Raw genomic sequence first — 57,408 nt, forward strand, 5'->3', positions numbered from 1 at the left:
CCCTCGCTCACCCTGGCCCCTGAACAGGAACGCGAGGCGCTCGACGCCCTCAAGCGCTTTCTGGAAGAGCGTTTCGAGTTGCAGCTGGGCTCGTTCGAGGTGGCCGAGGTGCTTGAAGTGATCGCCAAGGACATTGCACCGCATTACTACAACCGGGCCATTGCCGACGTCCAGCTGCACCTCAGCGAACGCTTCGAGAGCATCGAAAGCGACCTGTGGGCATTGGAGAAGAGCTGAGCCTGTTACGCCAGGTTCCGGGTAAAACCTTGAGACGGGGGTTGAGGCGGCGTTCAACGCAGCCGTGAGCGCCTCGCCTGACCTTCGTCTCAAGGCGTTTTGCCCAGCACCTGGAACGGATCGCCGATCTGACATCTGACGCGCACTGCTTGCAGCCTGTCGCCTGCAGCGTGCCGCTTTAAAGGAAAGAGCATGCTGATTATCCCCGCTATCGATCTGAAAGACGGTGCCTGCGTACGCCTGCGCCAGGGCCGTATGGAAGATTCCACGGTGTTTTCCGATGACCCGGTGAGCATGGCCGCCAAATGGGTCGACGGTGGTTGCCGTCGCCTGCACCTGGTCGACCTCAACGGTGCATTCGAAGGCCAGCCGGTCAACGGTGAGGTGGTCACCGCCATTGCCAAGCGCTACCCGAACCTGCCGATCCAGATCGGCGGCGGTATTCGCTCGTTGGAAACCATCGAGCATTACGTCAAAGCGGGCGTGAGCTACGTGATCATCGGTACCAAGGCCGTCAAGCAGCCCGAGTTCGTGGCCGAGGCGTGCAAGGCGTTTCCAGGCAAGGTCATCGTCGGCCTGGACGCCAAGGACGGGTTTGTGGCCACCGACGGCTGGGCTGAAGTCAGCAGCGTACAGGTGATCGATCTGGCCAAGCGTTTCGAGGCCGATGGCGTTTCGGCCATCGTCTACACCGACATCGCCAAGGACGGCATGATGCAGGGCTGCAACGTGCCCTTCACCAAAGCCCTGGCCGAAGCCACGCGCATTCCGGTGATCGCCTCGGGCGGCATCCACAACCTGGGTGACATCAAGGCCCTGCTCGATGCCAAGGCGCCCGGCATCATCGGCGCCATCACCGGCCGGGCCATCTACGAAGGCACCCTGGACGTGGCAGAGGCCCAGGCTTTCTGCGACGCCTACAACGGCTGAGGAGCGACTCATGGCGTTAGCCAAACGCATCATCCCTTGCCTGGACGTGGACAACGGCCGGGTGGTCAAGGGCGTCAAGTTCGAGAACATCCGCGATGCCGGTGACCCGGTGGAAATCGCCCGCCGCTACAACGAGCAGGGCGCTGACGAGATCACCTTTCTCGACATCACCGCCAGCGTCGATGGCCGTGACACCACCCTGCACACGGTCGAGCGCATGGCCAGCCAGGTGTTCATCCCGCTGACCGTGGGCGGTGGCGTGCGCAGCGTGCAGGACATCCGTAACCTGCTCAATGCCGGTGCCGACAAGGTCTCGATCAACACTGCCGCCGTGTTCAACCCCAAGTTCGTCGGTGAAGCGGCCCAGCGTTTCGGTTCGCAGTGCATCGTGGTGGCCATCGATGCGAAGAAGGTGTCCGCTGTCGGCGAGACGCCGCGCTGGGAAATCTTCACCCACGGCGGGCGCAAACCGACCGGGCTGGATGCGGTGGAGTGGGCGAAGAAGATGGAAGCGCTGGGCGCCGGGGAAATTCTCCTGACCAGCATGGACCAGGACGGCATGAAGAGCGGTTTCGACCTGGGTGTCACTCGTGCGATCAGTGATGCGCTGGGGATTCCGGTGATTGCGTCGGGGGGTGTGGGGAATCTGGACCACCTGGCCGACGGCATCATCGAAGGGCATGCGAGCGCGGTGCTGGCGGCGAGTATTTTTCACTTCGGGGAATACACGGTGCCTGAAGCCAAGGCTTATATGGCCTCGCGTGGGATCGTCGTTCGCTGAACGCGTGTTTTTGCAGAATGAGCGCAGACAAGAGACCCCGCCCACCGCAGGCCTTGTAGGCGCGAGCTCGCTCGCGATGGGCGGCGCAGCCGCCCCAAGGCTGCCCCTCCATTCCCCGGTCAGAGCGCGGTGGCCGAATCAGGCCGGCTGCGCCGGCCATCGCGGCAGTAGCCGCTCCAGGGATCGTATCTTTTTCGCAGGACGCGAGTGTGCACCAGAGGTCATCAAAGCCGGATCGGTCGTTCCAGGCCCCTGAGGCAGCCAGTGGGGCCGCGAAGCGGCCCTGAACCTTACCCGTGGTTCTTGCCCAGCAGCGCGTGGTACAGCTCGGTATCCCCGAGAATCCCCACCACCTGGTTATTGTCCTGCAGCACCAGCTTGTTACCGGTGTGGTAACGGATCTGCAGGGCTTCGCGCATGCCGATGTCGGCGTGCACCACGGTGGGTTTGCGACCCAGCGATTCGACCGCCTGCCCTGGCGCCCAGTGCTGCATGTCCAGGCCATTCTGCCCCTGGCGCGCGCGTTGCAGCGAGCCGCCTTCGCCCAGATCAAGCCACGCGTCGTCGCCAGGGTCCAGGCACACCGAACCATTGATACGTTTGCACTGATCCAGCGTGCGCATCAGGCTGCGGCCGCACAGCACGTTGAGCGGGTTGGTGTGGGCGACGAAGGTGCGCACATAGTCATCGGCCGGATTGAGCACAATTTCTTCCGGCTTGCTGTACTGGATGATCCGCCCGTCTTTCATGATAGCGATGCGCGTGCCCAGCTTCAGGGCCTCGTCCAGGTCGTGGCTGACGAACACGATGGTCTTGTTCAGCTTGCGCTGCAGCTCCAGCAGCTCATCTTGCAGGCCCTGGCGGATCAGTGGGTCGAGGGCCGAGAACGGTTCGTCCATCAGCAGGATGTCGGCGTCCATCGCCAGCGCACGGGCCAGGCCCACACGCTGCTGCATACCACCGGAAAGCTCATCGGGGCGTTTGTTGCGCCATTGGGTCAGGCCCACCAGCTCAAGCTTTTCATCCACCAGCTTGCGCCGGTCCTTTTCAGGGCGACCCTGCATTTCCAGGCCGAAGCTGATGTTCTCGCGCACCGTCAGCCAGGGCATCAAGGCGAATTTCTGGAACACCATGGCAATGCGCTTGGTGCGCATCATCTTCAGCTCGGCGGCCGAGCAGTGGGCGATGTCGATGTGGTTGCCTTCGTGCTCGACGAACAGCTTGCCGCGGCTCACGGTGTTGAGGCCGTTGATGCAGCGCAGCAGGCTCGACTTGCCCGAACCGGACAGGCCCATCAATACACAGATTTCACCCTTGTTGATGTCCAGGTTGGCCTTCTCGACCCCCACCACCAGACCGGTCTGCTTGAGGATCTGCTCGCGGGTCTTGCCCTCGTCGAGCAGGCTGAGGGCTTCACGCGGCTTGTTGGTGAAGATGACGTCGACATCTTCGAATCGGATGATGCTCATGCTTCACTCCTTGCCGGCGCTTCAGGTTGCTTGCAGATACGGTCGAGCATGATCGCCAGCAAGACGATCGCCAGGCCTGCTTCGAAGCCCAGGGAAATATCAGCCGTGTTCAGTGCGTTGACCACCGGCTTGCCCAGACCATCGGCGCCCACCAGCGCCGCGATCACCACCATCGACAGCGACAGCATGATGCACTGGGTGACACCGGCCGCAATGCTCGGCATGGCGTGGGGCAGTTCGATCCGGGTCAGCAGTTGGCGGCGCGAGCAGCCGAACGCCTTGCCGGCGTCCATCAGTTCCTGCGGCACGTCGCAGATACCCAGGTAAGTCAGGCGGATCGGCGCGGCGATGGCGAACACCACCGTCGAGATCAGGCCCGGTACCACGCCCAGACCGAACAGGGTCAGGGTCGGGATCAGGTAGACGAACGTAGGCACGGTCTGCATCAGGTCGAGGACCGGGCGCAGGCCGGTGTAGAACATCGGTTTGTGCGCGGCGACGATGCCCAGCGGTACGCCGATGGCCACGCAGACGATGGTGGCGAAGCTGACCTGGGCCAGGGTTTCCATGGTTTCCTGCCAGTACCCCAGGTTGAGGATCAGCAGCAGTGACAAGGCAACGAAGACGGTGAGGGCGATCTTGCGCTGAATCAGGTGCGCAAGCGCAGCGAAGATGGCGATGAGAACAAACGGGTTGAACCAGGTCAGGCCACTGGTGACCCCGTAAATCATGAACTCCAGGCCTTTGGCGATGGCATCGAAGTAGTTGGCGCCGATTTGCGTCAGCCACTCCACGAAGGTTGCCATGTACTGGCCTAGCGGTATTTTCTGATTGATGAGCATGATAGCGAGCTTCCACCTGCAAAGATTGAAATCAGTCCGGGGCGGGCACGGTCCCACCCCGCGGTAGTGCCTGGCAGCCGCTGCGACTGCCTGCTATTGCGTAAATCGTTATTGCGTCAGCTTGGCCTTGGCCGCCTCCAGCCCCGGTTTGCCGTCTACGGTGGTCACGCCTGCCAGCCAGGTGTCGAGCACCTGCGGGTTGTTTTTCAACCAGGCCTTGGCGGCCACGTCGGCTTTGGTCTTGTCGTCCAGCACCTTGCCCATCAGGGTGCTTTCCATGTCGAGGGTGAACGACAGGTTCTTCAGCAGCTGGCCAACGTTGCTGCACGCTTGGGTGTAGCCCTTGCGGACGTTGGTGTAGACGGTGGCCTTGCCGAAATCGGGACCGAAGAAATCGTCGCCGCCGGTGAGGTACTGCATGTGGAAGCGTTTGTTCATCGGGTGCGGTTCCCAGCCGAGGAAGACGATGTCCTCACCGCGTTTGCCGGCGCGATCGACCGCCGCCAGCATGGCCGCTTCACTCGACTGCACGATCTTGAAACCTGCATCTTTCAAGCCGAAGGCGTTCTTGTCGATCATGCTCTGGATGGTGCGGTTGCCGTCGTTGCCCGGCTCGATCCCGTAGATCTTGCCGTCGAGTTCCTTCTTGAATTTGGGGATATCGGCAAAGTCCTTCAGGCCCTTGTCGTACAGGGACTGCGGCACGGCGAGGGTGTACTTGGCGTTTTCCAGGTTGGCGCGAACGGTTTCGACGGTGCCGGCGTCGCGGTAGGCCTTGATGTCGTTTTCCATGGTCGGCATCCAGTTGCCGAGGAAGACGTCGATCTTCTTGCCTTCTGCCAGTGACTTGTAGGTGATGGGAACCGAGATCATGGTGGTCTTGGTCTTGTAGCCAAGCGCTTCGAGCACGGCACTGGTGACCGCGGTGGTCACGGTGATATCCGTCCAGCCAACGTCCGAGAATTGTACCGTTTGGCACTGCTCGGGCTCGGCGGCCTGGGCCAGCAGCGGTGCGGTTAACACAGCGGCCAGCAACAACGAGGGTGAGGCTTTCATGGGGTGGACTCCTTTAATTTTGTCTTCGGGTCGCTGAGGTTGCCGTGCCTTCTGTGGGCGTCGGTCAGCCAGGCCTGCGAGGCGCAGGTTGCGGGGCCGTGTAATACGAGTCGGATTCGATAATCCCCCAGCGCTGGGCATTCGCCTACTGCCAGGGTCGCATCCAGTGCAGGATAGGTCGTATCCAGTACGGGCGGTGTCGCTTAGAGATTGTTCCACCCCGGCAAGCGATCTTTTGCGTCCTGCGACGCTTCGAAACCGGCTATTGCAAGCGTGCTCAGCCGCCAGGAGGGCGGGGCGCTGACGGACAAAAGTACGTCCGTTGCAGACGGCGAGGTCGCCGGTAAAAGCCTGATGATGCGTGCCTTCACAGTGGCCGCCTGCCGAGCCTGACAGGCCAGCCATGCTGCGCACGACGTGCACAGACAAGCCCATCAAGAGGTGATTCGACAATGGCCATCAGCGTGTTCGACCTGTTCAAGATCGGTGTCGGGCCCTCCAGCTCCCACACCGTCGGCCCCATGCGTGCCGGCGCCCTGTTCGTGCAAGGGCTGCGCGAGCGCCACGCGCTGGAACAGGTGCGCCGCATCGAAGTGCGCCTGTACGGCTCGCTCTCGGCCACCGGTGTCGGGCACGGCACCGACAACGCCACGGTCATGGGCCTGATGGGCGAATGGCCCGACCAGATCGACCCTTCCCAGATCGGCCCACGCATCGCCGCGCTGCGCGAAACCGACACCTTGCAGCTCGATGGCCGTCTGCCGGTACCGTTCGTCTGGGCGCGCGACATGCTGCTGATCGACGAGAACCTGCCGTACCACCCCAACGCCATGACCCTGGTCGCCTTTGATGAACAGGGCGAGCTGCATCAGGACACCTACTACTCGGTCGGCGGCGGCTTCGTGGTCGACGCCGCCCAGGCCGCCAGCGGTGTGCTGGACGCTGACGAAACGGTGCTGCCATACGATTTCAACAGCGCGGACGAACTGCTGGTCCTGTGCAAGCAAAACGACATGCGCGTGTCGCAATTGATGATGGCCAACGAACTGACCTGGCGCAGCGAAGCAGAGATTCGCGCCGGCCTGCTCAAGCTCTGGCACGCCATGCAGGAATGCGTGAGCAATGGTCTCAAGCACGAAGGCACGTTGCCCGGTGGGCTCAATGTGCGGCGCCGCGCCGCCAAGCTGCACCGCAACTTGCAGGAAGTCGGCAAGCCCAACGTGATCGGCTCGACCTTGAGCGCCATGGAATGGGTGAACCTGTTCGCTCTGGCCGTCAACGAAGAGAACGCCGCCGGTGGGCGGATGGTCACCGCGCCCACCAATGGCGCGGCAGGCATCATTCCGGCGGTGCTGCACTACTACATGCGCTTCTCCGACGTGGTCGATGAAAGCAACGTGGTCGACTACCTGCTGGCCGCCGCTGCGGTCGGCATCCTGTGCAAGAAGAACGCCTCGATCTCCGGCGCCGAAGTGGGTTGCCAAGGGGAGGTGGGCTCAGCGTGCGCCATGGCCGCTGCAGGGCTTGCCGACATTCTCGGCGGCACCCCGGCGCAGGTGGAGAACGCTGCCGAAATCGCCCTCGAACACAACCTCGGCCTGACCTGCGACCCCGTCGGCGGCCTGGTTCAGGTGCCGTGTATCGAGCGCAACGCCATTGCCTCGGTGAAGGCGATCAACGCGGTGCAGATGGCCCTGCGTGGGGACGGCGAACATTTCATCTCGCTCGACCAGGTCATCCGCACCATGCGCGATACCGGCGCCGACATGCACGACAAGTACAAAGAGACGTCTCGCGGCGGCCTGGCCGTCAGCGCCATCGAGTGCTGATGCCCGCAATCGGGTCTGCCCGCCCATAAATGCCCTTTTTTGGAACACATCCGTAACGCGCCGGCCGGTACCTGTTACCGCTGCCGGTGTCAGTGCCGGTGACAGGGGAGCATGTCGTTTCTGGACATGTTTCCTACGAGTGATACCGAAATGCTCAGTGCATAGAAGCAAACGCGCTACTTCGGTATTTTCCGTTTTCCTACAGCCTTATCAGAAAGCTCCTAATTGACTGACCTTCAGGTCGTTTTTTGACTTTATTGAACGCTCGACCCATTCAGGCATGCCAATTGCGTTGTAATTGGCAAAAGCTCCGCACACGAACCGGGGCCATTACAAGAAACAGTGCTCGCCTGAAGCACACCCTGTATTTGTGTGAGGAGAAATCACGATGACGTCGTCCACCTCCGGGACCCAGTCCCAGAACCGCACAACCCCTCAATCCATCGGGTTTCTCCTGCTGGACAATTTCACTCTGATTTCCCTGGCCTCGGCGGTCGAACCGCTGCGCATGGCCAACCAGCTGTCGGGCCGCGAGCTCTACCGTTGGCACACACTGACCCTCGATGGGGGTCAGGTCTGGGCCAGCGATGGCCTGCAGATCACCCCAGACGCCGCCATGCACGCGGCGCCTGCCATCGATACCGTGATCGTCTGTGGCGGGGTGGGCATTCAGCGCACCGTGACACGTGAGCACGTCACCTGGCTGCAGGCTCAGGCCCGTCAGTCGCGCCGCCTGGGTGCGGTGTGCACCGGCAGTTGGGCGCTGGCCTGCGCCGGCTTGCTCGACGGCTTCGACTGCAGCGTGCACTGGGAATGTCTGGCCTCGATGCAGGAGGCCTTCCCGCGGGTCAACATGAGCACCCGCCTGTTCACCCTCGACCGCAACCGCTTCACCAGTTCCGGTGGCACTGCGCCGCTGGACATGATGCTGCACCTGATCAGCCGCGATCACGGCCGTGAGCTGTCGGCAGCGATCTCGGAAATGTTCGTCTACGAACGTATCCGTAACGAGCAGGACCACCAACGCGTGCCGCTCAAGCACATGCTCGGCACCAATCAGCCGAAGCTGCAGGAAATCGTTGCGCTGATGGAGGCCAACCTCGAAGAGCCGATCGATCTCGACGAGTTGGCGGTGTATGTGGCGGTCTCGCGGCGCCAGCTGGAGCGCCTGTTCCAGAAGTACCTGCACTGCTCGCCGTCGCGCTACTACCTCAAGCTGCGCCTGATTCGGGCGCGGCAGTTGCTCAAGCAAACGCCGATGTCGATCATCGAAGTGGCCTCGGTGTGCGGCTTCGTCTCCACCCCGCACTTCTCCAAGTGCTACCGCGAGTACTTCGGCATTCCGCCACGTGACGAACGCGTCGGTTCGAACACCACCCAGCAGGTGGCGATGATGCCGATCCCGCAAGCGATGGTGCTGTCGCCGCACAGCGGCCCGATGGCCGCCTTGAGTCAGGCGCGCAACGAGTCCACCTTCGCCAGCGTACGCTTGTAATCGCTGCTGCATGGGCCGGCCCGGCATCTGCCTGGGCCGGCCCTGTTGCGTTCAGCCCTGACGGTGCTTGAATTGCGCCAATGCCGGCAGCAGCTGCGTGTCGATCGCCTGGCGCACCGCCGGCAGGATGGTCGCACTGCCGGTGTACATCTGCTCGACCATTCCCCGCAGCGCGCGGGCATTGGGCTCGGTCAGCCCGCGTACGGCGGCGGTGCAGGCATCGTGTGCGCTGGCCTCTGCCGGCATGCAGAAGCCCAGCGCGCTGAGGTGGCCACGCAGGTCGTGCTCATCGATCAAATCGGCATGCATCATGGTGAGTGTCCTTTGGCTGCGATCATCGGTGGACCGATTCTGTGACCTGCCCACACGCTCGGCAAGGGCAGAGTGATGGCGTGGCAGCTTTGGCTAAGAACAGGTCGTTTCCGGCTAAATCAAGTGCGTCGCAAGTCAGCACACTGGACCCATTCACGGTTCCCGGCGGGTTTGGTCACCCTCCAGCATGCACAGTGGATGCTCGCGCTTGGCCCCGGATGCTCACGGCTTTCCGGGGCTGTTTTTTTGCTCTGTGAGTACCCGGGTAGGGCGTAGCGCATGCGCAATGAGCGCCTTGGCCGTTACCGCGCCACCCCTGGTGCCAGCCCCCCGCGACCAGCGCCCGACCGAGCTGAACGCGTGCGCCAAGGCCGCCACCCGCAGCGAACCACCCGCACAACGCGCTGCGCCGTTTTTGGTTTGCGCGGCCAGGCGCAGCTGCTCACGTGCCCTCGATTACGCCAGGCTGAGCGGGCGTGACCGCCACTCGACTGCGCTCCGCTCGTCCTGGGCGTCTACCAGCGCTTCCAACGCCTGGGCGCTGCATGCGCTGAAAGGCGCAGACTTCGGCCCCGCCAGATCCACATGCAGCAGCATCTGCTCGCTCGCCGCCAGGGCCTGATCCGTGCCCTCGCGGTGCAGCGTGTGATAGACCAGCAGGCGTTTTTTGTCGAAGCCGACGATCTGCGTCTGCACCCACACCTCGCGCCCCAGCTTTACCTCGTGCAGATAGTGGATATGCGCCTCCAGGGTGAACAGCGAATGGCCGCTCTGGCCCCGGCTGTCGGCATCCAGGCCGATGCGCGCCATCAGCGCGTCGGTGGCGTAGCTGAAGATCAGCAGGTAGTAGGCGTCGCGCAGGTGGCCGTTGTAGTCGACCCAGTCCTTCAGGACCTGGGTGCGGTAGGTGGTCAGTGCAGGCATCGAAACCTCCTCAATCGGCAAAGGCCATGCCGTGTCGGGCCTTGCTGGCCTGGACCGCGTCCAGCACGGCCAGCAGGGTGTCGTCGCGGTAGCGCTCCAGGGCCGCAATGCTTCGTTCACCCAGTTGCTGTGCAGTGCCGTCGACCACGTCATCGATCAGCTGGTCGGTGAGCTCCGGTGCGGGCAGGTAGGTCCAGGGCAGCTTCAGCGCCGGGCCGAACTGCTGCATGAAGTGGCGCATGCCGGCATCGCCGCCGGCCAGGGTGTAGGTCAGGAAGGTGCCCATGAACGACCAGCGCAGGCCGGCGCCGAAGCGGATCGCGTCATCGATTTCGCCGGTGGTCGCCACGCCGTCATTGACCAGGTGCAAGGCCTCGCGCCAGAGCGCTTCGAGCAGACGGTCGGCAATGAAGCCTGGCACCTCTTTACGCACGTGCAAGGGGCGCATGCCCAGTGCCGTATAGATAGCCTTCGCTGCTTCGATTGCCTCAGGCGCGGTGCGCGCGCCGCCTACCACTTCCACGAGCGGCAGCAGGTACACCGGGTTGAACGGGTGGCCGACCACGCAGCGCTCCGGGTGCGTTGAAGATTCGTAGAATTCGCTGGGCAGCAGGCCTGAGGTACTGGAGCCGATGACCGCGTCGGGCTTGGCGGCAGCGCTGATCCTGGCGTGCAGGTCGAGCTTCAGGTCCAGGCGTTCGGGGGCGCTTTCCTGAATGAAGTCGGCGTCGCGCACGCAGGCTTCGAGGGTGTCGACGAAGGTCAGCCGGCATTGCGAGGCGCCTGCGGCCAAGCCTTGTTTTTCCAGCGCCGGCCAGGCGTTGGCGACACGCTTGCGCAGCGCTTGCTCGGCGCCAGGGGCCGGGTCCCAGGCCACGACGTCCAGGCCGTGGGCCAGGGCGCGCGCCACCCAGCCACTGCCGATGACGCCGCTACCCAGTGCAGCGAATGTGTTGATGGTGGTGATGAACGGCATGTCGAATCCTCGCTGATGAATGGCATCGGTGATCGCGTAAAGTCAGCTGAGCGCGCTCTGGGTGTGGAGGCACAAGGAGTGCGCTGTGACGTTGAGATGAACGGGTATCGATCGCGGTGTGCTGCCCGCTGCCAGACAAGGTCGTCCCCCCCCTTGAGGACGCCGTCGGCGGTGGGGCTGCTGCGATGCAGTGTCAGCTGGCTGCGCTGACGTTCTGGTGTGGGTTCGCTCTACGTGCAGGTCGGGCGCTTCCCGGGCGAGCGGGTGGCGCTTGACGCGGCTGAGTCAGGCGCCATGGGCCGCGACCCGGTTCGAGGTGCAGCGCCCTTGGCTGCCTCAACGCTGCTGGAGCTTCATCTTTTTCCGCCCCTCGGCGGGCGTCAGCACTCGGGCGCCGAGGCGCGACAGAATCTCCACCGCGCGCTCGACCAACTGGCCGTTGCTCGCCAGCACGCCACGGTCCAGGTAGAGGTTGTCTTCCAGCCCGACCCGTACGTTGCCGCCGAGCAGTACGGCCTGGGCGGCCATCGGCATCTGCATGCGGCCAATGCCGAAGCCCGCCCAGGTGGCGCCGACCGGCAGGTTGTCGACCATCGCTTTCATGGTGGCGGTGTCTGCCGGCGCGCCCCACGGGATGCCCAGGCAGAGCTGGAACAGGGGGTCGTGGAGCAGGCCTTCCTTGATCATCTGCTTGGCGAACCACAGGTGGCCGGTGTCGAAGATTTCCAGCTCGGCTTTCACGCCCAGCTCGGTAATGCGTTTGGCGCCGGCGCGCAGTTGCGCCGGGGTGGAGACGTAGATCGAGTTGCCGTCGCCAAAATTGAGCGTGCCGCAGTCCAGGGTGCAGATGTCCGGTAGCAGTGCTTCGATGTGGGCCAGGCGCTCCAGTGGGCCGATCAGATCAGTGCCGCTGCCAAAATCCATGGGCGATTCGCCCGGGCCGATTTCCAGATCGCCGCCCATGCCGGCGGTAAGGTTGACGATGATGTCCACGTCGGCTTCGCGGATGCGCTCCATCACCTCGCGGTACAACGCAACATCACGGCTGAAACGACCGGTGTGCGGGTCGCGAACGTGGCAGTGCACGACCGTGGCGCCGGCGTTGGCAGCGTCCACGGCGGCGGCGGCGATCTGTTTGGGGGTGACCGGCACCAGATGGCTTTTACTGGCGGTGTCGCCAGCGCCGGTGAGGGCGCAGGTGATGATGATGTCGTGGTTCATGGGTGGATCCTTGCGGTTGTAGGGGGCGCGGCTTGGCGGTTGGGGCGGTCTGCGGTGGTGCTTTAGCCACTCCTACAGCGGGGTGTGACTGTCGCGATGGGCGGCGTGTGGTTACTTCAACGCGAGGTTGTCGGCGGCGGGTCTACCGTCGAAGGTGGTCACGCCTTCGAGCCAGCGGGCTTTGTCTTGCGGATGGTCTTGGAGCCATTGGCGTGCGGATTCCAGCGGATCCTTGCGGTCGAGCAGCGGCTGCATCATGCGGCTCTCGTCCTCGGCGCTGAAGGTCAGGTTGCTCAGCAGGCGATAGGCGTTCGGGCAGCGCTCGGCGTAGTCCGGTGCGGTCACCGTCCACACGGTGGCGCGGCCTTCGTCCGGGCCCAGCGCGTCTTCACTGTTGGCGAGGTATTGCATGCCGCCCTTGACGTTGACGTTCATCGGGTGCGGCTTCCAGCCGAAGAAGACCACCGGCTCCTTGCGCTGCACGGCGCGGGAAACCGCCGCCAGCATCGCCGCCTCGCTGGACTCGACCAACTGGAACTTGCCCAGGCCGAACTGATCTTTCTCGATCATCGCCTTGATCTGCGTATTGGCCCCCGAGCCTGGCTCGATGCCGTAGATCTTGTAACCCAGCGCCTTGCCGAACTTCTGGATGTCGGCAAAGCTGTTCAAGCCTTGCTCGGCCAGGTATTGCGGGACTGCCAGCGTGGCGCGGGCATCGTCCAGGCTCGGTTTGTCGAGTACCTTGACCTGCCCGGCGTTGATGAACGGGGTGATGGTCTGGGTCATGATCGGGTTCCAGTAGCCCAGGAACATGTCCAGGCGTTTGTCCCGGATGCCGCCGAAGATGATCTGCTGCGAACCGCTGGTCTGCTTGGTCTGGTAACCCAGACCGTCAAGCAGTACCTGAGCCATGGCACTGGTGGCCATGACATCGGTCCAGTTCACCACGCCCAGGCGCACGTCCTTGCAGACGGCGGGCTCGGCGGCATACAGCGGGGTAGCGAGAAGGCTGCTCAACGCAAGGGGTAACAGGCTGCGGCGGATCAAGCGGGGCATGGTGGCTCTCCATCGGCAGGGGGCTTTTTGTTCACGTGTCTCTGCGGACCGTGGATACACGCTACGCTGGCCACTGGCCCGCAACGCGCACGCTGGCGACCAGGATTTGCACTGTGGCGACCCCATCACTCAGAGGCCGAGATGCCCGACACCATCGATCTATTGCTGTTGCCCGGTTTCTCGGCCATGGGATTCATCAGCGCCATCGAGCCGCTGCGGGTGGCCAATCGCTTTCGCGGTGCGCTGTACCGCTGGCGGGTACTTAGCCTGGATGGCGGCGCCATTGCGGCGAGCAATGGCATGTCGGTGAATGCCGATCAGGCACTGGAAGAGGGCGAGCCGGGGCGGCTGTTGCTAGTGGTCGCGGGTTTCGAGCCGCTGCGCCATTTCGGCCCGGCGCTGCAACAGGCGTTGCGCAAGCGCGAGCATGCCGGCGTGGTGCTCGGCGGTATCGACACCGGGGCGATGGTGCTGGCTGAGGCCGGCCTGCTCGATGGCTATCGGGCAACCGTGCACTGGGAGGCGCTGGAGGCGTTTCGCGAGCGTTATCCGCGCCTGCAGGTCACCCAGGAACTGTTTGAAATCGACCGTCGGCGTATCACCTGCGCAGGTGGCACCGCGTCCATTGATCTGATGCTCGACCTGATCGCCCAGGCCCATGGCAGCGAGCTGGCGGTGCAGGTCTCGGAGCAGTTCGTGCTCGGGCGCATCCGTCCGCGTCAGGATCACCAGCGCATGGAGATCGCAGTGCGTTATGGGTTGCGTAACAAGAAACTGGTCAAGGTCATCGGCGCAATGGAGCGCGACACCGAGCAGCCCTTGAGCACGCAGGCGCTGGCCGATACGGTGCAGGTCACCCGTCGGCAGCTGGAGCGGCTGTTCAGGGTGTACCTGTCGGCTTCCCCGCGCGCTGTCTATCTGAAAATTCGACTGGATAAAGCGCAGCAACTATTGCGCCAGACCGACTGTACTGTGCTGGAGATCAGCATCGCGTGTGGGTTTGAGTCTGCGTCCTACTTTTCGCGTTGCTACAGGGCGCAATTCAATTGTTGCCCGCGAAAGGATCGCCACCCACTTCGCGAGGTGCCGGCACGCTAAAAAATCTATATTTTTCAATCGGTTGTCAACTGTTAGTACGGTCAGTTTGCCGCCCGCGTGATAAATGCTCCACTTGTTCCTGGTTTGAAAACAGGACAGATGGACCATGAAATACAAATGCTGTGCCAAACTTGCTCGAATGTGGTTTTTCAGTACGCTGGCGTTGTTGTCGAGTGGATGTTCGGCTATTCACGACATCGCCCCATCCAGCGAGCCCCAACTGCCAATGACCGCCCAGGGCTGCGAACTTACCTACCGGGATACATCGACGTTTTCAGGGTATCTCGGCCGCGGTTGGCAAACCCCCGAGTCGGCCAACAAGCTGATAATCGTGTCAGATCCGCAGCCGTTCTATACCTTCAGCGGGGAGAGCGCATGGCGCCTTCCGATGGCATCGCTGGCGAGGACACTCGAGTTACAGCGCCAAGGCAGCGCGTACGTTCCCATGATCATCAATGGGGACATTACTCATTACGGCCATGGCGACCAAAGAAAGGCATTCCGGGACCAGATAGTGGGCTATTCCGCTAACCGGCCAGGGCCGTTGCTGCTGCCAGGGCTGGGTAATCACGACTACGAAATCAACATCGATGACTGCGCCAACAACGGCTGTGCCCGTGACGCGGTGTGTGACCATATCCTCTGGACCAAGACCATCGCTAGCTCAACGACGGGGATGAACTTCGACTACCAGTACTCCAGCGATACCAGGCGCCACACGGGCTCGCTCTCCTATTCGCTCGACATCGGCAAGCTGCACATCGTGCAGTTGAACCTCGAGCCTACCTACACCACCCGCTTCAGTACTGGCGGAGGCACGATTATTTCGCCGGGTGAGAAAACCCATTTCGATATCACCTCTTCGATGTCCTGGCTTGAGGCCGATCTGATGGCGGCCAAGGGGCGGGGCCAGTACACGATCATCAATATGCATACGCCAAACCAGTGGCAGAACGAAGGCGTGCGCACCGGCAAGTTCAAGCAACTGGTCGAAGCGAACAGAGTGATCGGCGTGTTCGCCGGCCACTATCACAGCTTACTGGGGCGTCAAGCCGGCTACAGTATTGGCAAGGTACCGGTGTTTTTCAGCGGCTCAATGCCTCAGAAAAACTGGCTGAGGTTGCTGTTCGACTGGGATAAGAAAATCCTGCAGGTCGATGCTTATGCCAACGTCGATCACGTTCAGGAATACAAGTACAACATGGATACGTTCCAGGACCTCACCCCACCGCCGCCGCCCAAACCCGTGCGCGTCACGTTGTTCAGTGAAAAGAACTTCAGGGGCTCGAGCTGCACCATGGAACTTGAGGCTAACAGTCGAAAAGATATCGGCAGGGAATGTCGATCCATGGCTGACAAAGTTGGCATTTCCATGAAAGTCACCGACTTTGGCTATGCAGGAAAAAGTCTGTGTTTGAGTAAGGTTTATGAGTTTGGCTACTCGCGTTGTTACCTGGGTGATTATCGAGGTGACTTTGAGGTCGCCGATTTTTCCTGGCCTGGCGAATTACCCCCGGGGTTGAACAGGATTCCGATGGGCAACGACACAGGCTACAACCTGCTCATCAGCTCGGATTGACGACGCTTTAGCGTCTGGGCTCGAGCGCACGGTGGCACGCGCTTGAGCTTGGTGCCGAGCGGGCCTGAACCCTGGTCCTGCGTTTACACGCAGGTCAGGTGCGTTGCGCTGACCGTGGGCGTTGGTGGCGAATCGTTGCATCTAGGGTTGCGCCAACGACTGCAGATATTCCGAACGGTCATCACTGCGTTGCGCAAGGCAGGTGTTCAGCGCGGCCTCCAACGCTTTGCCTCCGCGCTTTTCGGCGGCGGTTTCGAGCTTGCAGTCGGCCTCACGCAACCGTATCCACAGCGTTTGCGCCGCTTGCAAGCCGGCATTCAGCTCGCGCGCCTGCGCTGGATCGGCCGATTGTTCGTTGACGCGCTGGAGCAGGTCGTCGAATGCCGCTTTCAACTCGCGCTCGGCAGTGTGCCGGTTGAAGGCGGCGCAGGCGTAGGCCTGCTGGTCGGTGTCAACGGTGTCGCATGGCGTACTGTCTTCCTCGCCTGCCTGAGCGCCCGTCATCACGCCCATCAGGGCTAGCCATAGCAGTGCTTTCATCCGTTCTCTCCCAGTGCGTTATGAGGGCCGCAGGATTCTCGCAGAGGGTTCGCCTCGGGGGTAGCCGGCGCGACGAAAGTTCACCGAAAACGACCTCCAACGCCGTTATCGAGACTGGCTCTCATTGCCGCAACCCGCGCCAGAGCGCCCTTTGTCGGCCCTTGACGCTTTCGGCAAACCCCCTGTCGTTTTTGTATCGGGGCGTCGCAAGTGACAGGCATATGCTGCCCCCAAAGCGCCGGCAGACGGTTTGGCGCGAACACTCAATAAAAGGGGACAGCCTGATGAGCCCAGCCGAACTTCACGCCGACAGCATCGTCATCGACGGCCTGATCATCGCCAAGTGGAACCGCGAACTGTTCGAAGACATGCGCAAAGGCGGTCTGACGGCGGCCAACTGCACGGTGTCGGTCTGGGAAGGCTTCAAGGCGACGGTCGACAGCATCGCCGCCAGCCAGAAACTCATCCGCGAAAACAGTGACCTGGTCATGCCGGTGCGTACCACCGCCGACATTCGCAAGGCCAAGGAACTGGGCAAGACCGGCATCCTCTTCGGCTTCCAGAACGCTCATGCGTTCGAAGACCAGATCGCTTATGTCGAGATCTTCAAGCAGCTGGGCGTGGGCATCGTGCAGATGTGCTACAACACCCAGAACCTGATCGGCACCGGCTGCTACGAGCGTGACGGCGGCCTGTCGGGCTTCGGTCGCGAGATCGTGGCGGAGATGAACCGCGTCGGCATCATGTGTGACCTGTCCCACGTGGGGTCCAAGACCTCCGAAGAAGTCATCCTCGAATCCAAGAAGCCGGTGTGCTACTCGCACTGCTTGCCCTCGGGCCTCAAAGAACACCCGCGTAACAAGTCCGATGCCGAGCTGAAGTTCATTGCCGACCACGGCGGCTTCGTCGGCGTGACCATGTTTGCGCCATTCTTGGCCAAGGGTATCGATTCGACCATCGACGACTACGCCGAAGCCATCGAATACACCATGAACATCGTCGGTGAAGATGCCATCGGCATCGGCACTGACTTCACCCAGGGTCACGGCAAGGAATTCTTCGAGTACCTGACCCACGACAAGGGCTACGCCCGTCGTCTGACCAGCTTCGGCAAGATCATCAACCCGCTGGGTATCCGTACCGTCGGCGAGTTCCCCAACCTGACCGAGACCCTGCTCAAGCGCGGCCATTCCGAGCGCACCGTGCGCAAGATCATGGGCGAGAACTGGGTCAATGTGCTCAAGGACGTGTGGGGCGAGTGAGGGGTTGTTGGGGCCGCGGCTAAAGCCGCTCCTACAGGATTCCTAGGGGTCGCTTCGATCGGGAAGGGGCTTGTAGGCGCGGCGTCCACCGGCAAGCGTCTTGTGTGACTCGCGTCAACCGCGATGGGTCTTGCAGGAGCGGCCGGTCCGGCGCTCCGGTAGGCCGCGACGGGCTGTACAGCGGTCCGGGCCTAGCCATCTCAATGCCGCCTTGAGTCCCTCTCGGCGCCTCTGCGGCAACGCTTCAAAAACAAGAGCCACAGCGGCTTTTGAATTCAAATAAAAATTCTTCTGGAGTTCAGTTTCCATGGCCAAGATCGCCCCGCAATTGCCAATCGAAGTCGATACCGAGACCGGCGTCTGGACCAGCGACGCCCTGCCGATGCTGTATGTGCCACGGCATTTCTTCGTCAACAACCACAAAGGCATCGAGGAAGTCCTGGGCGCCGACAAGTACGCCGAGATCCTCTACAAGGCCGGCTACAAGTCCGCCTGGCACTGGTGTGAAAAAGAAGCCGAATGCCATGGCCTGGAAGGTGTGGCGGTGTTCGAGCACTACATGAAGCGGCTGTCGCAGCGCGGCTGGGGCCTGTTCGAGATTCAGTCCATCGACCTCGACAAGGGCACGTGCGAAGTCAAGCTCAAGCATTCCGCGTTTGTCTACGTCTATGGCAAGTGCGGCCGCAAGGTCGACTACATGTTCACCGGCTGGTTCGCCGGCGCCATGGACCAGATTCTCGCTGCCCGTGGCAGCAACATCCGCACCGTGGCCGAACAGGTCTATGGCGGGTCTGAAGAAGGCCACGAAGATGGCCTGTTCGTCACAAAGCCGTTGTAAGCTGGAGAAACCGTCATGGCCTTCGAAGCAATGTTCCAGCCGATTCAAATCGGCAAACTGACCATCCGTAACCGTGTGCTCAGTACCGCCCACGCCGAGGTGTACGCCACCGATGGCGGGATGACCACCGACCGTTACGTCAAGTATTACGAAGAGAAGGCCAAGGGCGGCATCGGCATGGCGATCTGCGGCGGCTCGTCCGTCGTGGCCATCGACAGCCCGCAGGAATGGTGGGCGTCGGTCAACCTGTCGACCGACCGCATCATCCCGCACTTCCAGAACCTCGCTGACGCCATGCACAAACATGGCGCCAAGATCATGATCCAGATTACCCACATGGGTCGTCGTTCGCGCTGGGACGGCTTCAACTGGCCGACCCTGATGTCGCCGTCCGGCGTGCGTGAGCCGGTGCACCGCGCCACCTGCAAGACCATCGAACCCGAAGAGATCTGGCGGGTGATCGGCAACTACGCCCAGGCCGCGCGTCGGGCGAAGGAAGGCGGTCTGGATGGCGTCGAACTGTCGGCCGTGCACCAGCACATGATCGACCAGTTCTGGAGCCCGCGGGTCAACAAGCGTACCGACGAATGGGGCGGCAGCTTCGAGGGCCGCATGAAGTTCGGCATGGAAGTGCTCAAGGCCGTGCGTGCCGAGGTCGGTGACGACTTCTGCGTCGGCATGCGCATCTGCGGTGACGAGTTCCACCCCGATGGCCTCAGCCACGAAGACATGAAGCAGATCGCGGCGTACTACGACGCGACCGGCATGGTCGATTTCTTCGGTGTGATCGGCTCGGGTTGCGACACCCACAACACCCTGGCCAACGTCATCCCGAACATGAGTTATCCGCCGGAGCCGTTCCTGCACCTGGCGGCCGGCATCAAGGAAGTGGTCAAGGTCCCGGTGCTGCATGCGCAGAACATCAAGGACCCGAACCAGGCCCAGCGCATTCTCGAAGGCGGCTACGTCGACATGGTCGGCATGACCCGCGCGCACATGGCCGACCCGCACCTGATCGCCAAGATCAAGATGGGCCAGGTCGACCAGATCAAGCAGTGCGTCGGTGCCAACTACTGCATCGACCGCCAGTACCAAGGCCTGGACGTGCTGTGCATCCAGAACGCCGCGACCTCCCGTGAATACATGGGGGTGCCGCACATCATCGAGAAAACCACGGGCGCCAAGCGCAAGGTGGTGGTGGTCGGCTGTGGCCCTGCCGGTATGGAGGCCGCGCGCGTGGCGGCCGAACGTGGCCACGACGTGACCGTGTTCGAGAAGAAGGAACAGATCGGCGGGCAGATCATCACCGCCTCTAAAGCGCCGCAGCGCGACCAGATCGCCGGTATCACCCGCTGGTACCAGCTGGAGTTCGCCCGCCTGAAGATCGACCTGCGCCTGGGCACGGCCGCCGATGTGGCAACCATTCAGGACCTGCGTCCGGACATCATCGTGCTGGCCAACGGCGGCCACCCGTTCATCGAGCAGAACGAGCACTGGGGTGCTGAAGAAGGCCTGGTGGTGAGCAGCTGGGACGTGCTCGACGGCAAAGTCGCGCCGGGCAAGAACGTGCTGGTCTACGACACCATCTGCGAGTTCACCGGCATGTCGGTCGCCGACTTCATCGCCGACAAGGGCAGCCAGGTCGAGATCGTCACCGACGACATCAAGCCGGGCGTGGCCATGGGCGGCACGACCTTCCCGACCTACTACCGCAGCATGTACCCCAAAGAGGTGATCATGACCGGTGACATGATGCTGGAGAAGGTCTATCGCGAGGGCGACAAGCTGGTGGCGGTGCTCGAGAACGAGTACACCGGCGGGCGCGAAGAGCGTGTGGTCGACCAAGTGGTGATCGAGAACGGCGTGCGGCCCGACGAAGCGCTGTATTACGCGCTCAAGGAAGGTTCGCGCAACAAGGGCCAGATCGACGTCGAAGCGCTGTTCGCGATCCAGCCGCAGCCGATTCTCAGCCAACCGGGCGAGGGTTACTTGCTGTATCGCATCGGCGACTGCGTGGCTCAGCGCAACGTGCACGCCGCGATCTACGATGCCTTGCGCCTGTGCAAGGACTTCTGATCGCACCTGCTTGAAAGCCGCCGTCGCTGGCGGTTCTGGCCCAGATGGAAACCCGCGTGAAAACCGCCCACCCAGGTGGGCTGGTTCCCGTATGGGCCTGCATGAAAGCCGCCATCACTGGCGGGACTGGCCCCCTGTAGGAGCGGCTTTAGCCGCGAAAGCGTCAGTACTGAAAACGGTATTGTCTGATCTGGCGTTTTGGCGGCTAAAGCCGCTCTTACAGGGTCCGCGTCCACCCTTGCCGTGGCGCAAGAATCCAGCTGTTGTGGGAGCCTCCCATGTTGAACACCCTGTTACCCATCCTGCTGTTCGCGGCGCTCGCCCTGGCCGTGCTCGGCGCCTTGCGCCGCGTGCGCATGTGGCGCCGTGGGCGGCCGTCCAAGGTCAACCTGATCGGCGGATTGCTGGCCATGCCGCGCCGTTATCTGGTGGACCTGCACCATGTGGTCGGGCGCGACAAGTACATCTCCAATACCCACGTCGCAACCGCCGGCGGCTTCGTGCTCTCGGCGGCGCTGGCGATCCTGGTGCATGGCTTCGGGCTGCAGAACAAGGTCCTCGGCTATGGCCTGTTGATCGCCACGGTGATCATGTTCACCGGCGCCTGCTTCGTCTTCAAACGCCGCCTCAATCCGCCTGAGCGCCTGTCCAAAGGCCCATGGATGCGCCTGCCCAAAAGCCTGCTGGTGTTTGCCGCAAGCTTCTTTGTCGCGACCTTGCCGGTCGCCGGCATCCTGCCTGCCAACACCGGCGGTTGGGTAATGGTCGCGGTGCTGGGCCTGGGCGTGTTGTGGGGCGTGTCGGAGCTGTTCTTCGGCATGACCTGGGGCGGGCCGATGAAGCACGCCTTCGCCGGCGCGTTGCACCTGGCCTGGCACCGGCGCAGCGAGCGCTTCGGTGGCGGTCGCTCCACCGGCCTCAAGCCACTGGACCTGGAAGACCCGAAAGCGCCCCTGGGCGTGGAAAAACCGGCTGATTTCACCTGGAACCAACTGCTTGGCTTCGACGCCTGCGTGCAGTGCGGCAAGTGCGAAGCCATGTGCCCGGCCTTCGCCGCTGGCCAGCCGCTGAACCCGAAGAAACTGATTCAGGACATGGTCGTGGGCCTGGCCGGTGGTACCGATGCCAAGTTCGCCGGCAGCCCGTACCCTGGCAAACCCATTGGTGAGCACGGCGGCCATCCGCACCAGCCGATCGTCAATGGCCTGGTCGACGCTGAAACCTTGTGGTCGTGCACCACCTGCCGCGCCTGCGTCGAGGAATGCCCGATGATGATCGAGCACGTCGATGCCATCGTCGACATGCGCCGTCACCTGACCCTGGAAAAAGGCGCCACGCCGAACAAGGGCGCCGAAGTGCTGGACAACCTGATCGCCACCGACAACCCTGGCGGCTTCAACCCAGGCGGGCGGATGAACTGGGCCGCTGACCTGAACCTGACCCTGCTGGCCGATGTGCAGCGCACCGAGGTGCTGTTCTGGGTCGGTGACGGCGCCTTCGACATGCGCAACCAGCGCACCCTGCGCGCCTTCGTCAAAGTGCTCAAAGCCTCCGGCGTGGAGTTCGCCGTGCTCGGCCTGGAAGAGCGCGACAGCGGTGATGTGGCCCGTCGCCTGGGTGATGAAGCGACCTTCCAGCTGCTGGCCAAGCGCAACATCCAGACCCTGGCCAAATACAGCTTCACGCGCATCGTCACCTGCGATCCGCACAGTTTCCATGTGCTCAAGAATGAATACGGCGCGCTGGGCGGCGAGTACGCGGTGCAGCACCACAGCACCTACATCGCCGAGCTGATTGCGCAGAACAAGCTCAACCTCGGCCAGCACAAGGGCGGCAGCGTCACCTACCACGACCCGTGCTACCTGGGCCGCTACAACGGTGAATACGAAGCCCCGCGCGAGGTGCTCAAGGCCCTCGGCATCGAGGTCCGCGAGATGGAGCGCTCCGGCTTCCGCTCCCGCTGCTGTGGCGGTGGTGGCGGGGCGCCGATCACCGACATCCCGGGCAAGCAGCGGATTCCGGACATGCGCATGGACGACATCCGCAGCACCGAAGCCGACGTGGTGGCTGTGGGTTGCCCGCAATGCACGGCGATGCTCGAAGGGGTGGTCGAGCCACGCCCATTGATCAAAGACCTGGCCGAGCTGGTGGCCGATGTGCTGCTCGAAGACCAGGCCCCGGCTGCAGCAAAACCGCAAGCGGCCAAACGTGAACCTGCGGAGGTGCACTGATGAGCGACCTTATCCGCCGCGATCCACGCATCGAGTGGATCGCCCGTAACCGTCTGCATCCGCTGCATGCGGCGATGCAGACCCAGCAAACCAGCTGGATGGGGCCCAACGGTCTGATGCGCAAGAACACCCATGCGATTGCGGCCGGTTTCATGGGGCCCAATGGCCTTAAACGAATCGACCGCAGCGGCGCCCAGCAGGGCACCGCCGCCGGTGGCCGGCGCACGGCCGCCGCCGAAGTGCAGCTACCGCTGCATCAGGTGGTCGATCCGGCGTTCTACATTGCTGTGGTCCCGGACATGGTTGGCGGCCGTCTGGGCGCCCACGACAAGGACCTGCTCGGCCTGGCTCACAGCCTGGCCGGCCAGGATGGAGCGGTGCTTGCCATCGTCTTCGGCGAGCAGAAGGAAACCGCTTTCGGCAATGCCGGGGTGGACCGCTTGCTGGTCATCGAAGGCGAGGCCTTCAAAGGCTATGCCCCTGAGCAACTGGTCCATGGCTTGCGCGCCGTGGACAGCCAGTTCGCGCCGCGTCACTGGTTGCTGCCGGACAGCCGCGCCGGCGGGGGCGAGCTGGGTCGTCGGCTGTCGGCGGCGATGGGCGAGCGCCCAGCCACACGGGTATGGCAGGTCAAGGAGGGCGAGTGCATCGGCCGTGCCGGTGCGGGTCAGCAAGACCTGCAGCGGCCGGTGGCGCGGGTCATCCTGGCGTCGTCCGAATGTGCCGATCCGGTCAGCGATACCCGGCATGAAGCCTTGCCTGTGGAGTTGTCATCGCCCGTGGCGCGAAGCCTCTCGCGCATCGAAGACCTTGGATCGGTGGCGGTGGACCCTGCGGCCATTGCCATGGCCGAAGCCGAGTTCATCGTCTCGGGTGGTAGCGGCATCAAGGACTGGGATCTCTACCACAAGGCCACCGCTGCTCTGGGGGCCACCGAAGGCGCCTCGCGAGTGGCCGTGGACGACGGCCATATGCCGCGCAACCGTCAGGTGGGTGCCACGGGTACCTGGGTCACTGCACGGGTGTACGTGGCCATTGGTATTTCCGGCGCCGTCCAGCACCTGCAGGGCATCGGTGCCTGCGACAAGGTGGTGGCCGTAAACATGGACCCGGGCTGCGACATGATCAAACGCGCCGACCTGTCGATCATTGGCGACAGCACGGCGATTCTCCAGGCCTTGATCGAGGCGGTGGACAACTTCCGCAGCGGCGGCCAGCGCGACGCGGCTTGAGGGCACGAGCATGAGTACGAAAGTCATCAGCCTGGTTTCCATCGGCGCGCACCCCAGTTCCGGGCGTACCCGCCGCGCCGAACAGGATGCCCGCGCGGTCGAGCTGGGTTTGCAACTGGCCGGCGAGCACTTGCAAGTGGTGCATGCCGGCGATCACCGCGAAGAAGCCTTGCGCGCCTACCTGGGCATGGGGCTGGATCACTTGGACGTGCTGGAACAGCCAGCGGGTGCCGATGTGTTGGGCGTACTGGGTGATTACCTGCGTGATGCCGGTGCGCAGCTCGTGCTGACCGGCACCCAGGCCGAAACCGGTGAAGGGTCGGGTATGCTGCCGTTTCTGCTGGCCGAACAACTCGGTTGGCCGCTGATCGTTGGATTGGCTGAAGTGGAGTCGATCGAAAACGGCACTGCCCAGGTACTGCAAGCATTGCCGCGCGGTCAGCGACGCCGATTGAAGGTGCGTCTGCCGCTGCTCGCGACCGTCGACAACGCTGCACCGACGCCTCGGCAGAGCGCGTTTGGCCCGGCTCGACGCGGTGTCCTGGCGGCGCGGGAGGTCCAGGTGGTCGAAGACGACCTGCTCGCCGATGCGCAACTGCAACCGGCCCGGCCACGGCCCAAGCGCCTCAAGGTGATCAAGGCCAAGAGCGGCGCCGACCGGATGAAGGCGGCCACGGCCAAGGCCAGCGGTGGTAGCGGCAAGGTGATGAAGGATGTCACGGCCAAAGAGGGAGCTGATGCAATCATGAAGCTGCTGGTGGAGGAGGGCGTGTTCCGCTGAAGCGCTTCGCGGCGCTGGCCAGATATCCCCGATGAGCAACGCCGGGCGCATGGAGGTGTTTCACCCGAGTCGTTTTCCAGCGAAGTGCTTGTCGGCATGGCGTGGGAAGCGCACGTTCGCGACGCCTTCGATCTGGCCTGGCTCTCATTCGAGTGTGTTCGGGAAAGCCTGAGGTGCCATACCGCGCGAAACGCGTGGCATGCCGACAGATCAGTGGCCCGTGTTGCAACGGTGGTTGCCGCTGAGCAGCCTTGGGATGAAGGAATGACCAGGCTGCTGGCACCCCGTACCTGAGACTTGTACCAGTTAACCGCTTCGGCCCCCTCTGCTAGCGTGGAATCTTCGTCGTTCCCGAAGCATCCTTGCCATGACCCACACCCCTTTTCACCACACCAACCTGCAGCGCCCAACCCTGAGTGGTGCGCGCCCCTCTTCCCAGGCCTATGGCCCTTATGGCGCGCAGACGCGATGCAGCCACCACGCGCTCGCCTTCACAGGGCAGCGCCGCGATCAGCGTACGGGCGGGTACCACTTGGGCAATGGTCATCGTATGTTCGATCCGGTATTGATGCGGTTTCATGCCCCTGATCGGCTCAGCCCTTTCTCCCAGGGTGGCATCAATGCCTACGCGTACTGCTTCAACGACCCCATCAATTTCCATGACCCATCCGGTCGTGTGCCGATCTTGTTCACGACCATTCGAAACATGGTCGCCAGCGTCGTTAATCTTGCGATCAGTGTCACGAAAGGTTATCGAGGATACCGGACGCTCAGGGATTTCAATGTCAACACAGGATATGGAGGAACGCGCACGGGCGTGGTGGCCAGTACGGCGGCCGAGACCCCGGTTGCGCGGATGAGCGCCAGAGAGATCGCGCTGACAGTATTTGGTGCTGCCAGCGCTGGTGCGGGTCTCGTCACTTCAGCGGTGCGTGTGTTCGTGCCGAACTCCGAGCCGTTGATGTGGACAGACGCCTCGTTCGCGACCGTCGCTACAGCGTTGTCGTTTTATGAACTTTGGACCTTGGCGACAACGCCCACGGACAGGCGTTACAACACGCACCTGCGGGCTGTGAGCGAAATAAGAGAAACGCGCATGTAAACAGTGGCTGCACGCCGCGGTGCAGCCGCCGCGGCATGCCCATGCGGTCGATTACTGCGCCTTGATTTCCTTCAAGTACGGCGCAGGCTCCGCCCCCAGATTGTTCAACACCCGCTGGCTGTACCAGTCGATGAAGTTCACCACACCGAACTCGTAGGTGGTCGAGTACGGCCCAGGCTGGTAAGCGGTGGAGCTGATCCCGCGCTGGTTCTCTTCGGCCAGGCGACGGTCCTGGTCGTTGGTGGCGTCCCATACTTTGCGCATGTTGGCCGGGTCATAGTCAACGCCTTCCACGGCATCCTTGTGCACCAGCCACTTGGTGGTGACCATCGATTCCTTGGCGCTGATCGGCCACACGGTGAAGACGATCATGTGGTCGCCCATGCAGTGGTTCCAGGCGTGCGGCAAGTGCAGGATGCGCATCGAGCCGAGGTCCGGGTTCTGGATGCGGCCCATCAGCTTCTTGCACGCGGGTTTGCCGTCCATGGTCATCGACACGGTGCCCTTGAGCAGCGGCATGCGCACGATACGGTTACGCAGGCCATGGCTCTTGTGCAGGTAAGGAATCTTCTCGGCTTCCCAGGCGGCGGAGCAGGCCGCGACCTGGTCCTTGAATTCCTGGCTGGCGCGTGGATCGTTGGTGTCGTCGAACTCGAGCAGGGTTTGCAGCAGCTCCGGGTGCGAACCATTGCAGTGGTAGCATTCGCGGTTGTTTTCCAGCACCAGCTTCCAGTTGGCCTTTTCGAACAGTTGGGTCTGCACCGCGACCTTGGTGTTCTCCATGTCGTACGGTTCCATGTAGTGGTCCAGTGTGGCCAGGAACTCGTCGATGGCTGGCGGGTTTTCCGCCAGGCTGATGAAAATGTAACCGCCTGCAGTCTTCACGTTGACCGGCTTGAGGCCGTACTGCTTCATGTCGAAATCAGTGCCCATTTCGGTGCCGGCGAACAGCAGGCGGCCGTCGAGCTCGTAGGTCCACTGGTGGTACGGGCAGACCAGCTTGGCCACCTTGCCTTTTTCATGCACACACAGGCGCGAACCACGGTGGCGACAGACGTTGTGGAAGGCGTGCACCTTACCTTCGGTACCACGCACAACGATGATCGGGTTGTTGCCGATCTCAAGGGTCAGGTAGTTGCCCTTGGCCGGGATTTCGCAGGTCATGCCGGCGATCAGCCACTCCTTGTGGAAGATCTCCTGCATGTCGATCTGGAACAGACGCTCGTCGGTGTAGAAAGGCTGGGGCAGCGAGTAGGTGCGCTCGCGGTTCTGCAGCATCTCGGCGGTAGCCTTACGTGCAGGTTCAAGTGGATCGCCCAGGCTCAGGGTTGCGGTGACGTCCATCGTGTATTCCTCATGGCCCTCTAGGGCCGGCGAAAGGTGGCTAATCATTGTTGTGGTGCCGCTGCTTCTACCTGGCGGTTATTCACTTAAAACCAGCAGGTCCATTTGCGGTGGAGTGTGCGATTACTGTGCGCGCGAACCGTATCTATGGGCGACATGGCCGAATCCGATCCCGACGCCCGAACCCTTGTCTCACGGGGCTGGTCGCGATAAGCACGCCGATGTCGCAGATAGGAAAGTGCGACCCCTCGGCCTTGAGCATTATCGCAACCATAAAAAGGCCGGTAGTCGGCCGCTGGAGATGATCATGTCCGAAACCTTCCTCAATCCGGTCACTACTCAGACCTGGGTCAACGGCCGCCATACCGTGCGCTGCGTCAAGGTCATCCAGGAAACCTGGGACGTGCGTACCTTCTGCTTCATGGCCGATGCGCCGATCATGTTCTTCTTCAAGCCCGGACAGTTCGTCACCCTGGAACTGGAGATCGACGGTAAGCAGGTGATGCGTTCCTACACCATCTCCAGCTCGCCTTCGGTGCCGTACAGCTTCTCCATCACCGTCAAGCGGGTGCCGGGTGGGCACGTGTCCAACCACCTGCACGACACGCTGCATGAAGGCCAGGAGCTGGCCGTGCACGGCCCGGTCGGCCTGTTCAACGCCATCGACTTCCCGGCCAACAAGGTCCTGTACCTTTCCGGCGGCGTCGGCATCACGCCGGTGATGTCCATGGCGCGCTGGTTCTACGACACCAACGCCAATGTCGACATGGTCTTCGTGCACAGCGCACGGACCCCCAAAGACATCATCTACCACCGCGAACTCGAACAGATGGCCTCGCGCATCCCGAACTTCGGGCTGCACATCATTTGTGAAAAGCACGGCCTGGGCGAGCCTTGGGCGGGCTATCGCGGCTACTTGAACCAGCGCCTGATGGAGCTGATCGCGCCGGACTACATGGAGCGCGAAGTGTTCTGCTGCGGCCCGACCCCGTACATGACGGCGGTCAAGCGCATGCTCGAAGGCGTCGGCTTCGACATGAGCCGCTACCACGAGGAATCCTTCGGCGCGACGCCGGCCGAAGACAAGGCCAACGCGGTCGAGAACGCCGAGCAGGCGGCCGACGCGCCGGAAGTCGATGAATCGGACCTGAACCTGGTGGAGTTCATCGGCAGCGAGAAGAGCATCCGCATCGCGCCGGGCGAAACCGTCCACGCGGCGGCAGCGAAAGTCGGCCTGATGATTCCCAAGGCCTGCGGTATGGGCATCTGCGGCACCTGCAAGGTGCTCAAGCTGGGCGGTGAGGTGGAGATGGATCACAACGGCGGGATCACCGAGGAAGACGAAGCCGAGGGTTACATCCTGTCGTGCTGCAGCATTCCCAAGGGTGATGTGCGTATCGATTACTGAGGTCGGTTACCGGCGGTGAATAGAAACAGGCCCACGCAGGGCCTGTTTTCGTGTGTGAGGCGTTCAGCGCGCTGACCGGTCGATCAGCGGCGGATTTTTCGGGAACATGCTGCCCGTTGCTCGGTCAATGGGCGGCTTGACGCAGTCATCCTGATATTAATTGGCGGGGGCGCGCACTTTTCATTATGGTGGGCGCCCTTTGCAACAACCCCGAGATAGAGCCATGTTGGAAGCCTCCCTTAATCAAATCGAGCAACTGGTCACCGACCTGCTGCAGAAGAACACCCAACTGACCGAGCAGAATGCCTCGCTCGGCCAGGAACTGGCTCAGGCCAAGGAAGAGAACGAAACCCTGCAGCTGTCGCTGATGGAGCAGGAAGAGAAACAGGGCGCCACCGCATCGCGTCTGCAAGCGCTGCTCGAGCGCGCCGGTGCTGGCACCGTCGGCGCATGAGCTATTACGCGCGACAGGAACAGCCGGTGAATGTCGTGTCGATCCTGGGTGTCGATTATTCGATAAAGGCGCCGGACGGCCAGGAAGAAACCCTCAGCCAGGCGGTGCGCATGCTCAACGCTGCGCTGAACGACACCAAGCGTCAGTACCCGACCTTGATCGGCGACAAACTGCTGGTATTGGCGGCATTGAACCTGTGTTCGCAGCAGATCGAGTTGCAGCAGGCGCATCAGCAGACCTTGGCCCGCACGCAGGCGCAGCTCGATGCAACGGTCAACGCCATCAGCCGGACCATCGCTGATCAGTGACCCGGGTCGCTGGCGTTGACCGGGACCTGGCCTGAGTCATTCAGGCCAGCCCGTTCACCCCTCTTTTTCAGCCGACGATGATGGCGCGGATATCCGCCGCCAGTGCGCGCACGCGCGCCTCTTCGGTGTCCCACGAGCACATGAACCGCGCGCCGCCGCTGCCGATGAAGGTATAGAAGCGCCAGCCTTTGTTGCGCAGGGCCTCCAGCGCCGCTTCGGGCATTTGCAGGAATACGCCATTGGCCTCGACCGGGAACATCAGTTCCACCCCTGGCAAATCGCTGACCAGGCTCGCCAGCAACTGGGCGCAGTGGTTGGCGTGGGTGCCGTGGCGCAGCCAGGCGCCGTCTTCCAGAATCCCCACCCAAGGCGCCGACAAGAAGCGCATCTTCGATGCCAGTTGCCCGGCCTGCTTGCAGCGGTAGTCGAAGTCCCGTGCCAGGTCGTGGTTGAAGAACAGGATCGCTTCGCCCACCGCCATGCCGTTCTTGGTGCCGCCAAAGCACAACACATCGACGCCAGCTTTCCAGGTCAGCTCGGCAGGTGAGCAGCCAAGGAACGCGCAAGCGTTGGTGAAACGCGCGCCGTCCATGTGCAGGTGCAGGCCCAGTTCCTTGCAGGTCGCGCTGATCGCTTGCAGTTCATCCGGGCGATACACCGTGCCCACTTCGGTGGCCTGCGTGAGGGTGACCACGCGTGGTTTGGGGTAGTGAATGTCCTGGCGCTTGAGGGCCACTTCGCGGATGGCCTCAGGTGTGAGCTTGCCGGCGTCGGTGCGCGCGGTGAGCAGTTTGGAGCCGTTGGAAAAGAACTCCGGTGCGCCGCACTCGTCGGTCTCGACGTGGGCGGTTTCCGAACAGATCACGCTGTGGAAGCTCTGGCACAGCGACGCGAGGGCCAGTGAGTTGGCGGCGGTGCCGTTGAAGGCAAAGAACACTTCGCAGTCGGTTTCGAACAAGCGGCGGAAGTGATCGGCGGCTTGCTGTGTCCATTGGTCGTCGCCATAGGCGCGCTCGTGACCGCGGTTGGCCCGGTCCATGGCGGCCCAGGCTTCTGGGCAGATACCCGAATAGTTGTCGCTGGCAAATTGTTGGCTGTTGTCTGGCATGACGCTTGTCCTTTAAGCGAGGCAGTCCGCACTCTAAACCATCGCCTGAGGGCGAGGGTAGGCAGGATGATCAGGGAATGTGCTGGGCCGACGCTGCCCCGCTATCGCGGCTGAAGTCGCACACCCGCTGGGCGATCTGCGCCAGAAAAACCGACGTCATCGTGGCAGCACCCTGGCGCGCCCATCGGCCGGACACCGAGGCTGCCGACCGTAGTGGGCCAATTGCGGCTACCGTTCGGCCAGCGCTTCACTGCAGCGATCGAGGCGGCTCGAAAAAAGCGATCACCACCCGCGTTAGAGGCGCTCGAGCCCTTCGGCATGTTCTTGCAGCCAATGTCGTAAACGCGCCATTGCAAGGCGTGCGCAGGCATCTGACTCGCCCGTCCCGGCCATACCATCGCCACAAAGGGTCAATGAACCCTCCAGACAAAAAATGATCGCTGCCGGGAGATACACGATGTTCAGCAAGCAAGACCAAATCCAGGGTTATGACGACGCACTGCTGGCGGCGATGAATGCCGAGGAGCAGCGCCAGGAAGATCACATCGAGCTGATCGCCTCGGAGAACTACACCAGCAAGCGCGTGATGCAGGCCCAAGGCAGCGGTCTGACCAACAAGTACGCCGAAGGCTACCCAGGCAAGCGCTACTACGGCGGCTGCGAGCACGTCGACAAAGTGGAAGCGCTGGCCATCGAGCGCGCCAAGCAGCTGTTCGGCGCTGATTACGCCAACGTCCAGCCGCACTCCGGTTCCTCCGCCAACAGCGCCGTGTACCTGGCCCTGCTGCAAGCCGGCGACACCATCCTGGGCATGAGCCTGGCCCACGGCGGCCACCTGACCCACGGCGCCAAGGTGTCGTCTTCGGGCAAGCTGTACAACGCGGTGCAGTACGGCATCAACACCGATACCGGCCTGATCGACTACGACGAAGTCGAGCGCCTGGCCGTCGAGCACAAGCCGAAAATGATCGTTGCCGGTTTCTCGGCCTACTCCAAGACCCTCGACTTCCCACGTTTCCGCGCCATCGCTGACAAGGTCGGCGCACTGCTGTTCGTCGACATGGCCCACGTCGCTGGCCTGGTCGCTGCAGGCCTGTACCCGAACCCGCTGCCCTTCGCTGACGTGGTCACCACCACCACCCACAAGACCCTGCGCGGTCCACGTGGCGGCCTGATCCTGGCCAAGGCCAACGAAGAGATCGAGAAGAAGCTCAACGCAGCCGTGTTCCCCGGTGCCCAGGGTGGTCCGCTGATGCACGTCATCGCCGGCAAGGCGGTGTGCTTCAAGGAAGCCCTGGAGCCAGGCTTCAAGGCCTACCAGCAACAAGTGATCGACAACGCCCAGGCCATGGCCCAGGTGTTCATCGACCGCGGCTACGACGTGGTCTCCGGTGGCACAGACAACCACCTGTTCCTGGTCAGCCTGATCCGTCAGGGCCTGACCGGCAAAGAAGCCGACGCCGCCCTGGGCCGCGCGCACATCACCGTCAACAAGAACGCCGTGCCGAACGATCCACAATCGCCGTTCGTGACCTCGGGCCTGCGCATCGGCACCCCGGCCGTCACCACCCGCGGCTTCAAGGTGGCCCAGTGCGTGACCCTGGCCGGCTGGATCTGCGACATCCTCGACAACCTGGGTGATGCAGACGTCGAAGCCGACGTGGCGAAGAACGTCTCGGCCCTGTGCGCCGATTACCCGGTTTACCGCTGAGGGAGTAACTCTTGATGAAACGCTATTCGGGCTTCGGCCTCCTCAAACATTCCCTCAGCCACCACGAAAACTGGCAGCGCATGTGGCGCACGCCGACCCCCAAGAAGGTCTATGACGTGGTCATCGTGGGCGGTGGCGGGCATGGCTTGGCCACGGCCTACTACCTGGCCAAGGAGCACGGCATCACCAACGTGGCGGTGATCGAGAAGGGTTACCTGGGCGGCGGCAACACCGCCCGTAACACCACCATCGTGCGTTCCAACTACCTTTGGGACGAATCGGCCAAGCTGTACGAACACGCCATGAAACTGTGGGAAGGGCTGTCGCAGGACATCAACTACAACGTGATGTTCTCCCAGCGCGGCGTCTACAACCTGTGCCACACCCTGCAGGACATCCGTGACTCGGAACGCCGGGTCAACGCCAACCGCCTCAACGGCGTGGACGGCGAGCTGCTCAACACCGAACAGGTCGCGGCTGAAATTCCGTACCTGGACTGCTCGAAGAACACCCGCTACCCGATCCTCGGCGCGACCATCCAGCGCCGTGGCGGCGTGGCCCGTCACGACGCCGTGGCCTGGGGCTATGCGCGTGCCGCCGACGCCTTGGGCGTCGACCTGATCCAGCAAACCGAAGTGATCGGCTTCCGCAAGGAAAACGGCGCAGTGATCGGTGTGGAAACCAACAAGGGCTTCATCGGCGCCAAGCGCGTCGGCGTGGTCACGGCCGGTAACTCCGGGCACATGGCCAAGCTCGCCGGCTTCCGCCTGCCGCTGGAATCGCACCCGCTGCAAGCACTGGTCTCGGAGCCGATCAAGCCCATCATCGACAGCGTGATCATGTCCAACGCCGTGCACGGCTACATCAGCCAGTCCGACAAGGGCGACCTGGTGATCGGTGCCGGTATCGACAGCTGGGTCGGTTACGGCCAGCGCGGCTCGTACCCGGTGATCGAGCACACCATGCAGGCGATCGTGGAAATGTTCCCGATCCTCTCGCGCGTGCGCATGAACCGCCAATGGGGCGGCATCGTCGACACCTGCCCGGACGCCTGCCCGATCATCTCCAAGACCCCGGTCAAGAACCTGTTCTTCAACTGCGGCTGGGGCACCGGCGGCTTCAAGGCGACCCCGGGTTCGGGCAACGTCTTCGCTGCCAGCCTGGCCAAAGGCGAGATGCACCCGCTGGCCAAGCCGTTCTCCATCGACCGTTTCCACAACGGTGCGCTGATCGACGAACACGGCGCTGCGGCCGTCGCCCACTAATTCGGAGACAACCTTCATGTTGTACATTTTCTGTCCCCATTGCGGCGAGCTGCGCTCCGAAGAAGAGTTCCATCCCGCCGGCCAGGCACACATCGCCCGCCCGCTCGACCCGAACGCCTGCACTGACGAAGAGTGGGGCACCTACATGTTCTTCCGCGACAACATTCGCGGCATTCACCATGAACTGTGGGACCACGTTGCCGGCTGCCATCAGTACTTCAACATGACCCGCAACACCGAGACCTACGAGATCCTGGAAACCTACAAGGTGGGCGAACAGCCCAAGGTGACCGCTCGCGAGAACACACCCGCGCAATCGGCGGCCGTCAACGAACGGGGAGAAAACGTATGAGCCAGACCTATCGCCTCTCCAGTGGTGGCCGCGTCGACCGCAGCAAGGTGCTGAACTTCACCTTCAACGGCAAGACCTACCAGGGCTATGCCGGCGACAGCCTGGCCGCCGCACTGCTGGCCAACGGCGTCGACATCGTGGGGCGCAGCTTCAAGTACTCGCGCCCACGCGGCATCATCGCCGCCGGCACCGAAGAGCCGAACGCCATCCTGCAGCTGGGCTCGAGCGAAGCCACGCAGATCCCGAACGTGCGCGCCACCCAGCAGCCGCTGTACTCGGGCCTGGTGGCCACCAGCACCAACGGCTGGCCGAACGTCAACAACGACATGATGGGCATCCTCGGCAAGGTCGGCGGCAGCATGATGCCGCCGGGCTTCTACTACAAAACCTTCATGTACCCGAAATCCTTCTGGATGACGTACGAGAAGTACATCCGCAAGGCCGCAGGCCTGGGCCGTTCGCCCCTGCAGAACGACCCGGACAGCTACGACTACATGAACCAGCACTGCGACGTGCTGATCGTCGGTTCCGGCCCTGCCGGCCTGTCGGCCGCATTGGCCGCTGCCCGCAGTGGCGCCCGTGTGATCCTCGCCGATGAACAGGAAGAGTTCGGCGGCAGCCTGCTCGACACACGCGAAACCCTCGACGGCAAACCGGCCGCCGACTGGGTGGCGGGCGTCATTGCCGAGCTGCAAGCCCTGCCTGAAGTGACCCTGCTGCCGCGGGCCACCGTCAACGGCTACCACGACCACAACTTCCTGACCATCCACGAGCGCCTCACCGACCACCTCGGCGACCACGCACCGCTTGGCCAGGTGCGCCACCGCGTGCACCGTGTCCGTGCCAAGCGCGTGGTGCTGGCTTCCGGCGCCCACGAGCGCCCGCTGGTCTACGGCAACAACGACGTGCCGGGCAACATGCTCGCTGGCGCCATTTCGGTGTACGTGCGCCGTTATGGCGTAGCACCGGGTCGCAAGCTGATGCTGTCGACCAACAACGACCACGCCTACCGCGCGGCACTCGACTGGCACGACGCTGGCCTGCAAGTCGTCGCGATCGCCGATGCCCGTCACAACCCGCGTGGTTCGCTGGTTGAAGAAGCGCGTGCCAAAGGCATCCGCATTCTCACCTCCAGCGCCATCATCGAAGCCAAGGGCACCAAACACGTCACTGGCGCGCGCATCGCGGCCATCGACACCGTGGCGCACAAGGTCACCAGCCCGGGCGAATGGCTCGAGTGCGACCTGATCGGCAGCTCCGGCGGCTATAGCCCGGTGGTTCACCTGGCCTCGCACCTGGGTGGCCGTCCGGTCTGGCGTGACGACATCCTCGGCTTCGTGCCGGGTGACGCACCGCAGAAACGCGTCTGCGTCGGTGGCATCAACGGCGTCTATGCCCTGGGTGACGCACTGGCCGATGGTTTCGAAGGCGGCGTGCGCGCAGCCACCGAAGCCGGCTTCCAGCCCACCACCGGCAGCCTGCCAAAAACCGTGTCGCGCAAGGAAGAGGCCACGGTGGCGCTGTTCCAGGTACCGCATGACAAAGGCACCGCCCGCGCGCCCAAGCAGTTCGTCGATCAGCAGAACGACGTCACCGCTGCGGCCATCGAACTGGCTACCCGCGAAGGCTTTGAATCGGTCGAGCACGTCAAGCGCTACACCGCGCTGGGCTTCGGCACCGACCAGGGCAAGCTGAGCAACATCAACGGCCTGGCCATCGCCGCACGCTCCATCGGTGTGACCATCCCGCAGATGGGCACCACCATGTTCCGCCCCAACTACACGCCGGTGACCTTCGGCGCCGTTGCCGGTCGCCACTGTGGGCATATCTTCGAGCCCGTACGTTTCACCGCGCTGCATTCGTGGCACGTGAAGAACAACGCTGAATTCGAAGACGTCGGCCAGTGGAAGCGTCCGTGGTACTTCCCCAAGCCGGGCGAAGACCTGCACCGCGCCGTCGAGCGTGAGTGCAAGGCGGTGCGCGCCAGCGTCGGCCTGCTCGACGCCTCGACCCTGGGCAAGATCGACATCCAGGGCCCGGACACGCGTGAGTTCCTCAACCGTGTCTACTCCAACGCCTGGACCAAGCTCGATGTGGGCAAGGCTCGTTACGGCCTGATGTGCAAGGAAGACGGCATGGTCTTCGACGACGGCGTGACCGCCTGCGTCGCCGACAACCACTTCATCATGACCACCACCACCGGCGGCGCTGCCCGCGTGCTGCAGTGGCTGGAGCTGTACCACCAGACCGAATGGCCGGACCTGAAGGTGTACTTCACCTCCGTGACCGACCACTGGGCGACCATGACCCTGTCGGGCCCCAACAGCCGCAAGCTGCTGGCCGAACTCACCGACATCGACCTCGATAAAGACGCGTTCCCGTTCATGACCTGGAAGGAAGGCAATGTCGGCGGCGTGCCAGCGCGGGTGTTCCGTATCTCGTTCACCGGTGAACTGTCGTACGAAGTGAACGTGCAGGCCAACTACGCCATGGGCGTGCTGGAACAGATCGTCGAGGCGGGCAAGAAATACAACCTGACGCCGTATGGCACCGAAACCATGCACGTGCTGCGCGCCGAGAAGGGCTTCATCATCGTCGGCCAAGACACCGACGGCTCGATGAACCCGGACGACCTCAACATGAGCTGGTGTGTGGGGCGCAACAAGCCGTTTTCCTGGATCGGCCTGCGGGGCATGAACCGCGAAGACTGCCTGCGCGACGACCGCAAGCAACTGGTCGGCCTGAAGCCGGTCGATCCGAAGGTCTGGCTGCCGGAAGGCGCCCAGCTGGTGAACGACCCGAACCAGCCGATCCCGATGGACATGGTGGGCCACGTGACCTCCAGCTACGCGTTCAACTCCCTGGGCTATTCGTTCGCCATGGGCGTGGTCAAAGGCGGTCTCAAGCGCATGGGCGAGCGGGTGTATTCGCCGCAAGCCGACGGTAGCGTGATCGAGGCAGAAATCGTGTCTTCGGTGTTCTTCGATCCGAAGGGTGAACAGCAGAACGTCTGAGACCCCGGACAGCACACGCTGCGGGACATGCAACACGATCAGTGCAGGAGCGGCTACTGCCGCGATGAGGCCGGTGAGTCCACCGTCGCCTTCTCGGTTGACCGGTACGCCGGGCCAACCGCTCCTGCAGATCTCAAGGTTGCCCCGCAGTGCATGCGCCCTACAGAATTCAAGGCAGGTAACACATGAGCGCTATCAACGTCTTCGAGCAAAACCCCAGCGGCTCCGCCAAGGCCGAGTCGCCGCTGCACCACGCCGACCTGCGCAGCCTGGTTGGCAAAGGCCGGCAGAACGCAGGCGTGACCCTGCGTGAGCATAAATTCCTCGGCCACCTGACGCTGCGTGGCGATGGCCACGACGCAGCATTCGCCAGCGCCGTGCAGACGGCCCTGGGCATGGAGCTGCCAGGCGCCCTGAAAGTGGTGTCCAGTGGCGACACCTCGCTGCAATGGATCGGCCCGGATGAGTGGCTGCTGATCGTGCCTAATGGCGAAGAAGTGGCCACCGAGCAGAAGCTGCGCGATGCCGCCGCTGGCCTGCACATTCAAGTGGTCAACGTCAGCGGCGGGCAGAGCCTGCTGGAGCTGAACGGCCCCAACGTGCGCCAGGTGCTGATGAAGTCCACCAGCTACGATGTGCACCCGAACAACTTCCCCATCGGCAAGGCCGTCGGCACCGTGTTCGCCAAGTCGCAACTGGTGATTCGCCGCACCGGCGAAGAGCGTTGGGAACTGGTGATTCGTCGCAGCTTCGCCGACTACTGGTGGATGTGGTTGCAGGACGCCTCGGCCGAATACGGCCTGGCCATCGAAGCTTAAGGAGAACGCGCATGAGTCGGGCACCGGACACCTGGATCCTTACCGCCGATTGCCCGAGCATGCTCGGCACCGTCGATGTCGTCACGCGGCACCTGTTCGAGCAGCGTTGTTACGTCACCGAACACCATTCGTTCGATGATCGCTTGTCAGGGCGTTTCTTCATTCGCGTCGAATTCCGCCAGCCGGACGACTTTGACGAAGCCGCGTTCCGTGCAGGCCTTGCCGAGCGCGGTGAGCGCTTCGGCATGGCCTTCGAGCTGACCGCGCCCGATCACCGCCCCAAGGTGGTGATCATGGTGTCCAAGGCCGATCATTGCCTGAACGATCTGCTGTATCGCCAACGCATCAATCAATTGGGCATGGACGTGGTTGCGGTGGTCTCCAACCACCCCGACCTCGAACCGCTCGCCCAATGGCACAAGATTCCTTACTACCACTTCCCCCTCGACCCGAAAGACAAGCCTGGCCAGGAGCGCAAGGTCCTGCAGGTGATCGAAGAGAGCGGGGCGGAACTGGTGGTGCTCGCCCGCTACATGCAGGTGCTGTCGCCTGAGCTGTGCCGTCGCCTCGACGGCTGGGCGATCAACATTCACCACTCCCTGCTGCCCGGCTTCAAGGGCGCCAAGCCGTATCACCAAGCCTACAACAAGGGCGTGAAGATGGTCGGTGCCACCGCGCACTACATCAACAACGACCTCGATGAGGGCCCGATCATCGCTCAGGGCGTGGAGACGGTGGATCACAGCGACTACCCCGAGGACTTGATCGCCAAGGGGCGGGATATCGAGTGCCTGACGCTGGCGCGGGCGGTGGGGTATCACCTGGAGCGGCGGGTGTTTCTAAATGCCAATCGGACGGTGGTGCTTTAATCGCCGGTGGCGGCCGCTGCGCGGGTGAATGCTCTTTCAATGAGCGCTGTATCGGGTCAGGGCAATGGGTTCTCCAATGGCACTGTCTACGGGCGAAGACGATCTACATATTCAGCTGGATCAGCGTTGTGGCTGTAGTAACGACTTTGGCGAACATCTAGAGCCGCTCGTACGTGATGAGGGTCGACCAGTTGCCTCCCAGTAGGGCTGGGTGATCGGCTTGTGGCAGGGGTCGAGTCCTGGCTGGAGCCGGCTGACGATAGGCGTGAGACAGCCCGGGATGCATCTAGTCTTGAGACATGACTCGAGTGAGGCGAATCACTGATGGCTGAGGGCGTTGGTGCAGCGGAAGCTGTGGTCTCAAACGGCTTGCTTTTGGACTGACTAAACCCTCCGCCCAGTTGGCCGGGACGAGCCATATCCGAGCCTGATCCGGTGGCTGAAAGCCCTCGCTCTGTCGCTGTCGGTGGCATCGATAGGGACCAAGAATTTCGCCGCGTGCTTTTCGCTGGCGCTGGGGGTGGGATTGAAGCTGCTGGTCTGGGTTCTATCTCCACCACAGCATTCTTGGATACTCTCATCACCTGCCCGTTGCGCATTGCAACGCGCCTCATTCTCCCGCTCGGATCCACATAGTTGATCGGGTCTCCCTTGCAGTAGCTGTAGGCATTCAACCCGCCCTCTGCGAATGGGCTCAGGTGGTCGGGCGCGTTGAATCGCATGCTCGCAGGGCTGAAAAAGCGATAGCCCTGCCCCAGCGCATAGCCCAGGTGCTGCGCAATCAAGGCTTCGCCGTTGAACCCAAGCACCGTCAGTGCCGAGGGTAGGCTGGCGTCATAGCCGTAAGGCAAATAGTCGTGAGTCTCGTAGCGGCCTTCACGTTGGGCTCGCACTACCGTGCCCTTATCCTCAACGGCCAGCAGACCCGCCGTAGGTTGATCGTATTGCCGTTCGGCCAAAGGTGCGTCTGAGGTACGGAAGATTATGCGGTTGTCGTTACCGCGTTTCACCGTGACGAGTTGGTTGGCCCGGTAGAAGTAGAGCGAATCGCTCGCGGTCATCATGGTTCGTGTCTCGCGCATGGGATGGATGGGGTTGTCGTGCGCTTATTTTGAACAGCCGCAGTCATCTGGCTACTGACAAAACTGATAGACCGCATCACGACCCTGCCGCTCTGAGACATCCCCCTGTCGCTTCCAGTCAGGGCCACCCCTCCCGACAAGACCACAATCAACCCCAGTTCAAAGGGCTGCCTGGCCCTGGTCGTTCCAGCAACACATGCCGTCCACGAGGGACGGCGCTACCCAACGCTGCATAAGTACAAATCAAGCGAGGTATGAGCATGTCTGGTAACCGCGGAGTGGTGTACATCGAGCCTGGAAAGGTCGAAGTACGGACGATTGACTACCCCAAGATGCAAGACCCGCGTGGCAAGAAGATCAATCACGGCGTGATCCTCAAGGTGGTCTCCACCAACATCTGCGGTTCCGACCAGCACATGGTACGCGGCCGTACCACCGCCCAGCTCGGCCTGGTGCTGGGCCATGAAATCACCGGTGAAGTCATCGAGAAGGGCAGCGACGTCGAGCGCCTGCAGATCGGTGACCTGGTGTCCGTGCCGTTCAACGTCGCCTGCGGCCGCTGCCGCTCGTGCCAGGAGCAGCACACCGGCGTCTGCCTCACCGTCAACCCGGCCCGTCCAGGCGGCGCCTACGGTTACGTCGACATGGGCGACTGGACCGGTGGCCAGGCCGAGTACGTGCTGGTGCCGTACGCCGACTTCAACCTGCTCAAATTGCCGAACCGCGACAAGGCCATGGAAAAGATCCGTGACCTGACTTGCCTGTCCGACATCCTGCCCACCGGCTACCACGGTGCCGTCACCGCAGGCGTCGGCCCAGGCAGCACCGTGTACGTGGCCGGTGCCGGCCCGGTCGGCCTCGCCGCTGCCGCTTCGGCGCGCCTGCTGGGTGCGGCCTGCGTGATCGTCGGTGACCTGAACCCGCTGCGCCTGGCCCACGCCAAGTCGCAAGGCTTCGAAGTGGTCGACCTGTCCAAGGACACCCCGCTGCACGAGCAGATCATCGACATCCTCGGCGAGCCTGAAGTGGATTGCGCCGTCGACGCCGTTGGTTTCGAAGCCCGCGGCCATGGCCACGAAGGCGCCAAGCACGAGGCTCCGGCGACCGTGCTCAACTCGCTGATGCAAGTCACCCGCGTGGCCGGCAAGATCGGTATCCCCGGCCTGTACGTGACCGAAGACCCAGGTGCCGTAGACGCCGCCGCCAAGCAAGGCGCCCTGAGCGTTCGCTTCGGCCTGGGCTGGGCCAAATCGCACAGCTTCCACACCGGCCAGACCCCGACCATGAAGTACAACCGCCAGCTGATGCAGGCGATCATGTGGGACCGCATCAACATCGCTGAAGTGGTGGGTGTGGAAGTGATCAGCCTGGATAAAGCACCGGAAGGGTACGGCGAGTTCGATAAGGGCGTGCCGAAGAAGTTTGTGATCGATCCGCACAAGACGTTCAGTGCGGCGTGAGTGAAATGAAGTGACAACGGAGCCCCTCTGATTGAGGGGCTTTGTTTTTTAACGGATGAAGTGGATGTGATCGCGGGAGAGCAGGTTCATACGTACACCTTGTACTGACTGAAACTTCTGCAAGGGCGTGAGGATCGAGCCAGTTGAGCTCACACTTTTTCAAGGTCATCGGGTATTGGCTCAGGTTGAATCACTATCGGCCTCCTACAGCAATGTAAGAAACCTCCCTCCCCAAACATGCTGCTTATTCCAGGCACAGGGAAATATCCTACGAGCCCTGTCGACTTGCTTCTGATTGCCCTTGGAATCCTTGCCCTCTAGGCTCGTTCGGTCGCTGAACGGTTTGGTGATCGGGCGTGGAAACCCGGCAATCACAGGGCCGCCTCATGGCGGTTGTACGCGGGAGGCCGTGAGGCCTGCCGGGGTTTCCTTGTGACCTGGTTTTCCACCCCGCGTACAACTGCCACCCTATCGTCATGACGGCTGTACGCGGGAGGTCTCACAACCTGCCGGGTCCACCATGACCGGTCTTTCCACCCCGTGTACAGCTGTCACCCTTCTGTGTGGAAACGGCCGGGTGGCACTCAACGCTGCATGGTGCCTTGATGAAAAAAATCGTCCCTGATCCGCCAGCCTTGAAACTCGTCAACACCCTCTACCCTTCGATCCATCCTGACCTCCTTCCGCCCGACGCTTTGGCCGTTGCCAGTGACATGCTGCTAGGCATCTCCGAAGTCATTGACGCCCACTGCCGTGCCAATGCCGGCGAAAAGGGCATGATGATGCTGGCCAATGCGCGCCACAGCGCCGACATCGCACACGCGTTGATCGAGCATGCGCTGGTTCGCTTATGAGCTGTGGGGGGATTGGTGCGATGAGCGATGAGCCACCTCTGAACGTCACCCTTGGTATTCGGCAGCTCAGCAAGGCGGGGAAATCGGCGGCTGCCATGTTCCAAGTATTACCTGGCGTGCCGTTCGAGGAGGCCTACGAGCACGTTTCGGTGCTGCTGAGCTACATCCAACACCTCGTTGCCGAAGGCGACTTGCAGGACGATCACAAGCTGCTGGGTGCGGCGGGTTACTTGAGCGCAGTCGCCAAGGCGATCATGGATGACATCGAGATCGCTCGATGCGGTAGAGCATGAGTGTTTCAATAGCCAGGCCGTCAGGTGGAACAGTTAACGAGTCCGGAGTGATAGAAACCGAATTCGATTCGGCTAACAGTCAAGCCGCCACTGCGCTATCCAGCAGCTGCGTGACATGGCCTGTCTATTCCATAATCTGATGGCTGATACTCTTGGGAGCCCCACGCCGATAATGGTTAGATGCCCTGTCGGCGGCGCTCTTGCCAGCTGAGCGCCGCCTGCTTCAATCCTTGCTACGGGAAGAATAAGCTTGTCTCACAAGATTTTCTGCAGACTTTCGCTGTAGCTCCTGATTGCTGCAGATTCAGCTTTTACGGTGTTGATCTTTGCTTGATAGTGTCGAACCAGGTTTTGTTCTCTGTCACGGATCGACACGTAATAGTCCCATAAGTCTGTGTGGGGTTGCTCTCGAGTTGCCGCATCTCGGTACTTAGCGTACTCACGGTAAGCGGCGTGATGTTTTTTTGTTTGGCGTGAGTTGTATTCAATATATTGATTTTGAAGCTCATTGAGCTCCTTTATACGATTGATGTACTTGAGCTTGAGCGGCGAGTGAGTAGTTCCAGATGGGTTTGGACTGCTAGCCTTGATAGCACGTTCCGAGGGATAGGGTGGCAGCGTATCCCTATCGCTCGATGGTGGAACGGGATCGAATATGGGCTCTATCGCGTATTTGTATTTGGGTGGCCTATCCTTTTTGACGTAACTCGGAATTCGAGGTCGAGTACTAAAGCTCAAAACACGCGGTACCTTGAGGTGTCCCGACGGATCCGCATAGTTTATCGGATCGTTTCCGCAGTAGGCATAAGCGCTGACCCCACCATCTGAAAATGGGCTGAATGAGTCGGGGGAGTAACAGCGCATCAATACAGGAGAATATAACCGGTAACTGCCGAGTAAATAGAGCCCAGTCGACCCTGAGGGCTGGCCTGCAAAGCCAATGATAGAAGCCTCTTCAATGTCGGTTCTGGCGTAACCGTAGGTGGAGAATGATTTTCCCCGAACCTCATTGCCTTGTACTACGCTAAGGGGCGTACTGGAATTATCCACTGCCAGCAATGTCATTCGGTCTGTTGCGCCGCCTGAAGTTATTTCAGCCACTGGAGCGCTTGCAGTTCTGAAAAGCGTTACGTCCCCATTGCTGTCAACGAGGCTTTGGATGTTGTTTGCCTGGTAGAATATAAATTTTCCCTGGCTCATGGAGTGAACCCTTTTAGTCGAGTTTTGATAGGCTTTGGAATCATCAGGCTCGAACAATTTTGTTCACGGCACAACTGGTATAAGTATGAGTTCAGAGACCTGTGAACTCGCGGGTTATCGCTCAGGCGCACGCAGATAATGAGGGTCGATGTGCCAGGCTGCCTATCAGCCCACGCACGGTTGTGGCCAAGCACCACCATGGGCATTTCATCTGCTTACGACGCCGCCGTCGACCGACCTTTTTCAGCCCTGAGGTGCTTACAGACACAGTCGCGAAATATGTTTTGCATAAAAAAGCCCTTTTTCAAGGGCGATATTGGGTGTCGCTACAAGGCTCTGGCAAGAGGTCCATGCATTTCAGAGGCTCATCACCCTAGGCACTTCAACGCATCTCCCCACGCAACCTCGCAACCTTCTCATCCTTTTCCGTCCACAGCTCATTCACCCACCCTTGCACGGCCTGCCGAAACACCGGATCGTTCTCGTAATCCCCCGCCCACCACCTGGGGTCCAGCTCGCGCACCTGAATATCCACGATCACCCGACTGATGCTGCCATTGAGCAAATCCCAGAATCCGGGTGCCTTGTCGCCGGGATAGACGATGGTCACGTCCAGCAACGCGTCGAGCTGCTCGCCCATGGCGGCCAATACGAATGCGATACCGCCCGCCCTCGGCTTGAGCAGGTGGCGATACGGTGACTGCTGTTCGGCATGCTTGGCCAGCGTAAATCGCGTGCCCTCCAGGTAATTCACCACATTTACCGGCTGGCGCTTGTACAGCTCGCACGCCGCTTTGGTGATCTCCAGGTCCTTGCCCTTCAACTGTGGATGCTTTGCCAGAAACGCCTTGCTATAGCGCTTCATGAACGGGTAATCCAGCCCCCACCACGCCAGCCCCAATAACGGCACCCAGATCAGTTCGCGCTTCAGGAAGAACTTGAAGAACGGCGTGCGGCGGTTCAGTGCTTCCATCAAGGCCGGGATATCGACCCAGCTCTGGTGATTGCTCACTGTCAGGTACGAGGTATCACGCCGCAGGTTCTCAGCACCGCGGATGTCCCACTGAGTGCGCACGCACACGGCGAAAATCAGCTTGTCGACCTCGGCCCAGGTCTCGGCCATGTACATCACCCCGGCCGATGCGTAATCGCGATAGCGGCCCTTGAGCACCAGCTTGATCAGCGCGAAGGTCAGCAGCGGGACGATCATCACCAGGGTGTTGAGCAGCAGCAGAAGGGCGACACAGGTGCCGGTCAGCAGGCGGCGCATAGAGAAACCTTTGTAGTGGAGTGGCTGGGCGCAATCATAAGCAGGCCGGTGCGCTTCGCCAAATGCGCAGTGGATAAGCGTGCCGGCAAATGTTTCAGAGTATGTTTTTGCACACGCGCCGAACCTCTGCTGTGGCAATACTCTAAGCACCGAACCCTTTCAAGGAAGCTTGCCCTGTGAAATCTTTGCTCGCCGTATTGTCCCTGGTCGCCTTGCCTGTAATGGCTGCCGATCCGACGCTCTATGGCCGCTACGAAAACATCAAGGTGTTGGATGTCGGTCAGACCTTCAAGGCCAAGATGGACACCGGCGCCTACACCGCCTCGCTGTCGGCCAAGGACATCGAGCGCTTCACCCGTGATGGCGACAAGTGGGTCCGCTTCCGCCTGGCGACCGAAGACGCCGACGGCAAGGTGTACGAACACAAGGTCGCGCGCATCAGCAAGATCAAGAACCGCACCGAAGAAGACAGCGAGGGCGACTCGCCGGAGACGTCGAGCCGGCCGGTCGTCGACCTGGAGCTGTGCCTGGGTGATGTGAAACGCACCGTCGAGGTCAACCTCGTCGACCGCAGCAGCTTCAACTACCCGTTGCTGATCGGCGCCAAGGCGCTGCGCGAGTTCAAGGCGGCGATCAACCCGGCCGAGAAGTACACGGCGGGGAAACCGGATTGTTGAGGCGAAGGTAGCTGTGTTGAGCCGATGTACTGCTAGGCACTGTACGAAGAGTTTGGTACGGGCTGGCGCGGAATCTGTAGGCGCTGGCGTGCCGGCAATCGGCGGCGCAGCCGTCGAAACGCTGCCACTCATGGGTGTCTGATACACCGCAAACGCTGGTTCTACGACTGCTTCGCAGCCGGTCGCAGGCAAGCCAGCGCCAGGTCAACGCAGTACATATGTGAGCAGGCTTCTCGTACAAAGCCTAGCGTCGGCTGGCACCGAGTGAGCGGACACCCTCTACAGCCGAGTCGGCTTGTCCGCTCAACGCGCTCGAGGTGCTGGGCGGTGAGCTGGCTAAGTGTTTAGCAGATTGGCCATTACTACAACGTCAACACCATCGGCCATGCTCAGCATCGCTGATGGGAATGCTTGTCCATACATGATTCATCTGTCAATTGCTGTTAGCTCTTATGAGCGTTAATAGATTTTTCATTCGGACCTCAGATTCCTCTAAATCAAATTTCAGGGCGTTCATGAGTGATTCGAAATCGTAGCCTTCAGGCTTGTTCAAGATAGTGTGCGCTGAAGTTAAAATTCTGTGCTTTTTTCTTAGTGGCATGATTTTTTCAAATTCCGTATTGGCCAGAGCCATATATTTTCGACGTGCATGGAAGATATTTTGTTTTACAGGGATTCCATCATTCGACACATACTTCGTATCGTTGGCGAAGCGAAACTTCTTGGTTCTTTCAGTAGGCGTTTTTGGAGGCGGAGGCGGCAGTAAATGCTGACGTTCAGGTGATCTTGACCGCTGAGCTGGCGAGACCGGATGTCGCTTCTCAAAAGGCTTGAGCTGGGCTTTCGCAGAGATGAGCATTTCTTTGCTGAACTGCCCCGTAGGGTCAACGAAGTTCACTGGGTCCCCCGCACAATACGCATAGGCATTGAGCCCACCCCGCCCAAACGGACTGAGACTGTCCACGGCCAAGAACCGCATCAGTGCAGGGCTGTATCCGCGAAATCCCTGACCCAGGAGATAGGTCCGAGAGCACGGGTCGTAGCGCTCTCCGCTAAAACTTGGGTACAGCGCAGAACCATGGTGCCCGTAGGGGCTATAAACGGATGTAGCGAACATTGGGCAAATCCTGTCAAGGCGATGACTGCCAGTATTTGCGTTTCTCCCTGCGCTGCAACTGACAAGACTATCAGTCGATCGACGCGCTCTATGGCCCTGACGGGAACATCGAGGTGTCCAGCCTTGGCCAGACCTTGAGGGCGAAGATAAACGTCGGCACTGACACGGTCTCGCTGTCACCCAGTGCATTGAGCGCTTCACCCGCGCTGGCGATAAATCGGTGCGTTTGCGCCTGGCCGCCAACGATGCCGGCTGTAAGGCATGGGAGTGGAATCGAGTTCGTGAAGCGACATAGAATCGCGTTCAACCTGTAGTCTGCTGCGCTCTCTCATAGGCCCGTCATGCCCCACATCCTGATCGTCGAAGACGAAGCCGCTATCGCCGATACCCTTGTTTATGCCCTGCAGGCCGATGGCCACAGCACCGCGTGGGTGACCCTCGGTAGCGCTGCCGTCGAGCGCCAGCGGGTGGAGCCGGCGGACCTGATCATTCTCGACATCGGCCTGCCGGACATCACCGGCTTCGAAACTTGCCGGCAACTGCGCCGTTTCACCGAGGTGCCGGTGATGTTTCTGACGGCGCGCAATGACGAAATCGACCGGGTGGTCGGCCTGGAGATCGGTGCTGACGACTATGTGGTCAAGCCCTTCAGCCCGCGTGAGGTCACGGCGCGGGTGCGGGCCATTCTCAAGCGCATGGCGCCGCAGATGGCTGTGGCAGGCCCTGCTGCGACCTCCGCCGAGGTCTCTGCCAGGCCCTCTGTGCTGAACGCTGAGTCGGCCTATCCACCCAGCGCGCCAGCGCACACGCCGCTGCACATCGACCTACTGCGCATGCAGATCCGCTACCACGGCCAACCCCTGACCCTGACCCGTCACGAATTTCGCCTGCTGCAGTGCCTGCTCGAACAGCCCCAGCGGGTGTTCAGCCGCGAGCAGCTGCTCGATGCGCTGGGCGTCTCTGCCGATGCGGGCTACGAGCGCAGCGTCGACAGCCACATCAAGAGCCTGCGCGCCAAGCTGCGTCAGGTGAGCGAGACCGGCGAGGCGATCCAGACCCATCGAGGGCTGGGCTACAGCTACAACCCGGAGCAGGCCTGATGCGTCTGGGGATTCGCATCTTCCTGGTGTATTTCCTGTTCGTCGGGCTGGCCGGTTACTTTCTGCTCAGTACCGTGCGCGAGCAGATTCGCCCGGTGGTGCGCCAGTCGTCCGAAGAAACCCTGGTCGACACCGCCAACCTGCTGGCCGAGATTCTGCACGACGACCTCAAGGCCGGCACCCTGGCGCAAGGTCGCTTGCCCGCATTGCTCAAGGCTTACGGCCTGCGCAGCCCCGGTGCGCAGATCTGGGGGCTGGGCAAGGATCAGGTCAGCCACCGGATCTACGTCACCGACGCCCACGGCATCGTGCTGCTCGATTCGAGCGGTGAGGCGCTGGGCAAGGACTACTCGCGCTGGAACGACGTTTACCTGACCCTGCGCGGCCACTACGGTGCGCGTTCCACGCGCAGCATCGAGGGCGATGAAAGCAGCTCGGTGATGCACGTTGCCGCGCCGATCTTCGACGATGGGCAGATCATCGGCGTGGTGACCGTGGCCAAGCCGAATGCGTCGCTGCAACCCTATATCGATCGCTCGGAGCGCCGCCTCTTCACGCTGGGGCTGGCGTTGATCGGCCTGGGCTTGCTGGTGGGGGCGGCGCTGTCGTGGTGGCTGACGCGGTCGCTGAGACGGCTGACGCGCTACGCGCAGACCGTCAGCGCCGGCGAGCGGGCCGAGCTGCCGTATTACAAGGGCGGCGAGCTGGCGCAGCTGGCCCAGGCGGTGCAACGCATGCGTACAGAGCTGGAAGGCAAGGCCTATGTGGAGCGCTACGTACACACCCTGACCCATGAGCTGAAGAGCCCGCTGGCGGCCATCCGCGGCGCCGCCGAGCTGTTGCAGGGCGATATGCCGCCGGCGCAGCGGGCACGCTTTGCCAGCAACATCGAAGGTGAGAGCGAGCGCTTGCAGCAAATGGTCGAGCGCTTGCTGGACCTAGCCCGCGTCGAGCAGATGCAGCGCCTGGACGATGAGCAGCCGATTGCCCTGGCCCGCCTGCTCGATGAATTGCTGGCGGCGCATGGCCCGCGCATCCAGGCAGCCGGGCTGCAGGTGCGTCAGCAGGTGCCGGCAGCGCTGAGGGTCAGGGGCGATCCGTTTCTGTTGCGTCAGGCAGTCAGCAATCTGCTGGATAACGCCCTGGACTTCACCCCGACTGGCAGCGCCTTGCTGTTCGAGCTGGTGCGTGACGAGGCCTGGGCGGCGCTGAGCCTGTTCAACCAGGGGCCGGCGATTCCCGATTATGCGCTGGGGCGTGTGAGCGAGCGTTTCTATTCGTTGCCGCGACCCGCTACCGGGCGCAAGAGCACCGGCCTTGGCTTGAATTTCGTGGCCGAGGTGATGCACTTGCATGGCGGCGTGCTGCGTGTCGAGAACGTCGCCGAGGGCGTGCGGGTGAGCCTGTGCCTGCCGTTGCGGCGGGTTTGCTGAACGTTCTCCACGCAGGCCCCACACAAGCCCCACACAAACGCCACACGGGCTCCCCGAAGGCTCCTTAGCGGCCGCGCATGCTGCGCTCATCGCCCACCGGAGCCCTTACCATGAACAAACCTCTCGGATTCAAGCTTGGCATGATCGCCTTGCTGATGCTGTTGCTGCTCATCCCGCTGCTGATGATCAGCGGCCTGATCACCGAGCGCCAGCACCAGCGCGACAGCGTGCTGCGCGACATCGGCCAGAGCGCCAGTTTCGAGCAGCAGGTTGCCGGGCCGATGATCGTCGTGCCCTACCGCAAGACCGAACGAAGCTGGGTGGAGAAGGAGGGTCAAAACGTGCCGCAGACGCGCACCGTCAGCGGTCTGCTGTACGTCTTGCCAGAAACCCTCGACGCCGGCCTGAAGGTGGATACCGAGTTGCGCGCGCGGGGGATCTACCAGGCGCGTTTGTTCCATGCCAAAGGCACGCTCAGCGGCCGCTTCAAGTTGCCGGCGCACTGGGGCGTGGAGGGCAACGTCGAGGACTACCGCTTCGACACGCCATTCTTGGTGGTGGGCATCAGTGATGTGCGCGGCATCGAGAACCTGCCTGCGCTGCGTCTGGGCGAGCGCACCTTGGCGTTCGAGGCCGGCACCGGGCTGGACTGGCTGCAAGGCGGTATCCACGCGCCGCTGCCTGAGCTGAACCTGCAGCAGGGCGGGGAACTGGACTTTGCCGTTGACCTGGCCCTGCAAGGCACCGGCGAGCTGCATGTGGTGCCGGTCGGGCGCAGTAGTACGGTAAACGTGCAGGCCAACTGGCCGCACCCGAGCTTTATCGGCAACTACCTGCCCAACCGCCGCGAGGTGACTGCGAGCGGCTTCACCGCCCACTGGCAGACCTCGTTCTTCGCCACCAACCTCGAAGATGTGCTGCGCCGCTGCACGGCAGACCAGGGCTGCGCAGGTTTCGAGGGGCGCGCCTTTGGTGTGAGCTTCATCGACCCGGTCGACCAGTATCTGAAGAGCGATCGGGCGATCAAGTACGCGGTGCTGTTCATCGGCCTGACGTTCGCCGCGTTCTTCCTGTTCGAGGTGCTCAAGGCCATGAGCGTGCACCCGATGCAGTACGCCCTGGTGGGGGCAGCGCTGGCGTTCTTCTACATGCTGCTGTTGTCGTTGTCCGAGCACCTGGGCTTCGCCCTGGCCTATGGCCTGTCAGCGGCCGCATGTGTGCTGTTGATCGGCTTCTACCTGAGCTACGTGTTGCACAGCGCTGGGCGAGGGGTGGGCTTCGCGGCGGGGCTGACGTTGCTCTACGCGCTGCTGTACGGCTTGCTCAGCGCCGAAGACTACGCGCTGCTGATGGGCTCGCTGCTGTGCTTCGCGCTGCTGGGCGTGTTCATGGTGCTGACGCGCCGGCTGGATTGGTCGCGGGTGGGGAGAGCGTGATGCGCGAGGACAAGATGATAGGGCGGTGGCTGGCGGAGCGGGTGGGAGCGTTGTTTGCAGAGGCAGCGTTGCAAGGTCCATAGGTCCACCCGCGTGTTGCGTGAGCGGCGGCTTCGTTGGGCACCCGCAAAGGGCGCGGACTGTCTGGGAGGGGCAGGTGGCTGAAAGGAGGCGGCTGCGCCGCCCATCGCGAGCAAGCTCGCTCCTACACTGAGTTTCACAGGGGCCTGGAGCGGCCGGTCCGGCGCTCCGGATTGCCGCGATGGCCGGCGCAGCCGGCCCATTTCAGCCACCGCGAACCGGCAGGTAGATCGAGGTGGCAGCCTGGGGCCGGCTGCGCCCCCCACCGCGATCAGAAGCCGCTGGGCGGGACGAATGATCAGAGCACCGGCACCGTCGCCAGCATCGACGGCCGTTGCGACACTTCGGCATACCACGCCGCCAGCCCAGGTTGGCGTTCCCGCCAGCCGAACGCGGGCTGGCGCAGGTCGAGATAACCCAGCGCGCAGGCCAGGCCGATGGCCGCCAGGTCGAATCCGGAGGCCAGCTCCGCAAGGTGCTCCTGTTCCAGATTGGCCAGGCTGCGGCGGATCTTCTCGCTCTGGGCATCAAGCCAGCCATCCCAGCGTTTGTCGTCTGGGCGTAGCGCCACTTCGTAACGGCTCGACACTGCTGCATCGAGAATCGCATCGGCCTGCGAGGCCAGGGTCATCCGTCGCCAGCGTGGCGAGCCTTCGCGGGGCAGCAGCGGCAGGCCGACGTGCTGCTGGTCGAGGTACTCGCAAATCACCCGGCTGTCATGCAGCACGGTGCCGTCGGCCAGGCGCAAGGCCGGGATCTTGCCAATGGGGTTGTCCTGGTTGAGCTGCGCGTCATCCTGCACCGGGCTGATAGTGACCGGGTGCAGGGCGACCCTGTCGAGCTGGTCGGTCTCGTGCAGCACCACCATGACCTTGCGCACGAACGGCGACAGCGGCGAATGGAACAGCGTCATCGTCGCCATGGCTCAGTTGCCTTGCAGGCTAGGCGGCATGCACACGCCCGTACCGCCGATGCCGCAGTAACCTTGCGGATTCTTGGCCAGGTACTGCTGGTGGTAAGCCTCGGCGAAGTACACGGTCGGTGCTTGTGCCACCTCGGTGGTGATGGCGCCGAAGCCGGCCTTGTCCAACTCGGCCTGGTACGCCGCTTTGCTGGCCTCGGCCTGTTCCAGCTGCTCAGGGCTGGTGCAGTAAATCGCCGAGCGGTACTGGGTGCCGACGTCGTTCCCCTGGCGCATGCCTTGGGTCGGGTTGTGCAGTTCCCAGAACATTGCCAGCAGTTCGCGGTAGCTGACCTTGGCCTTGTCGAACACCACCAGCACCACTTCGGTGTGGCCGGTCAGGCCGGAGCAGACTTCTTCGTAGGTCGGGTTGGGCGTGTTGCCGCCGGCGTAACCGACCACGGTGCTGACCACGCCTTCGCGCTGCCAGAAGCGCCGCTCGGCGCCCCAGAAGCAGCCCAGGCCGAAGATGGCGAAATCGACATCTTCGAAGAACGGGCCGAGCAGTGGGGTCTCCTTGAACACGAAGTGGGTTTCAGGCAGCGCCATGGGCGTCTCGCGCCCAGGCAGCGCCTGTTCAGCGGTAGGGAGGACGTTTTTGTGCACCAGAATTTCCGAACGCAGGACCATGGCTGTACCTCAGGGATTGTGCGGTGATGAAGGTGTGTCGCTTGAGCATCTAGGCAGGCGCTTGTGCAGGGAGGAGGCGCCCGTGAATGGTTTCCTATAGTGCCCGAGCGCACTCGCGCTGTCAGGCCACCGGGTTGCGTGGAGCGGGTTTGAGCGCTGGAGCGAGCGTTGCAGGTGGGCGTCTGCCCGCTGCAACGCGCACAAGGCGCTGATTGTGTGGCCGCCATCAGGCCGTGCAATGGCTGATCGCGAGCAAGCTCGCTCCTACAGAGGCGTTATGGCGCTGCTGTCAGGCCCCTGGTCCGCGCGGATAGCGCAGCAGGCGCTCGGCCAGTTCCCGGCCCGGAATCGGTCGGTCGAACAAATAACCTTGGCCCACATCACAGCGGTGCCGGCGCAGGAACGCCAGTTGCTCCGGCGTCTCGATGCCCTCGGCCACGACCTTGAGCTTGAGGTTATGGGCCATGGCGATCACCGCCGAGGTGATTTCCATGTCGTCCTGGTTGGCCGGTATCTCGTTGATGAAGCTGCGGTCGATCTTGAGGATGTCGATGGGGAATTTCTTCAGGTAGCTCAGCGACGAGTAACCCGTGCCGAAGTCGTCCATGGCCAGGGTCATGCCCAGCAGCTTGAGCTCATCGAGCTGGCGACGGGTGTCGTCGGTGGCTTCGAGCAGCAGGCCTTCGGTGAGCTCCAGTTCCAGCAGGTGCGCCGGCACGGCTTCCTGTTCGAGGATGCTGGCGATCGAGCTGACCAGCTCCGGGTCGGAAAACTGCTTGGGCGACAGGTTGATCGCGACATGCAAGGTGCCCAGGCCTGCCTCTTGCAAATGGCGGGTCATGCGGCAGGATTCGCGCAGCACCCACTTGCCGATGGGAATGATCAGCCCGGTTTCTTCGGCCACGCTGATGAACTGATCGGGGCGGATCATGCCGCGCTCCGGGTGGTTCCAGCGCAGCAGCGCTTCCAGGCCCAGCAGCCGACCACTGCGCAGGCACAGCTTGGGCTGGTAGAACACCTCCAGCTCGTTCTGCGCCAAGGCGCGGCGCAGGTTGTTTTCGACGAACAGCTTGTAGCTCGCCTCGGCATTGAGCACCTCGGTGAACACTTGCAACTGGTGTTTGCCGTTGGCCTTGGCCTTGTGCAAGGCGAGCCCGGCGTTCTTCATCAGGGTCTGCGGGTCGCTGCCATGCAGCGGTGCGCAGGCCAGGCCCACGGAGGCGGTGATGTTGATCAGCTGGTTGTCGACGAACATCGGCCTGTCCAGCGTGCGCAGCAGCTGCTGGGCGAGATGCTGGCCGTCTTCGATGCTGGTGTCGTCGAGCAGCACGGCGAACTCGTTGCTGGCCAGGCGCGCCAAGGTGCTGGCGGTGTTCAGGCTGTTGCGCAGGCGGCGCGCCAGGCTGATCAGCAGCTTGTCGCCGGTGTGATGGCCGAGGCTGTCGTTGATCCGCTTGAAGTTGTCGATGTCCACCAGCAGCAGGCAGATCGGGCTGGCGTCCTGGCGAGCGAAGCGTTGCTCCACGCTGCGGATGAACGCCTCACGGTTGCCCAGGCTGGTGAGGTTGTCGGTGTAGGCCAGGCGCTCGATGCGTTGCTGCGCCAGCTTGGTCTCGGTGATGTCTTCGTAGATGCCGATGTAGTGGGTCAGCTCGCGGTGATCGCCGTACACCTTGGAGATCGACAGTTGCCCCCAGTAGGGTTCCAGGCTCTTGCGCCGGCTCCTGAACTCGCCCTGCCAGCTGTTGCCGATGTCCAGACTCGATGGCGAAGCAAAGAGGATGTCGCTGAGGTTTTCCAGCGCCGGCAGTTCGCTGACGTGGCGGCCCTGCACTTCCTCGGTGGTGTACTGGGTAATGGCGGTGAAACTCGGGTTGACGTACTCCACCACGCCGTCGCGGTTGACCAGCAGAAAGGCGCTGGCGCTCTGTTCCACCGCGCGCTGGAACAGGTGCAGGGCATTGGCAGCGGCGCGTCGCCTGTGGTTGGTGATGACCTGGGCGAACTGATCGGCCAGTTCGCCGGCGAAGGCGATTTCGTCCGATTGCCAGGCCCGCGGCTGGGCGGTCTGTTCCAGGCACAACACGCCCACCACCTGCCCATCGACGCGAATGCTGGCGTCGAGCATGGCGTTGTCTTCGGGGAACAGCGTGCAGGCCATTTCCCGGGTCCGTGGGTCATGGCTGGCGTTATGGGCATCGATGGCACGGCTGGTGTGCAGCGCATCGAGGTAGTCGGGGAAGCGGCTCGCGTCGATTGGCGCCAGCAGCCGGTGCTGAGCCTCGGCGCGGTGCCAGGCACTGATCGGTTCCAGACGCTGTTCGTTGAGGTGCCAGATGCTGGCCGAGTCGACCTTGTAGATTTCGCAGGCAGTGCGGGTGATCAGCTCGGCCGCTTCGAGCAAGGAGTTGCCTGAACTGTAGCGCTGGCGGGCCAGGCGCAGGATCAGGTCTTGCTGGGCACGCACGCGTTCGAGCTGTTCGAGCTGGTCCTGCTGGGCGCGCTGATTGAGTTGCAAGGCCAGTTGCAGGCGGTTGTTACGGGTTTCCAGGGCCTGGGCGTCGAGGTCCTGATCGTCCTGCTGGTCATCGAGAATGGTCAGGTAGCCGCGCAGCAGCTGGCGGTTGTGCTGCTTGAACACCTCGCCGATTTCCAGCACGCGCAAGGGGCCTGGCTGGCTGTGCAAGGTATAACGCACACGGTAATGGCTGCGCCCGGTGAGCTGTAACTGGATCTCGTCGTGCAGGCGGTAGCGGGCTTCGGGCTCCATGAAGCTGGCAAACGGCGAGCCGATGATGGCGCAGAGTTCACCGGCGACCAGCCCGAGCGTGCGCTCGCAGGCAGGGTCAAGGTAGAGCATGGCCCAGTTGGCTTCGTTGAGCCGCTCGAAACGCAACATGCCGAGCCGCGAGGGCACGGGCAACTGCGTGACGACCTCGGCCACCGTACGGCTGGCGGCATCGGGTTGGCTTTTCATCGAAGACTCACTTCAGGGGGGCAGCCTTGTTGGCAGGGCGTCTGGCAAGGTTGCATCATTGTGCCAGGAGCTGGCAAGCGGCCATGTGCCGCGCCGGGTGCTGTCTGTCGGCGGGCGCGTGGCGCGGAACGAATGATTCCCCGGCAAAAAAAATCCCCGCCAGAAGGCGGGGTTGAGGTACGAGCGTGGCAGCTCGCTAAAGCAGTGTCGGCGGCAACCGGGAGCACCCGGTCGCCGCCGTTGCAGCATTACAGCAGCAGCGTGCGGATGTCGGTCAGCACATCGCCCAGACGCTTGGTGAAGCGTGCAGCGGCGGCGCCGTTGATCACACGGTGATCGTAGGACAGCGACAGCGGCAGCATCAGCTTGGGCTGGAAGGCCTTGCCATCCCAGACCGGCTGGATGGTGGCCTTGGAAACACCGAGGATCGCCACTTCCGGCGCGTTGACGATCGGCGTGAAGCCGGTGCCGCCAATGTGGCCGAGGCTGGAGATGGTGAAGCAGGCGCCTTGCATGTCGTCAGCCGAGAGCTTCTTGGTGCGGGCTTTTTCGGCCAGGGCCGCAGCCTCGGCAGCCAGCTGCAGCAGGCTCTTCTGGTCGACGTTCTTGATCACAGGGACCAGCAGGCCATCCGGGGTGTCCACGGCGAAACCGATGTTGACGTACTTCTTGCGGATGATCGCCTTGCCGCTTGGCGCCAGCGAGCTGTTGAAGTCTGGCATTTCCTTGAGCAGGAAGGCGCAGGCCTTGAGCAGCAGGGGCAGCACGGTGAGCTTGACGCCGGCTTTCTCGGCGACGGCTTTCTGTGCGACGCGGAAGGCTTCCAGCTCGGTGATGTCGGCCGAGTCGAACTGGGTAACGTGGGGCACGTTCAGCCAGCTGCGGTGCAGGTTGGCAGCACCGACCTGCATCAGGCGGGTGAGGGCCACTTCTTCGACTTCACCGAACTTGCTGAAGTCCACGACCGGGATCGGCGGAATGCCCGCACCACCGGTAGCACCACCGGCAGCGGCCGGGGCCTCTTTGGCCTTCTGCATCATCGCCTTGACGTAGACCTGCACGTCTTCCTTGAGGATGCGACCGTGCGGGCCACTGGCGCTGACGGCGCCCAGCTCGACACCGAATTCACGGGCCAGCTGACGCACGGCAGGGCCGGCGTGGACCTTGGCATTGCTCGCGGCTGCCGGGGCAGCTGCGGCAGGCGCCTGGGCTTGATCGGCGGCCGGCTTGGCAGCAGGTGCGTCGGCTTTGGCCGACGCCTCGGCCTTGGCCGGCTCGCTGGCGGCTTTCTCCGGCGCAGCAGCAGGCGCTGCACCGGCGATTTCCAGCTTGAGGATCAGGTCGCCGGTGCCGACTTCGTCGTCCAGCTTGCAGATCACTTCCTTGACCACACCCGCGGCAGGGGAGGGGATCTCCATGGAGGCCTTGTCGGACTCCAGGGTGATCAGCGACTGGTCGGCTTCGACGGTGTCGCCGACCTTGACCAGCACTTCGATGATCTTGGCCTTGCCCGACGAGCCGATGTCCGGCACGTGGATGTCCTGCACACTGGCAGCCGCCGGGGCGGCTTGCTGAGCAGGCGCGGCTTGCTCGGCAGGCTTTTCAGCTGACGGCTCGGCCGGCTTTTCAGCGGCAGCTGGCTTGTCTTCGGCGGCGGGTGCCTCAGGCGCCGAATCGGCGCCCTCGGCTTCCAGCACCAGCAGTTCGTCGCCTTCTTTCAGGCGATCGCCCAGCTTGACCTTCAGCTCCTTGACCACACCGGCCTTGGGCGCTGGGATCTCCATGGAGGCCTTGTCGGACTCCAGGGTCAGCAGGCTTTGATCCGCCTCGATGCGGTCGCCGACCTTGACGAACAGCTCAATGATTTCACCTTCACCGCTGCCGATGTCAGGTACGCGAATGAGTTCGCTCACTTATAAATACTCCTCAGCAGTCCAGTGGGTTGCGCTTGTCCGGGTCGATGCCGAACTTGGTGATGGCATCGGCCACCACTTTCGGTTCGATCTCGCCACGGTCAGCCAGGGCTTCCAGGGCAGCCAGCACCACGAAATTGCGGTCGACTTCGAAGAAGTGACGCAGCTTCTTGCGGCTGTCGCTGCGACCGAAGCCATCGGTACCCAGGACTTTGAACTCTTTGCTCGGCACCCACTGACGGATTTGCTCGGCGAAGATTTTCATGTAGTCGGTAGAGGCCACCACCGGCCCTTTACGACCGGTCAGGCACTGCTCGACGTAGGTCTGCTGTGGCTTCTGGCCAGGCTTGAGGCGGTTGGCGCGTTCTACGGCCAGGCCGTCGCGGCGCAGTTCGTTGAAGCTGGT

At 62.4% G+C, this 57,408-nt stretch carries 50 protein-coding genes (2 of these 50 running past the window's edge); 30 read left to right on the plus strand and 20 right to left on the minus strand.

Translation table 11 applies throughout. From position 1 onward, the window contains the following. The 3 genes from SJI00_RS14820 to hisF all read left to right on the plus strand — a co-directional run. On the plus strand, positions 1-237 hold the 3' portion of the coding sequence (locus SJI00_RS14820; RefSeq protein ID WP_322462460.1) for a DUF2164 domain-containing protein. Its footprint begins 24 nt before the window's first position; the window shows 237 of its 261 coding nt (coding positions 25-261); the start codon falls outside the window, past its left edge; the stop codon is at positions 235-237. 192 nt (positions 238-429) lie between these two features. Further along, the gene (gene hisA / locus SJI00_RS14825; RefSeq protein WP_322462461.1) at positions 430-1,167 is read left to right on the plus strand and encodes a 1-(5-phosphoribosyl)-5-[(5-phosphoribosylamino)methylideneamino]imidazole-4-carboxamide isomerase; all 738 of its coding nucleotides are present in this window, start codon (positions 430-432) and stop codon (positions 1,165-1,167) included. A gap of 10 nt (positions 1,168-1,177) precedes the next feature. After that, positions 1,178-1,948 (plus strand): imidazole glycerol phosphate synthase subunit HisF, encoded by a 771-nt coding sequence (hisF, locus tag SJI00_RS14830; RefSeq protein ID WP_322462462.1) that lies wholly within the window; start codon positions 1,178-1,180, stop codon positions 1,946-1,948. Between the two features lie 290 nt (positions 1,949-2,238). Here the strand turns inward: hisF and choV are convergent, their stop codons facing one another. From choV to SJI00_RS14845, 3 genes are all read right to left on the minus strand, one after another. Beyond that, positions 2,239-3,417, minus strand: coding sequence for a choline ABC transporter ATP-binding protein (gene choV / locus SJI00_RS14835; protein WP_322462463.1), 1,179 nt, complete (start codon positions 3,415-3,417; stop codon positions 2,239-2,241). Then, a complete protein-coding gene (gene choW, locus SJI00_RS14840; RefSeq protein WP_416221047.1) occupies positions 3,414-4,259 on the minus strand; it encodes a choline ABC transporter permease subunit in 846 nt (281 codons plus the stop codon). The genes choV and choW overlap by 4 nt, the downstream gene beginning before the upstream one ends. Positions 4,260-4,367: 108 nt before the next feature. Beyond that, positions 4,368-5,315 carry a choline ABC transporter substrate-binding protein gene (locus SJI00_RS14845; protein WP_322462464.1) on the minus strand — a complete coding sequence of 316 codons (948 nt, stop codon included), beginning with the start codon at positions 5,313-5,315 and terminating at the stop codon, positions 4,368-4,370. A gap of 452 nt (positions 5,316-5,767) precedes the next feature. Between SJI00_RS14845 and SJI00_RS14850 the strand changes: the two genes are divergently transcribed. Together SJI00_RS14850 and gbdR are read left to right on the plus strand one after the other, a co-directional pair. Next, complete coding sequence (locus SJI00_RS14850) at positions 5,768-7,144, plus strand: L-serine ammonia-lyase (protein ID WP_322462465.1); 1,377 nt, start codon at positions 5,768-5,770, stop codon at positions 7,142-7,144. Positions 7,145-7,532: 388 nt separating this feature from the next. Beyond that, on the plus strand, positions 7,533-8,639 hold the full coding sequence (gbdR, locus tag SJI00_RS14855; RefSeq protein WP_322462466.1) for a choline metabolism transcriptional regulator GbdR: 1,107 nt from the start codon (positions 7,533-7,535) through the stop codon (positions 8,637-8,639). Positions 8,640-8,690: 51 nt separating this feature from the next. On the opposite strand, the gene SJI00_RS14860 is transcribed toward gbdR, so the two are convergent. The 5 genes from SJI00_RS14860 to choX all read right to left on the minus strand — a co-directional run bounded on the left by SJI00_RS14860 (position 8,691) and on the right by choX (position 13,128). Beyond that, the gene (locus SJI00_RS14860; RefSeq protein WP_322462467.1) at positions 8,691-8,951 is read right to left on the minus strand and encodes a hypothetical protein; all 261 of its coding nucleotides are present in this window, start codon (positions 8,949-8,951) and stop codon (positions 8,691-8,693) included. Between the two features lie 456 nt (positions 8,952-9,407). Continuing rightward, complete coding sequence (locus SJI00_RS14865; protein WP_322462468.1) at positions 9,408-9,875, minus strand: thioesterase family protein; 468 nt, start codon at positions 9,873-9,875, stop codon at positions 9,408-9,410. A gap of 10 nt (positions 9,876-9,885) precedes the next feature. Next, the gene (locus SJI00_RS14870) at positions 9,886-10,851 is read right to left on the minus strand and encodes an L-carnitine dehydrogenase (protein WP_322462469.1); all 966 of its coding nucleotides are present in this window, start codon (positions 10,849-10,851) and stop codon (positions 9,886-9,888) included. A gap of 336 nt (positions 10,852-11,187) precedes the next feature. Further along, positions 11,188-12,072 (minus strand): 3-dehydrocarnitine:acetyl-CoA trimethylamine transferase CdhC, encoded by an 885-nt coding sequence (gene cdhC, locus SJI00_RS14875; protein ID WP_322462470.1) that lies wholly within the window; start codon positions 12,070-12,072, stop codon positions 11,188-11,190. A 111-nt stretch (positions 12,073-12,183) separates the two neighbouring features. Further along, complete coding sequence (choX, locus tag SJI00_RS14880; RefSeq protein ID WP_322462471.1) at positions 12,184-13,128, minus strand: choline ABC transporter substrate-binding protein; 945 nt, start codon at positions 13,126-13,128, stop codon at positions 12,184-12,186. 141 nt (positions 13,129-13,269) lie between these two features. On the opposite strand from choX, the gene SJI00_RS14885 reads away from it, so the two are divergent. After that, a complete protein-coding gene (locus tag SJI00_RS14885; RefSeq protein ID WP_322462472.1) occupies positions 13,270-14,226 on the plus strand; it encodes a GlxA family transcriptional regulator in 957 nt (318 codons plus the stop codon). Between the two features lie 106 nt (positions 14,227-14,332). After that, entirely contained in the window at positions 14,333-15,805 is a 1,473-nt protein-coding gene (locus SJI00_RS14890) for a metallophosphoesterase family protein (RefSeq protein WP_322462473.1), read from the plus strand. 141 nt (positions 15,806-15,946) lie between these two features. Here SJI00_RS14890 and SJI00_RS14895 read toward each other — a convergent pair whose 3' ends face one another. Further along, a complete protein-coding gene (locus tag SJI00_RS14895) occupies positions 15,947-16,345 on the minus strand; it encodes a lysozyme inhibitor LprI family protein (RefSeq protein WP_322462474.1) in 399 nt (132 codons plus the stop codon). Positions 16,346-16,629: 284 nt separating this feature from the next. On the opposite strand from SJI00_RS14895, the gene SJI00_RS14900 reads away from it, so the two are divergent. The 7 genes from SJI00_RS14900 to SJI00_RS14930 all read left to right on the plus strand — a co-directional run bounded on the left by SJI00_RS14900 (position 16,630) and on the right by SJI00_RS14930 (position 25,867). Then, complete coding sequence (locus tag SJI00_RS14900) at positions 16,630-17,607, plus strand: dipeptidase (RefSeq protein ID WP_322462475.1); 978 nt, start codon at positions 16,630-16,632, stop codon at positions 17,605-17,607. A gap of 307 nt (positions 17,608-17,914) precedes the next feature. Next, positions 17,915-18,445 carry a DUF5943 domain-containing protein gene (locus tag SJI00_RS14905; protein ID WP_322462476.1) on the plus strand — a complete coding sequence of 177 codons (531 nt, stop codon included), beginning with the start codon at positions 17,915-17,917 and terminating at the stop codon, positions 18,443-18,445. Positions 18,446-18,460: 15 nt separating this feature from the next. Next, positions 18,461-20,521, plus strand: coding sequence for a dimethylglycine demethylation protein DgcA (gene dgcA / locus SJI00_RS14910; RefSeq protein WP_322462477.1), 2,061 nt, complete (start codon positions 18,461-18,463; stop codon positions 20,519-20,521). Between the two features lie 278 nt (positions 20,522-20,799). Further along, a complete protein-coding gene (gene dgcB / locus SJI00_RS14915; RefSeq protein ID WP_322462478.1) occupies positions 20,800-22,752 on the plus strand; it encodes a dimethylglycine demethylation protein DgcB in 1,953 nt (650 codons plus the stop codon). Then, a complete protein-coding gene (etfA, locus tag SJI00_RS14920) occupies positions 22,752-23,984 on the plus strand; it encodes an electron transfer flavoprotein subunit alpha (RefSeq protein WP_322462479.1) in 1,233 nt (410 codons plus the stop codon). Before dgcB ends, etfA begins: the two co-directional genes overlap by 1 nt. 10 nt (positions 23,985-23,994) lie before the next feature. Then, the gene (gene etfB / locus SJI00_RS14925; RefSeq protein WP_322462480.1) at positions 23,995-24,765 is read left to right on the plus strand and encodes an electron transfer flavoprotein subunit beta; all 771 of its coding nucleotides are present in this window, start codon (positions 23,995-23,997) and stop codon (positions 24,763-24,765) included. 367 nt (positions 24,766-25,132) lie between these two features. After that, positions 25,133-25,867, plus strand: a complete 735-nt coding sequence (locus SJI00_RS14930; RefSeq protein WP_322462481.1) for an RHS repeat-associated core domain-containing protein — start codon at positions 25,133-25,135, stop codon at positions 25,865-25,867. A 51-nt stretch (positions 25,868-25,918) separates the two neighbouring features. Here the strand turns inward: SJI00_RS14930 and gbca are convergent, their stop codons facing one another. Further along, positions 25,919-27,211: a glycine betaine monooxygenase oxygenase subunit gene (gene gbca, locus SJI00_RS14935; RefSeq protein WP_322462482.1), complete on the minus strand. Its 1,293-nt coding sequence runs from the start codon at positions 27,209-27,211 to the stop codon at positions 25,919-25,921. A gap of 307 nt (positions 27,212-27,518) precedes the next feature. On the opposite strand from gbca, the gene gbcB reads away from it, so the two are divergent. From gbcB to SJI00_RS14950, 3 genes are all read left to right on the plus strand, one after another. Continuing rightward, on the plus strand, positions 27,519-28,619 hold the full coding sequence (gene gbcB / locus SJI00_RS14940) for a glycine betaine monooxygenase reductase subunit (protein WP_322462483.1): 1,101 nt from the start codon (positions 27,519-27,521) through the stop codon (positions 28,617-28,619). A 223-nt stretch (positions 28,620-28,842) separates the two neighbouring features. Beyond that, a complete protein-coding gene (locus SJI00_RS14945) occupies positions 28,843-29,073 on the plus strand; it encodes a hypothetical protein (RefSeq protein ID WP_312932659.1) in 231 nt (76 codons plus the stop codon). Beyond that, entirely contained in the window at positions 29,070-29,381 is a 312-nt protein-coding gene (locus tag SJI00_RS14950) for a cell division protein ZapA (RefSeq protein ID WP_322462484.1), read from the plus strand. The genes SJI00_RS14945 and SJI00_RS14950 overlap by 4 nt, the downstream gene beginning before the upstream one ends. A 67-nt stretch (positions 29,382-29,448) precedes the next feature. On the opposite strand, the gene SJI00_RS14955 is transcribed toward SJI00_RS14950, so the two are convergent. Beyond that, positions 29,449-30,489, minus strand: a complete 1,041-nt coding sequence (locus SJI00_RS14955; RefSeq protein WP_322462485.1) for a threonine aldolase family protein — start codon at positions 30,487-30,489, stop codon at positions 29,449-29,451. Between the two features lie 457 nt (positions 30,490-30,946). Between SJI00_RS14955 and SJI00_RS14960 the strand changes: the two genes are divergently transcribed. The 6 genes from SJI00_RS14960 (at position 30,947) to purU (ending at position 38,518) form a co-directional block, all read left to right on the plus strand. Continuing rightward, the gene (locus tag SJI00_RS14960) at positions 30,947-32,200 is read left to right on the plus strand and encodes a serine hydroxymethyltransferase (protein WP_322462486.1); all 1,254 of its coding nucleotides are present in this window, start codon (positions 30,947-30,949) and stop codon (positions 32,198-32,200) included. Between the two features lie 14 nt (positions 32,201-32,214). Continuing rightward, positions 32,215-33,465, plus strand: coding sequence for a sarcosine oxidase subunit beta family protein (locus tag SJI00_RS14965; protein ID WP_322462487.1), 1,251 nt, complete (start codon positions 32,215-32,217; stop codon positions 33,463-33,465). Positions 33,466-33,481: 16 nt separating this feature from the next. After that, a complete protein-coding gene (locus SJI00_RS14970) occupies positions 33,482-33,817 on the plus strand; it encodes a sarcosine oxidase subunit delta (RefSeq protein ID WP_322462488.1) in 336 nt (111 codons plus the stop codon). After that, on the plus strand, positions 33,814-36,831 hold the full coding sequence (locus SJI00_RS14975; protein WP_322462489.1) for a sarcosine oxidase subunit alpha: 3,018 nt from the start codon (positions 33,814-33,816) through the stop codon (positions 36,829-36,831). Before SJI00_RS14970 ends, SJI00_RS14975 begins: the two co-directional genes overlap by 4 nt. Positions 36,832-37,016: 185 nt before the next feature. Continuing rightward, positions 37,017-37,649 (plus strand): sarcosine oxidase subunit gamma, encoded by a 633-nt coding sequence (locus tag SJI00_RS14980; RefSeq protein ID WP_322462490.1) that lies wholly within the window; start codon positions 37,017-37,019, stop codon positions 37,647-37,649. Positions 37,650-37,660: 11 nt separating this feature from the next. Beyond that, a complete protein-coding gene (purU, locus tag SJI00_RS14985) occupies positions 37,661-38,518 on the plus strand; it encodes a formyltetrahydrofolate deformylase (RefSeq protein WP_322462491.1) in 858 nt (285 codons plus the stop codon). An 86-nt stretch (positions 38,519-38,604) separates the two neighbouring features. Here purU and SJI00_RS14990 read toward each other — a convergent pair whose 3' ends face one another. Next, positions 38,605-39,600: an RHS repeat-associated core domain-containing protein gene (locus SJI00_RS14990; protein ID WP_322462492.1), complete on the minus strand. Its 996-nt coding sequence runs from the start codon at positions 39,598-39,600 to the stop codon at positions 38,605-38,607. Positions 39,601-39,860: 260 nt separating this feature from the next. Between SJI00_RS14990 and fdhA the strand changes: the two genes are divergently transcribed. From fdhA to SJI00_RS15005, 3 genes are all read left to right on the plus strand, one after another. Further along, on the plus strand, positions 39,861-41,060 hold the full coding sequence (gene fdhA, locus SJI00_RS14995) for a formaldehyde dehydrogenase, glutathione-independent (RefSeq protein WP_312932683.1): 1,200 nt from the start codon (positions 39,861-39,863) through the stop codon (positions 41,058-41,060). Positions 41,061-41,665: 605 nt separating this feature from the next. Beyond that, positions 41,666-41,914, plus strand: coding sequence for a hypothetical protein (locus SJI00_RS15000; RefSeq protein WP_322462493.1), 249 nt, complete (start codon positions 41,666-41,668; stop codon positions 41,912-41,914). Between the two features lie 20 nt (positions 41,915-41,934). Continuing rightward, the gene (locus SJI00_RS15005; protein ID WP_322462494.1) at positions 41,935-42,207 is read left to right on the plus strand and encodes a DUF3077 domain-containing protein; all 273 of its coding nucleotides are present in this window, start codon (positions 41,935-41,937) and stop codon (positions 42,205-42,207) included. A gap of 255 nt (positions 42,208-42,462) precedes the next feature. On the opposite strand, the gene SJI00_RS15010 is transcribed toward SJI00_RS15005, so the two are convergent. Further along, positions 42,463-43,407: an RHS repeat-associated core domain-containing protein gene (locus SJI00_RS15010; RefSeq protein WP_322462495.1), complete on the minus strand. Its 945-nt coding sequence runs from the start codon at positions 43,405-43,407 to the stop codon at positions 42,463-42,465. Between the two features lie 382 nt (positions 43,408-43,789). After that, positions 43,790-44,677: a 1-acylglycerol-3-phosphate O-acyltransferase, YihG family gene (gene yihG, locus SJI00_RS15015; protein ID WP_322462496.1), complete on the minus strand. Its 888-nt coding sequence runs from the start codon at positions 44,675-44,677 to the stop codon at positions 43,790-43,792. A gap of 176 nt (positions 44,678-44,853) precedes the next feature. On the opposite strand from yihG, the gene rloA2 reads away from it, so the two are divergent. Beyond that, complete coding sequence (gene rloA2, locus SJI00_RS15020; protein WP_322462497.1) at positions 44,854-45,354, plus strand: retropepsin-like aspartic peptidase RloA2; 501 nt, start codon at positions 44,854-44,856, stop codon at positions 45,352-45,354. Between the two features lie 433 nt (positions 45,355-45,787). On the opposite strand, the gene SJI00_RS22620 is transcribed toward rloA2, so the two are convergent. Beyond that, positions 45,788-46,471 carry an RHS repeat-associated core domain-containing protein gene (locus SJI00_RS22620; protein ID WP_416221048.1) on the minus strand — a complete coding sequence of 228 codons (684 nt, stop codon included), beginning with the start codon at positions 46,469-46,471 and terminating at the stop codon, positions 45,788-45,790. Between the two features lie 341 nt (positions 46,472-46,812). Here SJI00_RS22620 and creB point away from each other — a divergent pair, with 341 nt between their 5' ends. From creB to creD, 3 genes are all read left to right on the plus strand, one after another. Further along, a complete protein-coding gene (gene creB, locus SJI00_RS15030) occupies positions 46,813-47,571 on the plus strand; it encodes a two-component system response regulator CreB (RefSeq protein WP_322462498.1) in 759 nt (252 codons plus the stop codon). Further along, complete coding sequence (creC, locus tag SJI00_RS15035; RefSeq protein WP_322462499.1) at positions 47,571-49,004, plus strand: two-component system sensor histidine kinase CreC; 1,434 nt, start codon at positions 47,571-47,573, stop codon at positions 49,002-49,004. Before creB ends, creC begins: the two co-directional genes overlap by 1 nt. 110 nt (positions 49,005-49,114) lie before the next feature. Then, positions 49,115-50,440, plus strand: coding sequence for a cell envelope integrity protein CreD (gene creD, locus SJI00_RS15040; RefSeq protein ID WP_322462500.1), 1,326 nt, complete (start codon positions 49,115-49,117; stop codon positions 50,438-50,440). 379 nt (positions 50,441-50,819) lie between these two features. Here creD and SJI00_RS15045 read toward each other — a convergent pair whose 3' ends face one another. From SJI00_RS15045 to aceE, 5 genes are all read right to left on the minus strand, one after another. Next, a complete protein-coding gene (locus SJI00_RS15045) occupies positions 50,820-51,443 on the minus strand; it encodes a glutathione S-transferase (RefSeq protein WP_322462501.1) in 624 nt (207 codons plus the stop codon). A gap of 3 nt (positions 51,444-51,446) precedes the next feature. Next, positions 51,447-52,112: a peptide-methionine (S)-S-oxide reductase MsrA gene (gene msrA, locus SJI00_RS15050; RefSeq protein WP_322462502.1), complete on the minus strand. Its 666-nt coding sequence runs from the start codon at positions 52,110-52,112 to the stop codon at positions 51,447-51,449. A gap of 289 nt (positions 52,113-52,401) precedes the next feature. After that, entirely contained in the window at positions 52,402-55,089 is a 2,688-nt protein-coding gene (locus tag SJI00_RS15055) for a putative bifunctional diguanylate cyclase/phosphodiesterase (RefSeq protein WP_322462503.1), read from the minus strand. Between the two features lie 248 nt (positions 55,090-55,337). Then, the gene (gene aceF, locus SJI00_RS15060; protein WP_322462504.1) at positions 55,338-57,002 is read right to left on the minus strand and encodes a dihydrolipoyllysine-residue acetyltransferase; all 1,665 of its coding nucleotides are present in this window, start codon (positions 57,000-57,002) and stop codon (positions 55,338-55,340) included. A gap of 13 nt (positions 57,003-57,015) precedes the next feature. Next, positions 57,016-57,408: the 3' end of a pyruvate dehydrogenase (acetyl-transferring), homodimeric type gene (gene aceE, locus SJI00_RS15065; RefSeq protein ID WP_322462505.1), read on the minus strand. Its footprint extends 2,253 nt past the window's final position; only the last 393 of its 2,646 coding nucleotides appear in the window; its start codon lies off the right edge, out of view — the gene reads right to left on this strand; it ends in the stop codon at positions 57,016-57,018.

Origin of the sequence: Pseudomonas gebzensis, from assembly GCF_034427815.1 — a bacterium.
GTDB lineage: Bacteria > Pseudomonadota > Gammaproteobacteria > Pseudomonadales > Pseudomonadaceae > Aquipseudomonas.

Coding starts and splice junctions, on each gene's coding strand:
- SJI00_RS15045 (WP_322462501.1), bottom strand. CDS start 51,443: ATGGCGACGATGACGCTGTTCCATTCGCCGCTGTCGCCGTTCGTGCGC.
- SJI00_RS14860 (WP_322462467.1), bottom strand. CDS start 8,951: ATGATGCATGCCGATTTGATCGATGAGCACGACCTGCGTGGCCACCTC.
- SJI00_RS14890 (WP_322462473.1), top strand. CDS start 14,333: ATGAAATACAAATGCTGTGCCAAACTTGCTCGAATGTGGTTTTTCAGT.
- SJI00_RS14950 (WP_322462484.1), top strand. CDS start 29,070: ATGAGCTATTACGCGCGACAGGAACAGCCGGTGAATGTCGTGTCGATC.
- SJI00_RS14895 (WP_322462474.1), bottom strand. CDS start 16,345: ATGAAAGCACTGCTATGGCTAGCCCTGATGGGCGTGATGACGGGCGCT.
- choW (WP_416221047.1), bottom strand. CDS start 4,259: ATGCTCATCAATCAGAAAATACCGCTAGGCCAGTACATGGCAACCTTC.
- SJI00_RS22620 (WP_416221048.1), bottom strand. CDS start 46,471: ATGTTCGCTACATCCGTTTATAGCCCCTACGGGCACCATGGTTCTGCG.
- choX (WP_322462471.1), bottom strand. CDS start 13,128: ATGCCCCGCTTGATCCGCCGCAGCCTGTTACCCCTTGCGTTGAGCAGC.
- SJI00_RS14850 (WP_322462465.1), top strand. CDS start 5,768: ATGGCCATCAGCGTGTTCGACCTGTTCAAGATCGGTGTCGGGCCCTCC.
- purU (WP_322462491.1), top strand. CDS start 37,661: ATGAGTCGGGCACCGGACACCTGGATCCTTACCGCCGATTGCCCGAGC.
- gbdR (WP_322462466.1), top strand. CDS start 7,533: ATGACGTCGTCCACCTCCGGGACCCAGTCCCAGAACCGCACAACCCCT.
- creD (WP_322462500.1), top strand. CDS start 49,115: ATGAACAAACCTCTCGGATTCAAGCTTGGCATGATCGCCTTGCTGATG.
- SJI00_RS14975 (WP_322462489.1), top strand. CDS start 33,814: ATGAGCCAGACCTATCGCCTCTCCAGTGGTGGCCGCGTCGACCGCAGC.
- etfA (WP_322462479.1), top strand. CDS start 22,752: ATGAGCGACCTTATCCGCCGCGATCCACGCATCGAGTGGATCGCCCGT.
- SJI00_RS14970 (WP_322462488.1), top strand. CDS start 33,482: ATGTTGTACATTTTCTGTCCCCATTGCGGCGAGCTGCGCTCCGAAGAA.
- SJI00_RS14905 (WP_322462476.1), top strand. CDS start 17,915: ATGGCCAAGATCGCCCCGCAATTGCCAATCGAAGTCGATACCGAGACC.
- SJI00_RS14955 (WP_322462485.1), bottom strand. CDS start 30,489: ATGCCAGACAACAGCCAACAATTTGCCAGCGACAACTATTCGGGTATC.
- SJI00_RS14885 (WP_322462472.1), top strand. CDS start 13,270: ATGCCCGACACCATCGATCTATTGCTGTTGCCCGGTTTCTCGGCCATG.
- SJI00_RS14930 (WP_322462481.1), top strand. CDS start 25,133: ATGACCCACACCCCTTTTCACCACACCAACCTGCAGCGCCCAACCCTG.
- SJI00_RS14945 (WP_312932659.1), top strand. CDS start 28,843: ATGTTGGAAGCCTCCCTTAATCAAATCGAGCAACTGGTCACCGACCTG.
- fdhA (WP_312932683.1), top strand. CDS start 39,861: ATGTCTGGTAACCGCGGAGTGGTGTACATCGAGCCTGGAAAGGTCGAA.
- yihG (WP_322462496.1), bottom strand. CDS start 44,677: ATGCGCCGCCTGCTGACCGGCACCTGTGTCGCCCTTCTGCTGCTGCTC.
- gbcB (WP_322462483.1), top strand. CDS start 27,519: ATGTCCGAAACCTTCCTCAATCCGGTCACTACTCAGACCTGGGTCAAC.
- SJI00_RS14960 (WP_322462486.1), top strand. CDS start 30,947: ATGTTCAGCAAGCAAGACCAAATCCAGGGTTATGACGACGCACTGCTG.
- SJI00_RS15055 (WP_322462503.1), bottom strand. CDS start 55,089: ATGAAAAGCCAACCCGATGCCGCCAGCCGTACGGTGGCCGAGGTCGTC.
- SJI00_RS15010 (WP_322462495.1), bottom strand. CDS start 43,407: ATGAGCCAGGGAAAATTTATATTCTACCAGGCAAACAACATCCAAAGC.
- SJI00_RS14845 (WP_322462464.1), bottom strand. CDS start 5,315: ATGAAAGCCTCACCCTCGTTGTTGCTGGCCGCTGTGTTAACCGCACCG.
- dgcB (WP_322462478.1), top strand. CDS start 20,800: ATGTTGAACACCCTGTTACCCATCCTGCTGTTCGCGGCGCTCGCCCTG.
- hisF (WP_322462462.1), top strand. CDS start 1,178: ATGGCGTTAGCCAAACGCATCATCCCTTGCCTGGACGTGGACAACGGC.
- creB (WP_322462498.1), top strand. CDS start 46,813: ATGCCCCACATCCTGATCGTCGAAGACGAAGCCGCTATCGCCGATACC.
- SJI00_RS14980 (WP_322462490.1), top strand. CDS start 37,017: ATGAGCGCTATCAACGTCTTCGAGCAAAACCCCAGCGGCTCCGCCAAG.
- SJI00_RS15005 (WP_322462494.1), top strand. CDS start 41,935: ATGAGCGATGAGCCACCTCTGAACGTCACCCTTGGTATTCGGCAGCTC.
- gbca (WP_322462482.1), bottom strand. CDS start 27,211: ATGGACGTCACCGCAACCCTGAGCCTGGGCGATCCACTTGAACCTGCA.
- SJI00_RS14865 (WP_322462468.1), bottom strand. CDS start 9,875: ATGCCTGCACTGACCACCTACCGCACCCAGGTCCTGAAGGACTGGGTC.
- cdhC (WP_322462470.1), bottom strand. CDS start 12,072: ATGAACCACGACATCATCATCACCTGCGCCCTCACCGGCGCTGGCGAC.
- SJI00_RS14965 (WP_322462487.1), top strand. CDS start 32,215: ATGAAACGCTATTCGGGCTTCGGCCTCCTCAAACATTCCCTCAGCCAC.
- SJI00_RS14870 (WP_322462469.1), bottom strand. CDS start 10,851: ATGCCGTTCATCACCACCATCAACACATTCGCTGCACTGGGTAGCGGC.
- etfB (WP_322462480.1), top strand. CDS start 23,995: ATGAGTACGAAAGTCATCAGCCTGGTTTCCATCGGCGCGCACCCCAGT.
- choV (WP_322462463.1), bottom strand. CDS start 3,417: ATGAGCATCATCCGATTCGAAGATGTCGACGTCATCTTCACCAACAAG.
- SJI00_RS14990 (WP_322462492.1), bottom strand. CDS start 39,600: ATGCGCGAGACACGAACCATGATGACCGCGAGCGATTCGCTCTACTTC.
- msrA (WP_322462502.1), bottom strand. CDS start 52,112: ATGGTCCTGCGTTCGGAAATTCTGGTGCACAAAAACGTCCTCCCTACC.
- SJI00_RS14900 (WP_322462475.1), top strand. CDS start 16,630: ATGAGCCCAGCCGAACTTCACGCCGACAGCATCGTCATCGACGGCCTG.
- dgcA (WP_322462477.1), top strand. CDS start 18,461: ATGGCCTTCGAAGCAATGTTCCAGCCGATTCAAATCGGCAAACTGACC.
- creC (WP_322462499.1), top strand. CDS start 47,571: ATGCGTCTGGGGATTCGCATCTTCCTGGTGTATTTCCTGTTCGTCGGG.
- hisA (WP_322462461.1), top strand. CDS start 430: ATGCTGATTATCCCCGCTATCGATCTGAAAGACGGTGCCTGCGTACGC.
- SJI00_RS15000 (WP_322462493.1), top strand. CDS start 41,666: ATGAAAAAAATCGTCCCTGATCCGCCAGCCTTGAAACTCGTCAACACC.